At 46.6% G+C, this 57,671-nt stretch carries 46 protein-coding genes, 2 CRISPR repeat arrays and 1 other annotated feature (1 of these 49 running past the window's edge); of the genes, 41 read left to right on the top strand and 5 right to left on the bottom strand.

What is annotated here, in order from left to right; translation table 11 throughout:
- From narJ to KGF70_RS02170, 16 genes are all read left to right on the top strand, one after another.
- Window positions 1–362, top strand: the 3' portion of a protein-coding gene (gene narJ / locus KGF70_RS02245; protein WP_088769646.1) for a nitrate reductase molybdenum cofactor assembly chaperone. The gene continues 208 nt to the left of window position 1, outside the view; the window shows 362 of its 570 coding nt (coding positions 209–570); its start codon lies off the left edge, out of view; its stop codon occupies window positions 360–362.
- Complete coding sequence (gene narI, locus KGF70_RS02240) at window positions 359–1,048, top strand: respiratory nitrate reductase subunit gamma (protein WP_003638514.1); 690 nt, start codon at window positions 359–361, stop codon at window positions 1,046–1,048. Before narJ ends, narI begins: the two co-directional genes overlap by 4 nt.
- Window positions 1,049–1,609: 561 nt before the next feature.
- On the top strand, window positions 1,610–2,572 hold the full coding sequence (locus tag KGF70_RS02235; protein ID WP_105920875.1) for a hypothetical protein: 963 nt from the start codon (window positions 1,610–1,612) through the stop codon (window positions 2,570–2,572).
- Between the two features lie 29 nt (window positions 2,573–2,601).
- A complete protein-coding gene (locus KGF70_RS02230) occupies window positions 2,602–3,015 on the top strand; it encodes a hypothetical protein (RefSeq protein WP_003638516.1) in 414 nt (137 codons plus the stop codon).
- Window positions 3,016–3,544: 529 nt separating this feature from the next.
- Window positions 3,545–4,261 carry a Bax inhibitor-1/YccA family protein gene (locus KGF70_RS02225; protein ID WP_003638517.1) on the top strand — a complete coding sequence of 239 codons (717 nt, stop codon included), beginning with the start codon at window positions 3,545–3,547 and terminating at the stop codon, window positions 4,259–4,261.
- Window positions 4,262–5,600: 1,339 nt separating this feature from the next.
- Window positions 5,601–8,249: a DNA polymerase I gene (polA, locus tag KGF70_RS02220; protein WP_216767585.1), complete on the top strand. Its 2,649-nt coding sequence runs from the start codon at window positions 5,601–5,603 to the stop codon at window positions 8,247–8,249.
- 11 nt (window positions 8,250–8,260) lie between these two features.
- Window positions 8,261–9,085 (top strand): DNA-formamidopyrimidine glycosylase, encoded by an 825-nt coding sequence (gene mutM / locus KGF70_RS02215; RefSeq protein ID WP_050338835.1) that lies wholly within the window; start codon window positions 8,261–8,263, stop codon window positions 9,083–9,085.
- A gap of 9 nt (window positions 9,086–9,094) precedes the next feature.
- Window positions 9,095–9,688, top strand: a complete 594-nt coding sequence (gene coaE / locus KGF70_RS02210) for a dephospho-CoA kinase (RefSeq protein WP_088769640.1) — start codon at window positions 9,095–9,097, stop codon at window positions 9,686–9,688.
- A gap of 39 nt (window positions 9,689–9,727) precedes the next feature.
- On the top strand, window positions 9,728–10,243 hold the full coding sequence (nrdR, locus tag KGF70_RS02205) for a transcriptional regulator NrdR (protein WP_216767584.1): 516 nt from the start codon (window positions 9,728–9,730) through the stop codon (window positions 10,241–10,243).
- Window positions 10,244–10,264: 21 nt separating this feature from the next.
- Window positions 10,265–11,701, top strand: coding sequence for a replication initiation and membrane attachment family protein (locus KGF70_RS02200; RefSeq protein WP_216767583.1), 1,437 nt, complete (start codon window positions 10,265–10,267; stop codon window positions 11,699–11,701).
- A 3-nt stretch (window positions 11,702–11,704) separates the two neighbouring features.
- Window positions 11,705–12,640: a primosomal protein DnaI gene (dnaI, locus tag KGF70_RS02195; protein WP_050338832.1), complete on the top strand. Its 936-nt coding sequence runs from the start codon at window positions 11,705–11,707 to the stop codon at window positions 12,638–12,640.
- 332 nt (window positions 12,641–12,972) lie between these two features.
- Window positions 12,973–14,937 (top strand): threonine--tRNA ligase, encoded by a 1,965-nt coding sequence (gene thrS, locus KGF70_RS02190; protein WP_056952390.1) that lies wholly within the window; start codon window positions 12,973–12,975, stop codon window positions 14,935–14,937.
- 73 nt (window positions 14,938–15,010) lie between these two features.
- Window positions 15,011–15,134 (top strand) — a sequence feature (ribosomal protein L20 leader region).
- A gap of 23 nt (window positions 15,135–15,157) precedes the next feature.
- Window positions 15,158–15,679, top strand: a complete 522-nt coding sequence (gene infC, locus KGF70_RS02185; protein WP_031267356.1) for a translation initiation factor IF-3 — start codon at window positions 15,158–15,160, stop codon at window positions 15,677–15,679.
- Window positions 15,680–15,700: 21 nt separating this feature from the next.
- Entirely contained in the window at window positions 15,701–15,895 is a 195-nt protein-coding gene (gene rpmI, locus KGF70_RS02180; protein ID WP_003638526.1) for a 50S ribosomal protein L35, read from the top strand.
- Between the two features lie 36 nt (window positions 15,896–15,931).
- Entirely contained in the window at window positions 15,932–16,288 is a 357-nt protein-coding gene (gene rplT, locus KGF70_RS02175; protein ID WP_003638527.1) for a 50S ribosomal protein L20, read from the top strand.
- Between the two features lie 291 nt (window positions 16,289–16,579).
- Window positions 16,580–17,329, top strand: coding sequence for an aspartate/glutamate racemase family protein (locus tag KGF70_RS02170; RefSeq protein ID WP_122210914.1), 750 nt, complete (start codon window positions 16,580–16,582; stop codon window positions 17,327–17,329).
- Window positions 17,330–17,630: 301 nt separating this feature from the next.
- Here the strand turns inward: KGF70_RS02170 and KGF70_RS02165 are convergent, their stop codons facing one another.
- The gene (locus KGF70_RS02165) at window positions 17,631–18,044 is read right to left on the bottom strand and encodes an NUDIX hydrolase (RefSeq protein ID WP_105923726.1); all 414 of its coding nucleotides are present in this window, start codon (window positions 18,042–18,044) and stop codon (window positions 17,631–17,633) included.
- 28 nt (window positions 18,045–18,072) lie between these two features.
- Window positions 18,073–20,419: direct repeats of the CRISPR family, unit length 28 nt; unit sequence GGATCACCCCCGCATACGCGGGGAACAG.
- Between the two features lie 556 nt (window positions 20,420–20,975).
- Between KGF70_RS02165 and cas1e the strand changes: the two genes are divergently transcribed.
- The 8 genes from cas1e to cas6e all read left to right on the top strand — a co-directional run bounded on the left by cas1e (window position 20,976) and on the right by cas6e (window position 32,425).
- Window positions 20,976–21,929 carry a type I-E CRISPR-associated endonuclease Cas1e gene (gene cas1e, locus KGF70_RS02160; protein ID WP_216767582.1) on the top strand — a complete coding sequence of 318 codons (954 nt, stop codon included), beginning with the start codon at window positions 20,976–20,978 and terminating at the stop codon, window positions 21,927–21,929.
- On the top strand, window positions 21,926–22,825 hold the full coding sequence (gene cas2e, locus KGF70_RS02155) for a type I-E CRISPR-associated endoribonuclease Cas2e (RefSeq protein ID WP_216767581.1): 900 nt from the start codon (window positions 21,926–21,928) through the stop codon (window positions 22,823–22,825). The genes cas1e and cas2e overlap by 4 nt, the downstream gene beginning before the upstream one ends.
- 324 nt (window positions 22,826–23,149) lie before the next feature.
- A CRISPR array of direct repeats spans window positions 23,150–24,339; the repeat unit is 28 nt; unit sequence GGATCACCCCCGCATACACGGGGAATAG.
- A gap of 528 nt (window positions 24,340–24,867) precedes the next feature.
- The gene (cas3, locus tag KGF70_RS02150; protein WP_216767580.1) at window positions 24,868–27,615 is read left to right on the top strand and encodes a CRISPR-associated helicase Cas3'; all 2,748 of its coding nucleotides are present in this window, start codon (window positions 24,868–24,870) and stop codon (window positions 27,613–27,615) included.
- Between the two features lie 4 nt (window positions 27,616–27,619).
- Complete coding sequence (locus KGF70_RS02145) at window positions 27,620–29,371, top strand: type I-E CRISPR-associated protein Cse1/CasA (protein WP_216767579.1); 1,752 nt, start codon at window positions 27,620–27,622, stop codon at window positions 29,369–29,371.
- Window positions 29,361–29,972 carry a type I-E CRISPR-associated protein Cse2/CasB gene (gene casB / locus KGF70_RS02140; protein WP_216767578.1) on the top strand — a complete coding sequence of 204 codons (612 nt, stop codon included), beginning with the start codon at window positions 29,361–29,363 and terminating at the stop codon, window positions 29,970–29,972. The genes KGF70_RS02145 and casB overlap by 11 nt, the downstream gene beginning before the upstream one ends.
- Window positions 29,972–31,051 (top strand): type I-E CRISPR-associated protein Cas7/Cse4/CasC, encoded by a 1,080-nt coding sequence (gene cas7e, locus KGF70_RS02135; protein WP_216767577.1) that lies wholly within the window; start codon window positions 29,972–29,974, stop codon window positions 31,049–31,051. Before casB ends, cas7e begins: the two co-directional genes overlap by 1 nt.
- Entirely contained in the window at window positions 31,032–31,757 is a 726-nt protein-coding gene (gene cas5e, locus KGF70_RS02130; protein ID WP_216767576.1) for a type I-E CRISPR-associated protein Cas5/CasD, read from the top strand. Before cas7e ends, cas5e begins: the two co-directional genes overlap by 20 nt.
- Window positions 31,757–32,425: a type I-E CRISPR-associated protein Cas6/Cse3/CasE gene (cas6e, locus tag KGF70_RS02125; RefSeq protein ID WP_216767575.1), complete on the top strand. Its 669-nt coding sequence runs from the start codon at window positions 31,757–31,759 to the stop codon at window positions 32,423–32,425. The genes cas5e and cas6e overlap by 1 nt, the downstream gene beginning before the upstream one ends.
- 154 nt (window positions 32,426–32,579) lie before the next feature.
- Here the strand turns inward: cas6e and KGF70_RS02120 are convergent, their stop codons facing one another.
- Both KGF70_RS02120 and KGF70_RS02115 read right to left on the bottom strand, forming a co-directional pair.
- Window positions 32,580–33,890, bottom strand: coding sequence for a glycosyltransferase (locus KGF70_RS02120; RefSeq protein WP_216767574.1), 1,311 nt, complete (start codon window positions 33,888–33,890; stop codon window positions 32,580–32,582).
- 3 nt (window positions 33,891–33,893) lie between these two features.
- On the bottom strand, window positions 33,894–34,376 hold the full coding sequence (locus KGF70_RS02115; protein ID WP_050338821.1) for a hypothetical protein: 483 nt from the start codon (window positions 34,374–34,376) through the stop codon (window positions 33,894–33,896).
- 829 nt (window positions 34,377–35,205) lie between these two features.
- Between KGF70_RS02115 and KGF70_RS02110 the strand changes: the two genes are divergently transcribed.
- From KGF70_RS02110 to KGF70_RS02030, 17 genes are all read left to right on the top strand, one after another.
- A complete protein-coding gene (locus KGF70_RS02110; protein ID WP_050338820.1) occupies window positions 35,206–35,736 on the top strand; it encodes a YqeG family HAD IIIA-type phosphatase in 531 nt (176 codons plus the stop codon).
- Window positions 35,733–36,869: a ribosome biogenesis GTPase YqeH gene (gene yqeH / locus KGF70_RS02105; protein WP_050338819.1), complete on the top strand. Its 1,137-nt coding sequence runs from the start codon at window positions 35,733–35,735 to the stop codon at window positions 36,867–36,869. Before KGF70_RS02110 ends, yqeH begins: the two co-directional genes overlap by 4 nt.
- An 85-nt stretch (window positions 36,870–36,954) precedes the next feature.
- Window positions 36,955–37,269, top strand: a complete 315-nt coding sequence (yhbY, locus tag KGF70_RS02100; protein WP_003638540.1) for a ribosome assembly RNA-binding protein YhbY — start codon at window positions 36,955–36,957, stop codon at window positions 37,267–37,269.
- A gap of 12 nt (window positions 37,270–37,281) precedes the next feature.
- A complete protein-coding gene (locus KGF70_RS02095; RefSeq protein WP_050338818.1) occupies window positions 37,282–37,917 on the top strand; it encodes a nicotinate-nucleotide adenylyltransferase in 636 nt (211 codons plus the stop codon).
- Window positions 37,901–38,518 (top strand): bis(5'-nucleosyl)-tetraphosphatase (symmetrical) YqeK, encoded by a 618-nt coding sequence (gene yqeK, locus KGF70_RS02090; RefSeq protein ID WP_088769629.1) that lies wholly within the window; start codon window positions 37,901–37,903, stop codon window positions 38,516–38,518. The genes KGF70_RS02095 and yqeK overlap by 17 nt, the downstream gene beginning before the upstream one ends.
- A gap of 17 nt (window positions 38,519–38,535) precedes the next feature.
- Window positions 38,536–38,892, top strand: coding sequence for a ribosome silencing factor (rsfS, locus tag KGF70_RS02085; protein WP_003638543.1), 357 nt, complete (start codon window positions 38,536–38,538; stop codon window positions 38,890–38,892).
- Window positions 38,889–39,623, top strand: a complete 735-nt coding sequence (locus KGF70_RS02080) for a class I SAM-dependent methyltransferase (RefSeq protein WP_056952418.1) — start codon at window positions 38,889–38,891, stop codon at window positions 39,621–39,623. Before rsfS ends, KGF70_RS02080 begins: the two co-directional genes overlap by 4 nt.
- Before the next feature lie 28 nt (window positions 39,624–39,651).
- Window positions 39,652–40,821 carry a nucleotidyltransferase gene (locus KGF70_RS02075; protein WP_216767573.1) on the top strand — a complete coding sequence of 390 codons (1,170 nt, stop codon included), beginning with the start codon at window positions 39,652–39,654 and terminating at the stop codon, window positions 40,819–40,821.
- A 105-nt stretch (window positions 40,822–40,926) separates the two neighbouring features.
- Window positions 40,927–41,481 carry a DUF177 domain-containing protein gene (locus KGF70_RS02070; RefSeq protein WP_216767572.1) on the top strand — a complete coding sequence of 185 codons (555 nt, stop codon included), beginning with the start codon at window positions 40,927–40,929 and terminating at the stop codon, window positions 41,479–41,481.
- Window positions 41,482–41,540: 59 nt separating this feature from the next.
- Window positions 41,541–41,720 carry a 50S ribosomal protein L32 gene (gene rpmF, locus KGF70_RS02065; RefSeq protein ID WP_003638547.1) on the top strand — a complete coding sequence of 60 codons (180 nt, stop codon included), beginning with the start codon at window positions 41,541–41,543 and terminating at the stop codon, window positions 41,718–41,720.
- A gap of 654 nt (window positions 41,721–42,374) precedes the next feature.
- Window positions 42,375–42,959 carry a PepSY domain-containing protein gene (locus KGF70_RS02060; RefSeq protein WP_216767571.1) on the top strand — a complete coding sequence of 195 codons (585 nt, stop codon included), beginning with the start codon at window positions 42,375–42,377 and terminating at the stop codon, window positions 42,957–42,959.
- A gap of 397 nt (window positions 42,960–43,356) precedes the next feature.
- Complete coding sequence (gene gndA / locus KGF70_RS02055) at window positions 43,357–44,793, top strand: NADP-dependent phosphogluconate dehydrogenase (protein ID WP_216767570.1); 1,437 nt, start codon at window positions 43,357–43,359, stop codon at window positions 44,791–44,793.
- A gap of 183 nt (window positions 44,794–44,976) precedes the next feature.
- A complete protein-coding gene (locus KGF70_RS02050) occupies window positions 44,977–46,326 on the top strand; it encodes a replication-associated recombination protein A (protein ID WP_216786390.1) in 1,350 nt (449 codons plus the stop codon).
- A 191-nt stretch (window positions 46,327–46,517) separates the two neighbouring features.
- The gene (locus KGF70_RS02045) at window positions 46,518–47,204 is read left to right on the top strand and encodes a response regulator transcription factor (RefSeq protein ID WP_003638551.1); all 687 of its coding nucleotides are present in this window, start codon (window positions 46,518–46,520) and stop codon (window positions 47,202–47,204) included.
- Entirely contained in the window at window positions 47,204–48,847 is a 1,644-nt protein-coding gene (locus tag KGF70_RS02040; RefSeq protein ID WP_216767568.1) for a HAMP domain-containing histidine kinase, read from the top strand. The genes KGF70_RS02045 and KGF70_RS02040 overlap by 1 nt, the downstream gene beginning before the upstream one ends.
- Before the next feature lie 231 nt (window positions 48,848–49,078).
- Window positions 49,079–50,827, top strand: coding sequence for a hypothetical protein (locus tag KGF70_RS02035; protein WP_216767567.1), 1,749 nt, complete (start codon window positions 49,079–49,081; stop codon window positions 50,825–50,827).
- Between the two features lie 604 nt (window positions 50,828–51,431).
- Window positions 51,432–52,400, top strand: coding sequence for a UbiA family prenyltransferase (locus KGF70_RS02030; RefSeq protein ID WP_082230251.1), 969 nt, complete (start codon window positions 51,432–51,434; stop codon window positions 52,398–52,400).
- Window positions 52,401–52,597: 197 nt separating this feature from the next.
- Here the strand turns inward: KGF70_RS02030 and KGF70_RS02025 are convergent, their stop codons facing one another.
- Together KGF70_RS02025 and KGF70_RS02020 are read right to left on the bottom strand one after the other, a co-directional pair.
- On the bottom strand, window positions 52,598–55,780 hold the full coding sequence (locus tag KGF70_RS02025; protein WP_216767566.1) for an AAA family ATPase: 3,183 nt from the start codon (window positions 55,778–55,780) through the stop codon (window positions 52,598–52,600).
- 2 nt (window positions 55,781–55,782) lie between these two features.
- Complete coding sequence (locus tag KGF70_RS02020) at window positions 55,783–56,964, bottom strand: exonuclease SbcCD subunit D (RefSeq protein WP_216767565.1); 1,182 nt, start codon at window positions 56,962–56,964, stop codon at window positions 55,783–55,785.
- Between the last annotated feature and the right edge of the window lie 707 nt (window positions 56,965–57,671).

Here is a 57,671-nt window from a genome sequence, read left to right as displayed (position 1 = left end):
GCTTGTTTGAAATGAATAAGCGTTACACCTTGTACATGAGCTATTACAAGATGACGGATTCACGCGAACGCGGCACGATTCTGGCCAAACTCAAAATGATGTATGAAATGTTTGGCTTGACGACGGTCAACAGTGAATTGGCAGACTTTTTGCCCTTGCTGCTAGAATTCCTGGCATACGGTCATTTCGAAGGGGACGCCCGGCAACAAGATATTAAGCTCGCCTTTCAAGTGATTGAAGATGGCACCTATACCTTATTGCAAAATGCCGCCGCGGACTTGGATGATCCGTATTTCCAACTTTTACAGGTCGTTCGGGCCACCTTACGAACCTGTGTCGAAACGGGGGTCGTGGCGTCATGAAAGATTTCTTCTCCGTGGTCGTATGGGTCATTTACCCGTATGCCATGTTGTTATCGTTCTTTTTCGGAACCTTTATCCGACTCAAGTTTTATCCAGCTAGCGTCACCGCAGTTTCCAGTGAAATGCTAGAAAAGAAAAAGCTGATGATTGGTGCGATCACCTTTCACGTTGGGATTATCCTAGCGTTCTTCGGCCACATCTTAGGAATTTTGATTCCCAAAGCTTTTACGGATTTCCTAGGGATTTCGGATGAAATGTATCATATGTTTGGCTCCCTGATGATGGGGACCGGTGCGGGGGTGTTAGCGCTGGCTGGGATGATTATCCTGACTTACCGGCGTTTCACCAATGTGCGGGTCTTCATGACCAGTTCGTGGAGCGACTTGATGGTCAACGTAGCCCTGTTGATTACGATTATCTTAGGGTTATCATCAACGCTGTCCGGGCCATTTCACCCGACCTTTGACTACCGGACGACTTTATCAGTCTGGGCGCGGTCCTTGTTCTACTTCCAACCAAAATGGTGGTTGATGGCCAACGTACCGTGGATTTACAAGATTCACGTGGTTTGTGGCTTTGCAATTTTCGGTTTCTTCCCGTACACCCGGTTGATTCACGCGATTGCGATTCCATATCAATACTTCTACCGCCGTTACATTGTGTATCGTCGGCGGCCACGGGTCTAGCAGCTATCGCTTAAATGTAAATTAACTAATGCTGGTCTTCGGACTTCGAGAATGCTGAATTCTTGAAGTCTGGGGGCCAGTTTTTGATTGCCGGCGGTGTTAGTTTGACGGTGATTTCGGGCTGATTTCAAAATGAGTAGGCGCAGGAGATTTGACGGGCACCTTGGTCAGAAAATGGCGTGGCCCGGAAGATTTGACGGTAGCTTGGACCGGCAATGGCTTGGACCTTTCGGCGTTAAGTTCGGTCTGGAACGGATTGATTCGAGAAATTCGACAGTCAAATTAGGCTTGAAAATGGCTTGGATGGGAGTTTTCGCGATGCGTTTAAATTAGAACTGATGGCGTCAAACGTCCCGCAGAACAGGCGGAACCAAGTTGTCCGCATCCCGCGAGTGGTTTTGACCAGCACGAATCGGCGGGTGTTCGGAAAAGCTGACGCGCGAATTAATGTGAGCGTGACCAAATTGTGAGCGGACGCGCTTTGGGGTGTTTCCCTAATAGGATTATGGTGGTGGGGGTGCTATGCTGAAATTAATTAAATTATTGGAAAGGAGTGCCGTCATGGCCAAGTTTAATTTTACATTGAATGCTGCGCGGATGGACGCGAGTGGACACTATGACTTTCAAAATGTCTTTGAGTTTCCCGATTTTATCGAAATGCGGCCGACGTTGCGGGCTGCCGTACGAACAGTCGCGCGCGAGGCGTTTGACCAACCCGTGTTGCCCGTTAAAGTCGAACGAATGACCACCTCGCTGGAAGAACAATTAGAGCGCGAAACCCGCAAGTATGAGCGTCAAGTGGGGGTTTATGAAAACCAAAAAGGGGAGCGTAATCAGCTCGTTCGGTTGTTCACCCACGTGTTACAAGTCATCAGTCGGACGGATGACATCACCGAAGAACTTGAGGACATTATTTACGCGGTCAACCAGACCCGGCTGAGTTTGATTGGCTTACCAGATCTGGAAGGCACGGGTGAACTGTATGACGCTGACCGCGACCGGGAGTTGATTCCGGGAACCTACTATCATTTTGTGACTCAGTTGTTAGTCAAGCCCTATTTGCGGGATGTAAGTGGCGAGCTGGTTCCCGAAAACGTGACGGCACCTGGGCGGCATTTGGTCGTGCGGATGACGACTTATGCTTATCGAGACTGGGATGCATATCTGGTACATGAATATGATGAACAGCATTTGATCAAAAATGAGAAGGGCCTGACCAACGCCGACTACTACGATAAGTTGGAAGCCGTCGAATTGAAATATGCCGATCATATCTATTCAGAAGTATTAGCGGATACGTACCAAGATTTCATCAAGATTTTAGTACCAGACCAGTTGCCGCGCTTTGAAATCATGTCGAGTGACTTGCGGCCGTTATTGGCAAAGAATCCTGGGCTGCGAATCCGACTGGCAGCAATCGTTAACCGTAATTTTAAACTCGATGCGCAGGGCTATGAACACGTGATGGATGCACCGCTAAAAGAAATTAAGCAAAAATACCAATTTTATCGGGAAAACTTTTAGCGAACTTTTAATGAAGGGGGCGGTGCAAGATGGCCGTTGATGCACAGTTAGGAACTGAAGCTTTTGAAAAGGTGATTTTTATGTTGGATGTGGTCCCAACCGCGAATAATATCCAGGAATTTGCGCTGCAGGGCAATCTGTATCCAGAGCCGATCGACGAGACGGCGTGGGCGCTGCCAGGATATTTGTCGGATGATTATAACGTCTTCTTGGTATTTGCGCCCAACGTCTTAAATCACTGGACAGTCACCTGCGCACAAGTCAAGATTGAAAATGGGCATGACATCACCGAGATGAGTAACGTGGTCCCAACTGGAACTGGGATGAACGCGATTGCCCATGCTAGCAAAGCTGGGGCGATTGAACTGTTGGCGTACTTTAAGACGCTGGAAGCAAATGGGCTCGGGCACTTTGATGATGAAATCTGGAAGTATGTTGAGTGAAATTTGAATCGTTGAATTTTAATAAATAGTCGTTGTGGAACTGGCCTGTGATTGGTGGTTGTATGGCGACTATTTTTAGTGAAAGACTGCTGCTTTACCGCATTCAGATGAAACTTTTTGTCCCGTTATATCAGGATGTCCAAGTGGGTGTGTTGTCACTGAATAGATTTCTCCTTGAGGAGTGCGTTACGGGTTGGCACGTCAGAACATGTCAGGCCCTGATCAATTGCTATCAGACGATATCAGTCTTATATCCAGGCAAATCATAGGTGTCCCCGACAAGCAATCATTAGAAATTCTTAGCAAATTCCCAAGCACAAACTATTTTACCTTCTTTGACTAATTTGATAAACTTAGGATAAGAAAGTTGAGGTGACTGATTGAGATGGCTAGTCATAGGCAAATGATTGACAAACTAGTGTGAGGAAGTTGCTAGCGCCGTATGCGTTAGTAACGATCCACTAACTCAATTTTAATCTTAACTCGGGAAACGTAACGAGTAGTCAATTTTAGGTGAAAGAGGGATTCTATGAACAATTTTCAAAATGACCCACAACCACGGACCATTAATACGCAAGTTGGGCTCCGTAGTTTCTTAACAAAAATGTATGGGTTCATGACGGTTGCTGTGTTGGTTTCAGCCTTGACCGTTTACTTATCAATGACCATGTTCCAGGCACAAATTTATGCTGCCTTCAATGCTCATCCAATCATGGCACTGGTTATTTTCATTGTTAGCATGTTCGTCATGATTGGCGGGATTCAAGCCAATGCAACGCGTAATCCAGCAATGAGTTTTACCTTGCTGATGCTGTTCTCAGTGGTCTTTGGGGTCGAAATGTCGATCATCTTATCCTTATACACGGGTGCGGTGATTACCGGGGCCTTCGTTGCTGCTGGTGCAGTTTTCGCCACGATGGCCGTTATTGGGACGACCACTAAGCGTGATATTTCACGGATCGGTAGCCATCTGATTGCCGCATTAATTGGTTTGTTTGTGGCTTCCATCGTTAACATGTTCTTACAAAGCGCCATGATTAGTTATATCTTCTCATACATCGGTGTCTTGATTTTCGCCGGTTTATCCATGTGGGATGCTAATCGGATGCGAGACATGTATTTACAATATGGTGACCAAGTTTCATCTACTGGTTTAGCCGTTACTGGGGCCTTACAACTCTATTTGGATTTTGTTAACTTATTCTTATACTTCGTCCAAATCTTCGGTGGTTCAAGCCGCGACTAATCACTAACAAAATAAGCTTCAAATTAGACACGCTAGCCCGTTCGGTTAGGGTGTCTTTTCGTTAGTATGCCGATATGGGCCAGCTGGTGGTTATGAGTTGTGATGCATAATTATTGAAACATGCGTCAATATGCGTCGTGCTAGTTATTATTTAGCATAAAAGCTGATTGAAACGTGCTAGTTGGATTGTTGTTCGTCAGCGGAGGCGAGCCCTATTCTGACCTCCGGGGCTGGCTGACAACGCTGGAACAGGGCGGACATCGATTTGAACTCACGCAGAAGCCCACTGCGCAATTTCAAATACGAGTCTTATCCTAAGCCGGAAGAAGACCACTTCCAGCTAAGAATAATTTGGCTACTGAGCATTGTCAGCCAGCCCCTCCGGTCGGGAACCCGCTCGAATGGCGGATGAACGGCCACTTATCTGGGTGCAATTGGCTAATGAATATTAGGTGACTGGTCCTTCAGATAAACCTTTTTAATTGGTATCGATGGTGGCTAAAAAACTCATCGAAATTTTCAGGCCAAGATTTTGTCGAGCGGACCTAATCGAAACTGCTTTGTTGGTAAATGACTGGATTACTGATTGCAAAGCATTAACGACTAATTAATTTTTAGCCTTATTCGAAGACATATCGAGTAAAGGATAGTAATCTGACACTTCTGTATTGACGACACTAGACGATAGACTAATGACTAAGAAAAAGTTTTAGACAAAACAAATCTAACAGTCAGATAACAGTTGTACTGTTTGATATGAATCAGTGATCAGTCTTTAAAAAAGTTGGGTCCGCACATTTCCGCCTTTCGAATACAATCCCGGCTGGAAGGTATTCTGGGCAAGGCCAAGTGGTGAAATTTCACTTAGCAAGCGTTTTTGGCTTGGTTAGTGAAAGACCAGTATTTAAGACGTGGGCTGTCGGCTTAAATCTGTGTCCACCACGTTCCGGCCATTGCACAGAATGCCTGGAAGCCGGTGTAGGAAGCATCTACTACAGCAAGTTTACGGTAACTCGCACTGTTTCCAGCGGGCCCCAGCTGGCAGCACTTGAACTTAGAAAATGGCACGTTTTAATCATGATTCATAACACACAATGCGTGTCAATATTCAAAGTCAAAGGCGGCCAGCTCACTAACGAACAGAAAATCTATGATTTACCGGGTTTTCAGTGGGCCGAACTCCCGTTTTAGGTGATTGTTTGGTACAATTATAAGGGTAAACCACTTGTTAGTGGACCACATACCGGTCGCAAAATCAGTTTGATGCAAAATGACTGATAACACTGATGAGCATTGCATGATATCGATAACTTAAAATTAAGAGACGGGGAGCAAACCAATGGCAAAAAAATTATTACTGATTGATGGTAACAGTGTGGCGTTTCGGGCGTTCTTTGCCTTGCATAACCAACTGGAACGGTTCGTAAATCCGGATGGCTTGCATACAAACGCTATTTATGGCTTTAATACCATGCTTGACCACATGATCAAGGCCGTGGACCCCACCGATATGCTGGTGGCTTTTGATGCGGGTAAGACCACGTTTAGAACCGCCATGTATGATAATTATAAGGGGGGCCGCGCCAAGACCCCAAGTGAGTTCTCTGAGCAGATGCCATATATTAAGCAATTATTAGACGCTTATGGCATTAAACATTATGAATTAAAAGATTATGAAGCCGATGATATTATCGGGACGCTGGCTGGGCAGGCTGATCAAGCGGGCTATACGACGACGATCGTTACTGGTGATCGTGATTTGACCCAGTTAACGACGGAACGGACGACGGTGGCAGTGACCGTTAAAGGGGTTTCAGAAGTTGAACGCTACACCCCAGAACACGTTACAGAAAAATTAGGCATCACGCCGGCACAAATCATTGATATGAAGGGGCTAACGGGTGATACTTCAGATAATTATCCTGGTGTGACCAAGGTCGGCGAGAAGACAGCGCTGAAATTGCTGAAACAATACGGGTCGATGGAAGGTATCTATGAAAACATCGATGCGATGAAGGCCAGCAAGATGAAGGAACATCTGATTGAGGACCGCGAACAGGCGGCTCAAGCCAAGGTGCTCGCAACCATCAAGCGGGATGCACCGATTGAGGTTCAGTTGTCAGATTTGACCTATAATGGCCCTGATTTGGACCAGTTGGCCGCGTTCTATCAAACGATGGATTTTCAGTCATTTTTGAAGAAGTTGCATCTGCAATCTGACGAACCAGCGACACCAATCGAATACACTGTTTTGACCAAAGACAATTTGGATGAATTACAACAATTCACGACCAATGTCGACTTCTATCTTGAAATGCCGACACCAAACTACCACACCTCCGCCTTCGCTGGTTTTGCGATTGGTGCGGATGGTCATTGGTGTATTAGTCGTGATGTTGAATTGTTGATGCAACCCGCAGTCAGCGAGCTTTTGACTAGCGATACGCTGACCAAGGACGTTTTTGATATGAAACGAACGATGGTTGGGCTGAACCGTTTGGGCATCCAGCTTGGTAAGGTCGATTTCGACCTATTACTCGTTTCATATTTACTAGACACCAATGATAACAGCAACGACCTTGGTAGTCTGGCGGAACAACACGGCTACACTGACTTGCCAAGTGACGAGACCGTCTACGGCAAGGGTGTCAAACGTGCGATTCCAGAGGATGATGACGTGTTCTTCAGTCATTTGGCACGAAAATTAGCGGCAATTGCTGATTTGAAATCACGCTTGTTGAAAGAACTCGCGGATAATGAGCAGGCCCAACTCTACGATGATATCGAAAAACCAATGGCGACGGTGCTCGCTCAGATGGAAATTGCCGGCATTACCGTTGATAGCAGTCGCTTGAAGGCGATGGGTAGTCAGTTTACGGAACGCCTGAGTGAGATCGAACAGACCATCTATCAAGAAGCCGGTGAAGAGTTCAATATCAATTCACCCAAGCAATTGGGCCACATTTTATTTGAAGAAATGAAGTTACCAGTCATTAAAAAGACGAAGACCGGTTACTCGACCGCCGTCGACGTGTTGGAAAAATTAGCACCAGAAGCACCAATCGTCGCGAATATCTTGCAGTATCGTCAAATTTCAAAGATTCAATCAACCTACGTGGTGGGCTTGCTGGATGCCATTCATTCCACGGACCAAAAAGTGCACACGCGTTATCTTCAAACGTTGACGCAAACAGGCCGCTTGTCCTCAGTTGACCCGAACTTGCAAAATATTCCTGTTCGGCTCGAAGAAGGGCGTAAGATTCGGCAAGCGTTCGTTCCAAGTCATGACGGTTGGCAGATTTTTTCATCTGATTATTCGCAAATTGAATTGCGGGTGCTCGCCCATATTACCGGTGATGAGAACATGCAAGCGGCCTTTAAGGAAGGCGACGACATTCATGCCGCCACGGCGATGCGAATCTTTAATTTGAAATCTGCTGAAGACGTGACACCTAATATTCGTCGGCAAGCCAAAGCGGTCAACTTCGGTATCGTTTACGGCATCAGTGACTATGGCTTGTCACAAAATATTGGTATCAGTCGTAAGCAAGCGCGCAGCTTTATTGACGCTTACTTCAAGGAATATCCAGGTGTCAAGCAGTACATGGATGATATTGTCAAATCGGCAAAGGAACAAGGCTACGTTGAGACAATTTCTCATCGTCGTCGCTATTTGCCAGACATTAATTCGAAGAGTTTCAACCAACGCTCGTTTGCCGAACGGACGGCCATGAACACGCCAATTCAAGGTAGTGCGGCCGATATTATCAAAATTGCGATGATCAAGATGCAAGCCGAGTTGAAAAAAGCTGGTTTGAAAGCAACCATGCTTTTACAAGTTCATGATGAATTGATTTTTGAAGCACCAAAGGAAGAGATTCCAGTTTTAGAAAAATTAGTACCAAGCGTGATGGATTCCGCCGTGAAGTTAGCCGTACCGTTGAAGGTCGAGAGTCACTACGGTGATACTTGGTACGATGCAAAATAGGGGGAACCACCATGCCTGAATTACCAGAAGTTGAAACGGTTCGTCGTGGATTGAATCGGCTCGTTAAAGGTGCCACGATCGCTGATATTGACGTCTATTGGCCCAAAATCATCAATAATGACGTGGCTTTATTCAAACAACGGCTGATCAATCAGACGATTCAAACCATTGACCGGCGTGGCAAATATTTATTGTTCCGATTTAGTAACGGTTTAACGATGGTGTCACACCTACGCATGGAAGGTAAGTACAACGTCGTTCCGCGTGGTGAAGCGCGCGATAAGCATACGCACGTCGTCTTTCATTTAACGGATGACCGGGACTTGCTGTATAACGATACCCGTAAATTTGGGCGGATGACGTTGGTGCCGACTGGTGAGGAACTATCGGTGGCTGGACTACGCACAATTGGCCCGGAGCCGGTCGCTGACCAACTGACCTTGGCTTATCTGACTGCGACGCTTGAACATTCCAAGAAAATGATCAAGCCGCTCTTACTGGACCAGAGTAAGATTGCGGGCATCGGCAATATTTATGCGGATGAAACGTTGTGGATGAGCAAGATTCATCCGATGCGGCCAGCTAATTCGCTGACAGCCGATGAAATTGCAACGTTGCGCGACAATATTATTACCGAAATGGCATTAGCCATCAAAGGACACGGAACGACGGTACACTCGTTCTCAACGGCGTTTGGTGAGGCCGGTCAATTTCAGAATCACTTGCACGTCTATGGTCGTGAAGGTGAACCTTGTGAGCGGTGTGGTACGATGATTGAGAAAATCAAGGTCGCGCAGCGTGGGACACATTTCTGTCCCCTTGAACAACGATTGTAGGTGACCACCGTGACGAAATTAATCGGGTTGACCGGTGGGATTGCGACTGGAAAATCCACCGTTTCTAAGTTATTAGCGCAGTATTTACCTATCGTGGATGCTGACAAAATCGCCTGGGCGGTCGAAGGACCAGGACAACCCACGACGCAGAAAATCGCTGCTAAGTTTGGGCCGGACGCATTATTGGCGGATGGTTCACTCAATCGGCCATGGCTCGGCCAGTTAGTTTTTAATGATTCGGCCGCCTTGCAGGATTTGACGGCCATTACCAGTTTGCCGATTCAATATGCGATGTTTGAAGCCATCGTCGCGGCAGGCCAGTCGAATCCAACGGCGATTATTCTAGACGTGCCGTTACTCTATGAGAGTGGCTGGCAGAATGTCTGTGACCAGGTTGTCGTCGTGACTGCACCACCGGCCATCGTACTAAAACGCTTGATGGCGCGCAACCAGCTGTCAAAGCAAGCGGCCCAGGCACGAATTGCGAGTCAGCTGCCATTGGCTCAAAAGGCCGCGTGGGCGGACGTGGTGATTGATAACGGTTCAACCGTTGATAAAACTGAAGCCGCCGTGTTAAAATGGCTAGAAACTATGACTGTTTAATAAAAATAATTGTGACTTGTTACAAGGGGTGTGAAAGCTATGCAATGTCCACATTGTCATCATAATGGCTCCCGTGTGGTTGACAGTCGACCGACTGATGACGGTCGCGTCATCCGGCGTCGGCGGGAATGCGAAAACTGTGGTTTCCGATTTACGACGTTTGAACGGGTCGAAGCGACCCCGTTATTAGTGATCAAGAAAAATGGTGCCCGTGAAGAATTCAATCGTGAGAAGGTCTTACGAGGGATTATTCGCTCCGCCGAAAAACGCCCAGTCAGCATGGAAACCATGACTGGGGTCGTTGATGATGTTGAAAATAAAGTCCGGTCACTGGGTGAAAATGAAATTTCCAGCCAAGTGATCGGTGAGTACGTGATGGAACAGCTCGCGGATATTGATGAAATTTCTTATATTCGTTTCGCTAGTGTTTATCGCCAATTCAAGGATATGCACGTCTTCTTGAACGAACTCCAAGATATGATGGAACGTGACAAGGTCAAGTTGGCGAAACCGTCAGTGAAGACCGAGCACGCGCCAAAACGTAAAAAAGATTAGGTCAAAAGAATGGTGAACAAGATGCCAAATGAAGAACCATTGACGCCCAAATCAGGACTGGTGGTCCCACAAGCCCCAGCGTTGAGCGCCGCCCAGCAAGCAGTCTTAGCGGAGCTGTATTTACCGTTGATCGGGCCACTGGCATATAGTTTGTATGCCGCGCTGCGAAGCTTACAAAGCAGTGAAAACGAACTGAGTAATCGTCGTAGTCATGCGGAATTGCTAGGAATTTTGAACGCAGATTTACCGACCGTATTGGCAGCACGTCGTAAACTAGAGGCGACGGGGCTGTTACGGAGTTATTACCAACAAGATGAGCTCGGCACTTTGTATATTTATCGCTTGCAGGCACCGCAACTAGCCTTACAATTCTTTGCAGATGACCTGTTAAGCGTTTTGCTGCTCGATACTGTTGGGGAATTACGCTACCAACAGCTGGCTAGTGATTTTGCCACGCAACCGGTGGATCTGACGGCGGCGAAGGACGTGACGGCTAATATCCTCGAGGTATTTCACGTTGATGGTCATAAAGTCACGACCACGCCACGCCCTGTCCAGCAGGTGCGGGCACAGCTGGCTGCCAATGAACCGGCTGAAGATCAATCACCAGTACTCAGTGATGATGACTTCGATTGGCAATTATTAGGTCAAATCTTGAAGCAAAACTACGTTGACTTGAAACAAGTGGCTAGTTCGCGCCAACTTATCGTTACGGAAAGTCGGGTTTATGGCATCAGTGAGATTGAGATGGCCAAGCTGATCAGTGAAGTTGCCAGTTTGACGACTGGACAATTTGACGAGAACCAGTTGAAACTATTGATCGCACGCCGGTATGAGCGGCCAACCACGCCAACTCGGACGACGACAAATGAAGCAACGACCGATCAGTCGACTAAACCAACCACTACGGCGGCCAATTCTAGTAAGGCAACCCGGCAGCCAGCTTCAACGGCACAACTTTCTAAGGCGGAACAGCAACTGGTCGATGTTGCGAAGCAGGCCGTGCCGTACGATTTTTTGGCGGCGGTGAAGGCAGAAAAGCACGGCTTTGTGACAAGTGGTGAAAATCGGCTGGTCCATGACTTGATCAGTAGGGGCGTGTTACCGAATTCGGTCATCAACATCGTCATTTATTACTTGCTCCAAAACCGGGAGTTGGCTGCGCTCAATCGAAGTTTGATCGAGACGGTCGCCAATGACTGGCAACAACATGGCGTCAACACGCCAGAAGCGGCGCTGGCCTACTTGAAGCAACGTCAGCGGCCGAAGACCTCGACACCGCGGCGTAAGTCGAATGCCCGGCCAACCCGCAAAGAAGTGATGCCGAAGTGGGCCCAGAAACAACAAGCCGGCGAAGCTCAGCCGGACAAGCCCAACAAGCAACTGTCGGAAGAACAACGTCAGCAATTAGCGGCACGACTCGCCAAGCTCGAGACAAATTCAGAAAAGGAGGACTAAAGCATGGAGAATATCTCAGAAACACTCCGGACGTTAATGAATCGCAAAAACTTGAATCATCGCTATGAGGCGTTAATGACGACCGTGTATCATGATCCAGATGTTCGTCAGTTTTTAGCCGCTCACCAGGATGAATTATCTGCGGATGCTTTGGAACGCTCTGGTGCCAAATTATATGAATTTTGCGAAGAAAAACGCAAGCTCGCCCGGCATGAACCGACGCAGGCACCGGGCTATCAGCCGACATTGGTGATGAGTAATCATCTGATCGACATTGCTTATCAACCAACGCCGCAATTACAAGAACAACAGGCAGCCCGAGCGCTACAACAACGAGTCCGGTCGATCAGCATGCCCAAAAGCATTCAAACGGCCGATTTAAAGTCGTATGATCAAGACGGCGACCGCGCGACGGCACTGGTGGCAGCGCTGGACTTTATTGATGCTTACACGCAAGCCCCGAAACGGTTTCATCGCGGTCTTTACCTGTATGGGTCGTTTGGCGTCGGCAAGACCTATCTGCTCGGTGGGATGGCGAATGAACTGGCCGCCCGCGGCTTCAATACGACATTGATTCATTTTCCAAGCTTTGCGGTCGAAATGAAGCGGTCCATCAGCAACAATACGTCTGCCGATAAGGTCGATGCGATTAAACGGGCGCCAATTTTGATGATCGATGATATTGGCGCAGACGCGTCGTCCACTTGGATTCGCGATGATGTGCTTGGGGTGATTTTAGAGTACCGGATGCAAGAAGAGTTACCAACCTGTTTTTCATCGAACTTTTCAATGCAAGAATTACAGGACGGTTACTTAACGATTTCGCAAAAGGGTGATGAGGAACCAGTCAAAGCCCAGCGAATCATGCAACGGGTGCGCTACCTCTCCAGTGAGATCGAAATGGTCGGTCGCAATCGGCGCTTGAATCCAGATGGTTAAAATCAAGAGTTGACTTTTAAGTTAAAAGTGGTTTAATGAAAACAGATGCAAAAGACACGCTTCGTTTATCATGGCTCACAGAGACCAAGACCTTGTTCTGGAAGTCTTGGACCGGATTTATGAAGATACCACTTTTGTGAACATGCTCAATTGAGCCGGAACGCTTCCGTTATTAGCGCTAATGAGTCAGTGTCCTTTGTGATACTGAAAAATCGGGTGGAACCACGTCAATGACGTCCCTAATGCTAGTTCAGTCTGGCATTAGGGACTTTTTTGTCGTCCCGGCGCGGTGTTTTGGTGAGTGGGTAAATTTTAAGGAGAGTGTCAAGTATATGGCAAGTATTAATGTTAAGTTCCCAGATGGTGCTGTAAAGCAATTTGATGCCGGCGTAACGACGGAAGCAATTGCTAAGTCAATTAGTCCTTCATTGGCTAAACGGTCGGTTGCTGGTAAGTTCAACGATCAGATCGTGGACTACCGCCAACCACTGACAACCGATGGTAGTATCGAAATTATCGCTGCTGATAGCGAAGACGGCCTGAATGTCTTACGGCAAACGGCTGCCCAAGTATTGGCTAACGCGGTCAAGCAACTCTTCCCAAGTATTCATTTTGGGAGTGGTGAAGGGAATGCCAACGGTTTCTTCTTTGATACCGACAACCCAGACGAAGATGGTAAGCAAGTAAGCGAAGATGATTTGGAAGCAATCAGTGATAAGATGGCTGCAATCATCAAGCAAGACTTACCAATCGAACGCGAAGTTTTGTCGAAGGCGGATGCGCTTGCATTAGTTGGCGACAATCCTTACCAACAAGACTTAGTTAACGAACGGGCTGCCGAAAACGATGGTCAAGTCGTGGTTTACAAGCAGGGCGATTTCGTTGATTTATCAGATGGTGCCCAATTAGCCTCAACTGGTAAAGTCAAAGTCTTCAAGCTATTGTCCGTTGCCGGTGCATACTGGCAAGGTAAGTCTAGCAATCCAATGTTACAACGGATCTACGGGACGGCTTTCTTGAAGCAAAAAGACTTGGATGCTGACTTAAAGCGGCGTCAAGAAGCACGTGAACGCGATCACCGGGTCATTGGTAACGAATTAGACTTATTCTTCGTTGATCCTAAGGTCGGCAACGGGTTACCTTACTGGATGCCAAATGGTGCCACGATTCGTCGTCAAATCGAACGTTACATCATCGACAAGGAAGTTGCTAACGGCTACCAACACGTTTACACACCAGTGCTTGCTAACTTAGATGTTTACAAGCAATCTGGTCACTGGGACCACTACCGTGAGGACATGTTCCCACCAATGGACATGGGTGACGGCGAACAATTGGAATTACGGCCAATGAACTGCCCATCACATATTCAAATTTACAACCATCACATTCGCTCATACCGTGAATTACCATTGCGGATCGCCGAACTTGGGATGATGCACCGTTACGAAAAATCCGGGGCCTTGACTGGGTTATCACGGGTTCGTGAAATGACCTTGAACGATGGTCATACATTCGTTGCGTTGGATCAAATCGAGGAAGAATTCAAGAAGATCTTGAGTTTGATGGTTGAAGTATACGAAGACTTCGATATTTCTGACTACCGCTTCCGTTTGAGCTATCGTGACCCTGAAAATACTGAAAAGTACTTCGATGACGATGCAATGTGGGAACGGAGCCAAAAGATGTTGAAATCTGCCATGGATGACATGGGCTTGGATTACTTCGAAGCTGAAGGGGAAGCCGCATTCTACGGTCCTAAGTTAGACGTTCAAACGAAGACGGCCCTTGGTGGTGAAGAAACCTTATCCACGATTCAATTGGACTTCTTGTTACCAGAACGCTTCGATTTGAAGTATGTCGGTGCTGATGGTGAAGAACACCGTCCAGTGATGATTCACCGTGGCTTAGTTTCAACGATGGAACGCTTCGTGGCTTACTTAACTGAAATGTACAAGGGTGCTTTCCCAACTTGGTTGGCTCCTAAGCAAGTTACCATCATTCCAGTTAACAACGGTGCACATGGCGCCTATGCTGAAACGGTTCGTCGTCGTTTAGCCGCTGAAGGCGTTCGGGTAAGTATTGATGACCGGAACGAAAAGATGGGTTACAAGATTCGTGAATCACAAACGAAGAAGGTCCCATACTTGTTAGTTGTCGGTGACCAAGAAGTTGCTAACGGTAGCGTTTCAGTTCGGAAGTACGGCGAAGAACGGACGGAATCCGAAGCTGTCGACATGTTCATCGGGGCAATCACGCAGGAAATCAAGCGTTACAGTCGTGGTGCTAGCAAATAATTAACGACTAATGACATCAATGTAGATTGATGGGTTGACAAGGGCGGTCGTTCTTGTTAATATATTGGAGTTGAGAAAAAAGCAGAAGCACCCGCTTCTCGCCTTGGTAACCAGAGTTATCGGGCAGATGAACGATGAATTGATTCCCATTAACGGGGTTGAGCGGGCGTATTATGCGCCCGCTCTTTTTGTGAATTTCTCTAAAATTTTTCGGAGGTGAATTACCATAGCTAAGGATTCAATGGTTAATGACGGCATCCGTGCTCGCGAAGTACGTTTGATCGCCAGTGATGGTGAACAATTAGGTGTCAAGTCACGACAAGAAGCAATGCAGATTGCTGAAGACGCTAGTTTAGACCTAGTATTGGTTGCGCCGAAAGCGAAGCCACCCGTTGCCAGAATTATGGATTATGGGAAGTACCGTTTCGAGCAACAAAAGAAGGAACGGGAAGCCCGTAAGAAGCAAAAAGTGGTCAGCATCAAGGAAGTCCGCTTGAGCCCAGCTATCGACACCAATGACTTTAACACGAAGCTGAAACATGCTGAAAAGTTCTTGTCAAAAGGTGACAAGGTTCGCGTCTCCATCCGGTTTAAGGGCCGTGCCATTACCCATAAGGATATTGGTCGCCAGGTCTTGAACCGAATGATCGAAGCCACTAAGGAATTTTCGACGGTCGAAGCCTATCCTAAGATGGACGGCCGGAGCATGTTCTTAGTGCTAGCACCAAAAACAGATAAGTAATTTCTAGGAGGATTATTGATTATGCCAAAACAAAAGACAAACCGCGCTGCTGCAAAGCGTTTCAAGGTAACTGCTAAGGGTAAGATTAAGAGCGCCAACGCTTTTACTAGTCATCGTTTCCATGGTAAGACTAAGAAACAACGTCGCCAATTACGTGGTACGGCTATTATCGAAAAGCCAATGGTCAAAACATACCACAAGTTATTACAAAAATAATTCACAACGTTTTAGTTAAATCTAGGAGGAAATAACATGGCTCGAGTAAAAGGTGGAACTGTAACACGCAAACGTCGCAAACGGATTTTAAAATTAGCTAAAGGTTACCGTGGTGCTAAGCACATCCAATTTAAGGTTGCTAAGGACCAAGTAATGAAGTCATACCAATACGCTTTCCGCGATCGTCGCCGGCGTAAGAGTGACTTCCGTCGTCTTTGGATTGCCCGGATCAACGCGGCAGCCCGGATCAACGACATCAGCTACAGCCAATTAATGCACGGTTTAAAGGTTGCTAACGTTGACGTTAACCGTAAAATGTTAGCTGACTTAGCCGTTAACGATGCGGATGCATTCAAGGCATTAGTTGACACTGCTAAAAAGGCACTTGCTTAATTTAAAACTTAATTAGGGCGTTGCTCTAATGTTGAAAGACCGTCATCCTGTGGGGTGGCGGTCTTTTTTTGAACAATGAATTTGGTACTGCCTGAAAGTGATAGATATTATTTATTAGTCATTAAGCTGGAATTTTCATGTGAGTGCACGTTTGATTTGCGAGACATAGTAAGCATAACGTATCAAGTCCAACATTGGTTGCAAATCAGTTGCTTCCGAATAGGGAATCGATGGATAATAATTAACAACTTAGGAATTGAAGGTCAGATAACAATTCATGGGGGTGCAGTTATGGAACAATGTTTTGGAATTATTGGCGGGATGGGCACGATGGCAACTGAGAGTTTTGTACATGCAGTGAATCAGCTGACCAACGCTCATTGTGACCAAGATTATCTGAACTATGTGGTGCTAAACGACGCTCAGATTCCAGACCGAACAGCATATATTTTGGATCATCATCGCGCTAGTCCATTGCCTGCGTTGAAGTCAGATGTACGACTACTCAATAGATTGGCTGTTCAATTTATAGTGATGACGTGCAATACGGCCCATTATTTCGTGCCTGAGCTAACTAAAATTTCACGTGTTCCAATTTTGAATATGCCTATGGTAGCGGTTAAAGCCGCAAGTCAGCAACACAGTGACTTGCCGTTAAGAATTGGTATCCTGGCAACGACCGGAACGATACAATCTCATCTTTATCAGGACATCATCCATGCCAACGGACACGTTTCGGTCGTCCCAAGTGAAGCGGAGCAAGTTCAACTCATGGATTTGATTTATCACGATATTAAACAGCACAATTTTGTGGATCAAGCTAAGTTTCACGGGTTAATTGCGCAATTGCTAAACGTTGAACACTGTGACGCCGTTATCTTAGGGTGCACAGAGTTGTCTGTAGCACAAGCCACGAATCCCTTTATGTCTGAAAAAGTGATTGATGCTCAGCAGGAACTGGCTAAAGCTGCAGTATACCGCGCGCAATCGGTTAAGACCACGTTACTTTGGGAGCAACGTACACAGTCGGTGAATAAATGAGTGGGGTGTGTTAGGCTGTCTAATAAAAATAAGCAGCATACTTACTGTGTATCTCGCAGTAGGTATGCTGTTTTGCGTGCATATTTGGATTGTGTGAAATGATCTGACTGATTCAGTATGCTCAGAATCACTATTTATATGTGGAGAATCGTTTTTAAAACGATTGGAGTTCGTTAATTATTGCTCGATCGCGTGACTGTTGATGCAAAAATAATCGCTAGTGATGCTACACGTCAGTAACGCTACAAATTCTTTCTTTGCACTTTCAAGCGTAAAGGTCACGCGGTACAGTTCTCATTATCTATAGAAACTGTAACAAGACTTTCTCTAAATATGGTATGACTTTTCTTTTACTCAAAATTTGCCGTGAATTTACAAAAACAAATTCAGAATGTTCTTCTCGATTTAGATAAATTTTCTGATCAGCTGATATCTCATGTGCCAGATAAACTAATCTTGTAAACACGTGATTTTTGTCCTTATCAAGGACTGAATCTTCCCAGATAATTCTGCTAATTTTTACCTTTAACCCAGTTTCTTCCATACATTCCCGAATTGCTGTTTCTCTTGGAATCTCATTATTGATGGCTAAACCACCAGGAATATCCCAGTATCCAGGGTATACATTTTTATTGCCGTATTCTTTTCGGGTACGCTGTAAAATCAAAAATCCTCGATTGGTTGGTATTAAAACATGCGCTATAATTTCAACCATTATCCTTGCCCTCCTAAAAACTGTATAAAAATCACCCCCGTATGCACGGGGAATAGACTAGCGTAGAAATTTCAGTTAGTCACATTGGAGGATCACCCCCGTATGCACGGGGAATAGAATGGAATTTCGTCGCGGTTGTACCAATTCATAGGATCACCCCCGTATGCGCGGGGAACAGTCATCTAAAACGGATAGATAGTATAACTGGTCGGGATCACCCCCGCATACGCGGGGAACAGGTCACGCCAATATTCGTTAGTGCACGAATTATAGGATCACCCCCGCATACGCGGGGAACAGCAACTACTCAAAAGGACAGTACATTTGCAACTAGGATCACCCCCGCATACGCGGGGAACAGGCGTGAGTGTTAGTAATAATGACGCTGTTAACGGGATCACCCCCGCATACGCGGGGAACAGCGACCGCATAATCCCTAAGCGTTTGCATTGCTAGGATCACCCCCGCATACGCGGGGAACAGAATCGGATAACCAATACCCTCGTCAGCGTCATAGGATCACCCCCGCATACGCGGGGAACAGTTGAAATTCTCGTAAAACTATATGATGTCATTAGGATCACCCCCGCATACGCGGGGAACAGGCTGAATTACGAAACAGCAAATTGGCTATTTTAGGATCACCCCCGCATACGCGGGGAACAGTTCATCGTTTTTCCGTGGATTATTCGCATATGGGGATCACCCCCGCATACGCGGGGAACAGCATAGTAAAGAAAGGTTAGGTACAGTTATGAAAGGATCACCCCCGCATACGCGGGGAACAGTTTCAACTTATCAAACACAGACGGCTAGTCAGAGGATCACCCCCGCATACGCGGGGAACAGAAGTTACAAGCCCGGTTATCCATCGGGTCACTAGGATCACCCCCGCATACGCGGGGAACAGAATGGATATACACGGTTAACTGCGTTTAACCTGGGATCACCCCCGCATACGCGGGGAACAGACGTGTCTACAACCAGTGGTAGCTCGTCTTTAAGGATCACCCCCGCATACGCGGGGAACAGCCTGATAAATCAAATTAGCCTGCTTGTGTTTGGGGATCACCCCCGCATACGCGGGGAACAGGCGACTTGTTGTGAGATTACCTTAGCTGATTGAGGATCACCCCCGCATACGCGGGGAACAGTGGCGATCGACTATGTCTCCCGACAAATACCTAGGATCACCCCCGCATACGCGGGGAACAGCGTGTCGCATTGGCAGAAAATGGTTATATTGTAGGATCACCCCCGCATACGCGGGGAACAGGAAATATTATTCATTATTTTCTTCCTTCCTATAGGATCACCCCCGCATACGCGGGGAACAGATGGAACACAGCCGGCTCTACCCCATCTGTTTAGGATCACCCCCGCATACGCGGGGAACAGCAGCATTAGTAGCGTCGTTTGCGGCTATGATTGGGATCACCCCCGCATACGCGGGGAACAGTGGCAGTTGCTTGATCCCAACCAAGTCCTATTAGGATCACCCCCGCATACGCGGGGAACAGCTCATTGAGCGGTCTAAAATATCTTTAGCTGCGGGATCACCCCCGCATACGCGGGGAACAGGGCAATTAGAACATACGACATCTTACTTGATAGGGATCACCCCCGCATACGCGGGGAACAGTCGTCTAATTCTCCAATGTGTAGGTCACTTAAGGGATCACCCCCGCATACGCGGGGAACAGTTTACCGATTTTTTGCATAGCTCCGCCAATTCGGGATCACCCCCGCATACGCGGGGAACAGACAGATTCCATAAGTTACCAACAGAACAGAGTGGGATCACCCCCGCATACGCGGGGAACAGACTTCGTAATCAGCGGCATTTCCATGTTTGATGGGATCACCCCCGCATACGCGGGGAACAGTGATGCCAACAAGGCTGCCCAACTAGGCATCAAGGATCACCCCCGCATACGCGGGGAACAGTTAACACCGTTCATTCTAGTCGTTTTAGGCTTGGGATCACCCCCGCATACGCGGGGAACAGCTGTTGAGGGCACCGCTAGAACAGAGCCGGTTAGGATCACCCCCGCATACGCGGGGAACAGCTTTGCTGATAATCGTAAAGTTTAAACATACTAGGATCACCCCCGCATACGCGGGGAACAGTTTACGAATAGCTGAGATTGGATAATCAAATTCAGGATCACCCCCGCATACGCGGGGAACAGCATGCTTAGCTACTAACTGCAATGCGTACTTAAGGATCACCCCCGCATACGCGGGGAACAGGTAGGGACTTAGGTAGCAGCAGTGCTAATGCAGGGATCACCCCCGCATACGCGGGGAACAGCAGCCGTTCAAATGTTTTTCTACACGTTAAGTAGGATCACCCCCGCATACGCGGGGAACAGACTAAACAAATCCCGGTAAATCAACAATCCAAAATTGGCTAAGTATCATTTTACATTAACTTGATCGTTGAAAGCAACTATAGGGAAACTCCAAGACTGGACATATCAGACTGTCTTGACACAAACTAGTCGTCATAATTTATCAAAAATCCATCAAAGTCCTTCCAAAAATAGATGTATATTCAAACACTGAATGCTAATATTAGAAGTATAGAATCAGAAATAATTCAACCAGTAAGTGGGATAACATAAAGCGAATTGTTGATGAATAGCCAGTATGATAATGTAGGGGAATTATATTTAAAAGTCGGGAGCGTTTACAAGCAGTTTAGGGTTCTGACGAAAATATACGGATGAAAGTCGATGATTTCTTGTCAGTATAATTCAGGATTGTCAGCAATGTTCTTAATAAAATGTAAGCGCTTAATAATTGTGAAGCCTAAATACGCATTAAATTTGCAGGCAAAAAGCTACTTTCAATCAGCAACGCACAAATAATTTATAGAATGAAAGTGTGCTATTTAGTTCAGTATCAGCTAGCTTTGGAGGTGCATCAATGGAAAAACAATCAGGAGCAAAAAAGCCAGAATTATCAGAGTTAGGTCGTGTTCGAGACCGGTTGACTTTCTTGTACTTAGAACATGCTAAATTAGATCGTCAAGATAGTGCGATTCGAGTCAGTGATGCTCGAGGGATTGTGTTTGTTCCGGCCGCGATTATCAGTGTCCTAATGCTTGGGCCTGGCGTTGATGTGACCCATCGTGCCATGGAACTGATGGGTGATGCTGGGATGGCAGTCGTCTGGGTTGGCGAGCGTGGGGTGCGGCAATACGCACACGGTCGCGCGTTAAATCATTCGTCTTTATTACTTGAAGCCCAGGCAAAACTATTTTCCAATCAACGCTCACGTTTAGCCGTAGCGCGAAAAATGTATCAGATGCGTTTCCCAAATGATGACGTGAGTGGTTTGTCGATGCAAGCACTACGGGGCAAGGAGGGGGCCCGAGTTCGCCAGGTCTATCGGCTGCAATCAGAACGTACCGGGGTCAAATGGACTCGCCGCGATTATAATCCTGATAATTTTGAGGCCAGCTCCCCAATTAATCAAGCTTTAACTGCTGCGCATCAGGCTTTATACGGACTGAGCTACAGTGTCATTATGGCGATGGGCGCTTCTGCAGGGTTAGGTTTTGTGCACACTGGGCATGATTTATCCTTTGTCTATGACTTTGCTGATTTATATAAAGCTGAATTTTCAATTCCAGTCGCGTTTAACACTGTCGCAGCTTTAACAGAAGATGACAATATTTCTCGAAACACGCGACTAGCAATGCGTGATGCTTTTGTTGACGGTAAACTTTTGGGGCGGATGGTTTCAGATCTCAAAGCAATACTTGGCGTCACGGATGACCAGACTGAAATCAGTAACTTAAGCTTGTGGGATGATCAGCTTGGTTTGCAAGAGTTCGGCGTTCAGTATCATGAAATCAAGGTGGGTGAGACTCAATGATCGTGATTACGTTGACAAAAGTGCCGAATGCCTTGCGTGGTGATTTGACCAAATGGTATCAGGAAATTCAAACGGGGGTTTATGTCGGAAGTGTGAGTGCCAGAATTCGTGATTCGCTGTGGTTACGGATTGTTAAAAATATCGGCCGGGGTGAAGCCACGATGGTCTATAATGCCAATAACGAACTTGGCTATCAATTTAAAACCACTCGTCGGGATCATCAAGTGGTTGATTATGATGGCATTCCATTAATGATGCATTTGAACGCAGCTCCAGCAGTCGAAGAACACGGTTATAGCGACGCCGCTAAATTTCATAAAGCTCGAGTGATGAGTCGGAAAGCTCAACAAAAGCGGTCCCAGCAGTTTCGCAAAAATAATGAACCAATGGTAGCGGTAGACCTTGAAACAACGGGATTGGATCCTAGCAAGGATGTCATTATTTCAATTGGGGCAGTCAAAGCTACTACTGACGGCCAGGTTGCCGAATTTAGTCGCTTAATAAGTGTGACTGAATCAATCCCAGAAAAAATTAGCACACTTACTGGGCTAACCAACGACATACTGGCTAAACAGGGTGTTCCGATTGTTGAAGCGCTAAGTGGGTTAAATGCTTTCATAGGTGATTGCGCAATCGTGGGATATAATTTTCATTTTGATGAGGCCTTCTTAAAGCAGGCGTTTATCAGCAATAATTTGGAAGCGTTAAGAAGTCAAACCATGGATTTGATGCCAATTGTGAAGCGTACTAATGCGTTTTTAGATAACTATCGGCTCGCGACAGTACTGTCAGCATACGAAATTGAGAATTCAAAACCACATCATGCGCTAGAAGATGCTCGGGCGACGTTGGCATTAGCTCAGGCATTGAGTAAGGTAGAAAAGTTAAAAATTTAGAACACATCTGAGAGATACACTATTTGTGTAATGAAAGTTTGATTCATAAGGAAGATTGGTGGTGTGAACTTAAAATTTTAGCCATTGGTTCTCATAGAAGTCAAATTGCCCTGTTGATGAAGTGATGTTGTTGATCGCTCTGTATAAATGCTGAAATAGTCCTGTATGTGTTAGAGACAATAGCAATGCTGATTATGTCATGAATCGGTACAAGACTGCCCCCGTATACACGGGGAATAAAATGGTGGATATCGATTCAGCGAGGATGACCTCCGCATACACGAAGAACAGCTAGCGTCTACGCTTCTCACGAGAGTGCACCTCGAATCACTCCTGTATACACAGGGAAAAGAGTCGGGCTGACTCAGTATAGTGCGCAGTCATGGGATCAGCCCCGTATACACGGAGAACAGCAATCCCCCAAAAACGGGACTACCGGCGTGTTAAGGATCACCCCCGTATATACGGGGAACAGTGCCAGGACAAATCAGCAGAATACGGTTTCGTTAAGGGTCATCCTCGTATACACGGGGAACAGTACGGCGTCGACGTTTTGGCCACATGTGCAATGGGATTACCCCCGCATACACGGGGAACAGTAATTGTCATAAGCTAAGATTTTCATAGCGTCAGGATCACCCCCGCATACACGGGGAATAGTGAACCGCTGTTTGCACATCCATCAATGTGCTGGGATCACCCCCGCATACACGGGGAACAGACAGTCTGATTGGTTTGGTCTGCATTGTCGTTAGGATCACCCCCGCATACACGGGGAATAGCCGTAACGTTTTTCCAGTCCATTGCCCTCCAGAGGATCACCCCCGCATACACGGGGAATAGGATCGTGAGCAAGATGGATTTCAAATTAATTCGGGATCACCCCCGCATACACGGGGAATAGGGTCGGCGGTGACGGCGCGCAATACTTGTTGTAGGATCACCCCCGCATACACGGGGAATAGAGCTTTGAAAATAAAGCCACCAAATCGATATAAGGATCACCCCCGCATACACGGGGAATAGTGATTTTATTACCAAGTTGACGGCGGATGCAAGGGATCACCCCCGCATACACGGGGAATAGTTTCATTCACAATACAACAACTCACATTGTTAAGGATCACCCCCGCATACACGGGGAATAGAATTGCATTGATGATGTTATGTGTTATAATATAGGATCACCCCCGCATACACGGGGAATAGTATTAGATACATGGTTAATCAACCCAATCGCAAGGATCACCCCCGCATACACGGGGAATAGTACTGTAACTTGATTGTCGCCATTAGTTACTGAGGATCACCCCCGCATACACGGGGAATAGTGATTTAACTTTCCCGTAGGAAGAAACCATATAGGATCACCCCCGCATACACGGGGAATAGGTTCCGTATTTATTTTCAATTTTTTGAACATAAGGATCACCCCCGCATACACGGGGAATAGCAGCTGATAATGCGTTTAGCCAAGCTCAAGCAGGGATCACCCCCGCATACACGGGGAATAGACTAAACAAATCCCGTTATATCAACAATATGAAATCAGTAAATCCGAAATTTACATCAACTTGTTGAATTGACATCTACAACTAGGACTATACAAGAAACTGGGATTTCAAGCAAGATGAATGTCTGCAATGAAACGCAACAAAACTGTAGATGATTTTCTGATTTCTAAATGTTAATATAAGATATACATGATTATAACCACGTTTAATAGGCGTGAATGTTTGAACTATATCCGGAATTTTAAAAAATCAATCCAATAGCTTGCTGCCCGCAAATTAATCGGTCTTACTGATTGAGCGTTTGTAGTAATGAATAACTAACGAATGTTTTTTGGGGGAGCATTCGGTATTACTCTGATTTTAAAGATGGATATATACCAGCTTATCAGACTAGCCATATGTTTCACGCCGTACAAGCGTTTATCGCTGGTGTTCCAGTTACTAGCGCTGTGGCGAAAATTAGTGTGCAATGAATTATAAATACCCCGGCAGTCTAATATTATAAACATATTAAGAAGGTGAAAATCGATGGCAGAATTTTCACGATTAGCGCAGAGCTTATGGGCTAAGAAGCGTTCTAGTGACGGACAGCGGCTTTGGTTGCCGCTGATCGTCCACTTAAAAGATTGCGAAAATACGATTAATTGGTTATTCAATCACTGGTTAAGTGATGGTCAGCGTCAACAGCTAGCCGCGGCGACCTCTGAGGAGGATGTACAGAAGCTGGTAAAATTTCTCGGTTTTATCCACGACTGCGGAAAAGCGACACCTGCATTTCAGATGAAGCCAGCATATAACGGTGATAACCAGCTAGATCAGATTCTAATAGAACAGCTCATGCGAAGTGGGTTTAAAGATTTAGATGTCCTTAATTTGTCTTCTGCACAGCGTTCACCCCACGCGCTCGCTGGTGAGGCAATTTTGACGGCGTATGGTGTAGATCCCACGATAGGTGCAATCATTGGCGGTCACCATGGCAAACCCGAAAGCGAGCCGCCGGTTCATCAAATTCGAGACTATACTGCTAATTACTTTCAGAGTGATAATCGACCTGAGTTGCAAGTTGAGTGGCAACAGGTTCAGCGTGAATTGGTGGAATACGGGTTGCACAGTGCCGGTTATCAACGTGCGGCTGAGATTCCCGCCATTAATCAACCAGAAGCCGTAATATTAACGGGATTATTAATCATGGCGGACTGGCTCGCTTCCAGCGAATGTTTCGATGGCGACGCTAGCAAGCCACTTTTTCCATTAGTAAATACCGCGCAGTCAGTAGAAACCATCGATGTACAGACACGGTTTCAACGGGCAATTATGACTTGGCGACTAGACGATGAATGGGTGCCAGCACCACTGAGTCAGGATCAAGATCCGTATCAGTTACGTTGGGGATTTCATGCACGTCCGGTCCAAGCAGCGATTACGCGTGCTTTAGGGGTGACGACCGACCCGGGGATGGCCATCATTGAGGCACCGATGGGATTAGGAAAAACAGAAATTGCTTTGATTGCCGTGGAGCAGTTGGCCAGAATGACAGGGCGTGACGGTGTTTACATGGGTCTGCCAACACAAGCGACCACGAATGCGATGTTTGCACGTGTGAACGACTGGCTGGCGAGTGTTGCGGATGAACAGGAAGCCCATCTCTCAATTAAACTAATGCATGGCAAGTCCCAATTTAATCGGACTTATACGGCCTTGCCTAATGCAAGCAACGTTAATTCAACGGATGAACACCACGGTGCCGTGACCTTAAATAGTTGGTTCAGTGGGAAAAAGTCGATCCTGACCAAGTTTACAGTCGGGACGATCGACAATTTGTTACTAATGGGATTGAAACAGAAACATCTCTTTTTACGCCATCTCGGTTTCTCTGGCAAAGTGGTGGTGATTGATGAGGTGCACGCCTATGACGCCTATATGAATGCTTATTTACTTCGAGCAATCGAATGGCTGGGTGCTTATCATGTGCCCATCGTCATTTTGTCGGCAACTTTGCCAAAAATAAAACGGAATCAGCTCTTAAAAGCGTATTTAAAAGGTAAGTACGGTCGCAAGTTCCATCAATTGTTAAAATTAGCGCCCACTGGCTGGGAAGACACGCAGGCTTATCCATTACTGAGTGTGTTGGACGGTCCTGAAATTAAACAAGTCACGCATTTTGAAGGACAGAGTGATCAAGCCCCGCTGACGTTAGCTGTCGAGCGTACTAACCAGGATGATCAAGACCTGGTTGCGACGTTGCTGGCGCAGTTGGATGCTGGTGGGGTGGCTGGAATCATTGTCAATACGGTTAAGCGCGCCCAGGCATTAGCAGCTTTGATTCCCGCGGATGTCCCATTGATGGTGTTACACTCTGCATTTTTAGCGCCAGACCGGGCACAACAAGAAGAAAAGTTGCAAGCAGCGATTGGCAAACACGGTCAGCGACCAGCAAAACTAGTCGTGATTGGAACGCAGGTGTTGGAGCAATCCTTGGATATTGATTTTGATGTCTTATACACGGATATCGCGCCAATTGATTTGATCTTACAGCGTGCGGGGCGCCTACACCGGCATCAGACAATTATACGCCCTAAACAATTTCGACAGCCACAGCTCAAAGTGATGGGAATCAATGATTTTGGTGACTACGGTGATGGCAATGAAGCGGTCTATGGCAAGTATTTACTAATGAAGACGGATCATTTTTTGCCTGATAAGATTCAGCTACCTGGCGATATTTCCACCCTTGTTCAGCGCGTCTATGATGCTGCGACGGATGCGGAAGTCCCAGAAATTGAACCTGCTGCGGAGAAATTTGAGACCGATTTGAAAGCCGAACAACAGAAGGCGGGCGTCTTTCAAGTCAAAGCGCCACAGTTAAAGCAGGGGAAAACGTTGCATGGCTGGTTGGATCGAGATCACACAGACGTGGTAAGCAATCAACAGGCGAGCGCAGCGGTTCGTGATATTCAGGAAACATTAGAAGTGATTCTGGTGCAACATACGACGGATGGTGACTTTCTGCTGGATGGGCGTAAGTTGGCCGAGGTTGCTTCTGCCGAAATTGCCCAGCAAACGCTGCGAATACCTGCCGTAGTCACGCCAAATATTACAGCCGCCATTACCGAACTAGAAGATTTAACGCGACCCTATCATCTTCGGTGGCAGGATGATGTCTGGCTGAACGGGGCTTTGGTACTACCACTCGACCAGAATCTGACAGCGACGTTTAATGGGTGGCAAGTCAGCTACTCGCCACAGCTGGGACTAAGTTATTCGAAGGAGGAATGAACAGGTGGAAAAAACGTTTAATCTGACAACTGAGCCGTGGATTGAAGTCATCGACGCACAGACGAACCAACAGGTATCAGTCTCAGTAATTGAATTATTTCAAAATGCACAAAATTATCGCCAGTTAGCCGGTGACATGCGAACACAAGATTTAGCTGTGTTAAGGCTGTTGCTCGCAATTTTAACGACCGTTTATACCCGGTACGATGCGGATAACCAAGGGTATGAGTGGCTGACTATAGCTGATGATTTTAAAGTGGTGAGTGTCGATGAGGACTACGATTCTGATGAGATTCACGATGATTTGAAAAAGACCTGGCAGGACTTGTATGAAGGTGGTCAGTTTACAACAATCGTGACTGATTATCTAAAACAGTATGCCAACCGATTTGATTTGTTTGGTGACCAACCATTTTATCAAGTGACGGCTTCGGAATATGACGCCGTCGTGCCTGAAAATAAGAGTGTTGCACATGGTCAAAAAACGGGGAAGCCGACTGGACTAGTGGCTATCCGCCAAATGAATCGACGGATTTCCGAGAGTGGTAATTCGGTGGCATTATTCGCGCCAAAAGTCAATGAAACCAAGAATGATTTGACGCACGCTGAGTTAGCTCGGTGGTTGATTATGTATCAAAATTATACCGGGGTGACCGATAAGACAAAAATCAAGAGTGACGAGACTTTCTCTAACGGCGCAGGGTGGGTATATCAGCTTAATCCCGTCTACGCGAATGGCCGATCACTATTCGAGATTTTGATGCTGAACTTGATCTTAGTGCCAATGGATGAAGATGTGCGATATCCCGTTCAACGGCCCGTATGGGAGTATACAGATCTGGCTGACTACCTTAAAGAACGTCGACGAAAACTGGTGCCAGATAATCTTGCGGCACTTTACACCACGTGGTCACGGTTACTGCATATCGAATGGGATGATCAACAGCGACCGCTGATTTTTACTGCGGGCATTCCAATGTTCGATAACGTGGGCGCGCTGATTGAGCCGATGACCTTGTGGCGGCAAGATAAGAAGACGAGCCAGTTCAAGCCGGCGGTCGCTAGTATTAAATACACGGGTAAAGCCATGTGGCGCAACTTTGGTCAGTATGTCAATGTTAATCGTCGTGATGATATTCATGAAGCTGGCATTGTCACTTGGCTACATTATTTGAAGGCACAAGGATTGGTGCCGGATGACCAACAATTATGGTTAGCTTCCACGGCGTTACTGAGCGATGGCAACATGTCGTCACAGATGCCTGCCACTGAGGTTTATGACGACATGCAGATTCAAGCCGACGTGTTGTTTGATGAGTCCTCCGCGGATTACTGGCCAGTTCGAATTGAAGATGCAATTAACATCACGCAAAAAATCGGTGACGGCTATTATCGCTTTGCCGCAACAATCGGCCAAATTCGGAACATTGATGCCAAACAATTTGGGCAACGCCATAGTGCACAATTTTACGCCGAACTAAATCGGCCGTTTAAGGCATGGTTGGCGAGTCTCACTGGAAATGACGACCGGGAAGCCAAGATCAATGAATGGAAACAAACGTTACAAACAATCACGCTGCAGGCAGCAAATACGATGATGGCGACGAGTTCGTCACGGGATGTGCGCGGAATTGTTGATCATGATAAGAATAATGTGCCCCGGCAGATCAATGTTTTTACGGCTAATAATCAGCTACGACGACTGGTCTTTACACAGTTGAAAGGAAAGCAGGTGAAGGTTGCAGATGAAAAATAAAATTCAGAAGGTCACTGCCAGTATCATTCGGCAGCTTTATAATCACGGTAATCTCAATAAGGGCGTTTTAGCCAGTGTCCGGCACGCAACCGTATTGAACAGCCCACAAGCGCAGGCGTTGTGGCCAATCATGATGGCTGAGTTAGATGACGAGATGCTGAGTCGTGATGGACGCCCAACAGCAGCCGAAGTGGCAGTTTATACGGCGGTCCGGTTCTATGCGATTCAGCAACAAGGCAGCGAGGTCTTAGTCTATGGCCCAGCTAACTCGCAAGCGGATGATACCGAAAAAGGAATCCCATTGTTTCAGGCACTCGCCAAGTTACGACGCAACGAGGAGACGCGGGTCGCACTGGATCGACGCATGCAACCGCTACTCGCGACGACCAACGTCGCGAGTGCGATTAACGCATTAACCCATTTGGTCAGTATGCTCAAAGCTGCTAATCAACAACAAAAAATCGATTATGCCCGTTTAGCGCAAGATCTCTACTGGTTGCAGCAAAGCTATGAGCGTGCGAGCCAGGTGCGCTTACAATGGGGACAACAATATTATCGACCACAAGACGCTACAGAGAAACCTGAAGGGAAGAAAAACTAATGACGACCAACAACTTATATCTTGATATTCATGTGATTCAAACCGTACCATCTTCAAATATTAACCGCGATGATACTGGTGCGCCTAAAACTGCCTTATACGGTGGCGTTAGCCGGTCGCGAGTCTCCTCGCAAAGTTGGAAACGCGCCGTTCGTCAGAGTTTCCAAGATGACACGGTCACGGTAGGTTACAGAACAAAAAAAGCGGCCCAGCTGTTGAAGGACGCGCTCCAAAAGTTAACGCCAGATTTGAGTGATGATGACGCTTGGGAACAAGTCAACGCGGTCTTTAAGGCCGCCAGTGTTAAGTTGGATAAAAATGAAGAAACCAGCGCTTTATTGATGGTTAGCCCTGGTCAAATTGATCAATTGGCTCAGTACGTCAAAGACAACGCAGACGGCGAATTAGATAAAAAGGCCATCAAAGCGGTGTTAAAGGGTAATCAGTCGATTGATTTAGCCTTATTTGGTCGGATGGTTGCGGATAATCCTGAATTAAACGTCGAAGCTGCAGCACAGGTCGCCCACGCAATCTCGACACATGAAGTCGTTCCAGAATTTGACTATTTTACGGCCTTGGATGATTTACAACCAGACGATACAACTGGTGCCGCCATGCTTGGTACGCTAGAGTTTAATTCAGCGACCCTCTATCGCTATGCTAATATCAATATGAACGATCTAATTGAAAACTTAGGTGAAGCTGCAGCTGTTGACGGTGCGCGTGAATTTGTCAAAGCCTTTGCACTGTCTATGCCAACAGGGAAGCAAAACACGTTTGCCAACAAAACACTGCCAAGCTATGTCATGCTGACATTGCGTACGGATACACCAGTGAACCTGGTCTCTGGCTTTGAAGACCCGGTCACTTCGAAGCAGGGTTACGTAAAGCAATCGATTGAGAAATTAAACGCTGCTTATAAACAGACATTGCAATTCGTCGAGAAACCAGTGCTAAATGTCGCGTTGGGTGCTGATGCGTCAGCAATTGCAGTGCCAGCTGAAAACTTAACGGATCTGTTGGGACAAGTCACGACGGAATTAACGAAGGTGGTCAAGGATGAAAACGGTAACGATTAGACTGACAGCGCCGTTGCAATCCTACGGTGATGAAGCTAACTTCGATCGTCGAACGAGCTATGATTATCCATCTAAAAGTGCAATTGTTGGACTGATTGCAGCAGCGTTGGGCTATCGGAGAACAGATTCTCGGATTCAGACGCTGAATCAGCTTGACTACGCAGTGCGAATTGACCAACCAGCGGAACCACTCACAGATTTTCAGATTGTTGAATGGAAGCGCGGCAAACGTAAACTGACCTATCGGGATTACCTCCAAGACGCGGTCTTCTTGGCCGCAGTAGGAAGTGAAGATGATGCACTTATTGACAGGATCGATTGGGCATTACATCATCCGCGTTTTCAGCTGTCATTAGGTCGACGTGCCAATGTGCCAGCAGGTCCAATCATGACCGAGATCGCCTTGGGGTCCAATCCAGCACAAGTATTGCAGTTCTTATCTTGGCACGCATCGAGATTTTATATGAAGAAAACGAAAAGCCCTACCTTTGTGGCAGAGCTGATTGCTGATGCGGCATTATTACCCAATCACCGAAGCTCGATGGTCAAGGACAACGTGATTACCTTTGATCAACGAGAACGTCAGTATGGTTTTCGGGCTGTGGCTATTGATCGGGTGCCATTAGAGAATCCATATCACCCTGATTGTACCGCTGAGACAGATCACGATGTGATGACTTTTCTCTGGAAGGAGGACCAACGCTGATGTATTTATCAAGAGTTGAAATTGATCGAGATAATCGCTATAAGACTAGAGATTTAACTCATTTAGGCGCTTATCACAATTGGGTTGAACAGAGCTTCCCTGAAGAAATCGAAAATAATCAGCGTGGTCGGCATCTGTGGCGAATTGATCGGTTGAACGACCAAGATTATTTATTGGTATTAAGTGCGGACCGGCCTAAGCTTGAACAACTGGAACAATATGGTGTTGAAGGAACTGCAATAACCAAGTCATACGATACTTGGTTAGACCATATAGAAGCGGGCATGGTGTTGCGGTTTCGATTGACGGCCAATCCGACGCATTCAATTATCGAACCTAACCATCCTAAGGGTCGAGTCGTGCCGCATGTGACCATTGAGCAGCAGAAACAATGGTTGGCAGACCGGGCGCTTCGAGCGGGCTTTGAGTTAGTCGCACGTGCAGACACAGCTGCTGATGAGACGGAAAAATTAGCATTCGATGTTGTGAGTCATGACTGGCCCACGCTTCATCGACGCAAAGGGCGGAGTGTTCGACTGAGCAGAGTCACCTTTGAAGGGGTGTTGCGTGTGCAAGATGCTGACACTTTTAAGCAGACTCTGACCAAGGGGTTGGGACGTGAAAAAGCATTCGGTATGGGATTGATGACCGTAATTCCGACAGAATAACTAGTTGTATGGTGTGAGCTATGTACCATACGTTGCCGTATATGCGGTGAATTTCATGAGTATGTCACGCACTGCAAACTTGTACAAATCAAAAATTCAGATACCGAAAAGCGAGCCCCCAACCAAGGGACTCGCTTTTCTATCACTCATAATACTATTCCGTATGATGTTTCCGAACCGGGCTGACCCAAGTTCCGCTACCGTAACCAAGAATCGTTTTAACGGCTGGAATCAATGTTGTAACGAGGGCGAGTGCGTTGACTTGCCAGTAGATCAGCATGTAAAGTGGCATGAAAATCAAGTATTTGAATTTACGACCGCGGTCATCGACAATCAGAGCTGACAGTAGCTGCAAGACGCCGGCAAACATCTCGAAAGTCACAAAGATGAAGGCCATGCAGAACATGTGGTAAACCCGTTCGTAGTTGCCGGTGAAGAAGAAGGTGACCAGTGAAATTAAGAAAATCAGTGTTGAGACAAAGAAGAATAGGGACCAGATAATACTCAAGGTTTGGTCGGTAATGAACGCCCATTGCTTGAGGTACTTGCCAGGATGGCTTGCGACCCGTTTAAAATTGGTCAGCAATACTTCTGTCCCACCTTTAGCCCAACGTTTCCGCTGGTGATAGAGCGCGTCTAGATTTTCAGGAACGTTCATATAAAATAAAATATCCGGTGAGAAGACAGTCGTCCAACCATTCAATTGGTGATCCCACGCAATACTGATGTCTTCAGTGGCACGGTCTTGCCGGAACAAGCCGACGTCAATCAAGGCATCGCGGCGATACATCGTGTTGGCACCGCTGTAGGCGTACATGTTACCCAGAGCGCTAACTTGACTCCGCTTGATAACACCGACGATGCTTGAGAATTCGACGGTTTGTGACTTGGCAATAATCGTACTTCGATTTTGAACGTCCATATTAGCCGTAACTGCGGCGGTGTTAGCGTGTTCTTCGCCCATGAAATAACTCATGTATTTCCACAGTGCATCAGGTTCCGGGATCGAATCAGCATCGTTACTGAGAATAAACTCGCCGCGGGCAAAGCTAACGCCGACGTTAAAGGCGTGCGCTTTCCCTTGATTCTTTTTGATCGTAATGACCCGCAAGTTATCATAAACGGTCTGGAGTCGTTCCAGAATAGCCGGCGTTTCATCAGTGGAACCATCATCAGTAACGAGCACTTCATAGTTTTGATAATTTAAATTGTTCATTAAGTAGTCGATGGTGTGCTCAATCATAACTTCTTCGTTGTGCGCTGGAATCATGATGGTAATAAAAGGTTGTTCTGCAGGCGCGAGTTCCTTGAATTCAACATCATCTTTGTGGCGGTGCCGGTAGACCAATTGGTAACAGAGCACGCCGATGAACCACGCGAAGGCCCCTAGGATTGGGTAGGAGACCAGTAGCAGGACAAAGTTCCAGATGCTTTCGAAGGGCTTAAGTGTTTGCATAATTTCCATAGATTAGTCCTCGTATAATTTGTGAATTTCGTTGACGTCGAGATTTTGTTCCGGATCAACCGTGTAGTGCTTGACGTGTTGACGGAAGGTGGCTTGTCCAAAGCGTTGCGTGTAAAAATTATTCAAACGGCGCTTACGAACATCCAACCGCTCTTCATCATATTGCCGTTCCTTACTAATATGTTGTTTGACCCGGTGATTGTTATGGATCGTGGAAATAATCACAATAATGGCAATCAAAATGAACGCAAAGATGAAGAACCGGTCAAAGAAGTAGAAGAGCGTCTTACCTTCCTCGTATTTCCAAGCGTGAATGAAGCGCGGGTTGTTAGCTAACAGTGTTGACGAAATCGTCCAGTAGACCGGAACAGCCACGCAGATCCAAGCGACAATGGCGACGATGGTTTGCCAGATTTTTGTCCACCAATGACCCTTCGAAAAGTATTTGTCGGTAACATATTGTTTCATCACATCTTTTTTCTCCATAAACAGACCTCCATAATAAGTATTTTGATAACTCGCAATGGGTGCGATTAATTTATTTCTTGACTGATGGCAACCGTTTAAATACTGATTATTGACCAGGGTTATCTTGAACTGAAACTGCGCCAAACAGTTTCAACTCAGATTTGCCCTTTGACCATAATCATAAGCTTATACGAGGATTGCAGTTGCATGCAACGAATATGCACATCAGTATTATGGCATAAGTCAAACGCGCGACATCACACTTCAAATATACGCTCAAGCACGCCATTTGTGAATCTATTTTGACGGATTTGGCCGATTCACATTTAGATGCGGATAGCAGGATGAACCAGCACGATTCGTTCACTTGTGGCATCATCTGACTAATTCTAGGCTTGATCACTGCGCCATTATCACCTTTGACAGAGTTAATGTCAGAATTCTTATCGCGACTAACTTTTCAAGTCATGTTCACGGGTGTCGATAACGAGCGCGTCCTGATGCCCACTCATTGGCAATGAATTTCCACCAGCCATCCAACTAATTTAGTGACTATTTACGTCAGTGCCATACCAACTGAACCACAAGCATCAGCTAATCGCAGCATCCATCTTCAGCAAACTGATACTTTCATTTTCAGGACATTGTCATTATATGGGTGGATTTTCGTTGCTTATTTTCAAAAAACAAATTATTATATAATGATGACTAAAATTAGCTCGTAATCGTCATGGAATCCGGTCCCAGTCCTGATTTGGTCCGGTATTTCGTGAACCAGTATGATAAAATGGGCTAGTGGGGTTAGATCAATAACCAAATAATCCAGTGAGAAGCGAAGGGGATAACGATGATTAATCAATTTAAACCAACTTGGATGATACCAGCAATTTATAATGTGACGCCAGCACAGCTACGGGCGCAAGGTATCAAGGCCGTTTTTACCGATCTTGATAACACGTTGATTGCCTGGGATAATCCAGATGGCACCCCGGAACTGAAAAAGTGGCTGCATGCGTTGCAAGACGCTGGGATTCCGTTAGTCGTCGTTTCGAATAACTCGGAAGCACGTATCGCCAAGGCATTGGAGCAGTTAGATTTGCCATTCGTTTCGCGGTCGTTGAAGCCGTTACCGATTGGACTCAATAAGGCCCGGCACGATTTAGGCTTACACAAAAATGAAGTGGTGATGGTCGGTGACCAATACATCACGGACATGTGGAGTGCCCACTTAGCCGGTGTGCCCAGTATTCTGGTCAAGCCAATCGTGACGACGGATGCCTGGAATACGCGCATCAACCGCTTCTTTGAACGTTTTATTAAATTACGATTAGCACATGTTTATCCAGAAATGCATTTTCAGGAGGACTTAAATAAGTGAGTGAAACATCAGAAGAAACTTTATATTGTATCGGCTGTGGGGCGGCCATTCAAACGACGGACCCCAAAGCGGCGGGGTATACCCCGAATAGTGCGCTGCAAAAATCATTAGCAAGCGATGCGCAGGACTTATATTGTCAACGTTGTTTTCGACTGCGGCACTACAACGAAATCGTGCCAGTTGGTTTAACGGATGATGATTTTCGGCGCTTACTGGCAACGATTCGAGATGCCAACGCGCTAGTCGTCTACGTGGTTGATATTTTTGATCTAAATGGGAGCATTATCCCGGGCCTGCAACGGTTCGTTGGTGATAACCCTGTTTTGTTAGTCGGTAACAAGGAAGACGTCTTGCCACGGCAATTACGGCGGACTAAATTGCGTGAATGGATGAACCAACAAGTTCGGGCGCAAGGTATCAAACCGGTAGACGTGGCATTGACGAGTGCTAAAAAGGGCCATGCTATTGACGATTTATTAGCGATGATTGAAAAATATCGGCGCGGTCGGGATGTCTACGTCGTTGGGGTCACGAATGTCGGTAAATCGACCTTGATTAATCGAATCATTGCCAATAATACTGGTTTGAAGGACTTGATCACGACGTCGCGGTTCCCTGGCACGACGTTGGATAAAATCGAAATTCCGTTGGACGATGGCCACAAGATGGTTGACACGCCCGGGATTATTCATCCCGAACAGATGGCACACGTGTTGTCTGGCGATGATTTAAAGTTGGTCTCACCGCAAAAAGAAATTCGGCCCAAAGGTTTTCAATTGGGTAATGGTCAGACCTTATTCTTAGGTGGCGTCGCCCGTTTGGACATTGTTGATACGCTGAAACCAACTGGGACGGTTTACGTTGACAACAATCTGACGTTACATCGGACCCGGACAGAAAATGCCGATAATTTCTATACGAAACATGTCGGCGAGTTGATCACACCACCAACTGGTGCGGCAGTCGCAGACTTTCCACCGTTAGTTCGGCACGAATTCAAGGTCACTGAAACTAGTGACATCGTGTTTGAAGGCCTAGGATGGGTCACCGTCGCTGCGGATACGCGGGTTGCAGGCTGGGCGCCTAAGGGTGTTGCTGTGCTCACACGGCCAGCGATGATCAACAAACGCTAATTAATGACTAGGACTGTTCCCGCCACGGATCGACAGCGAGTTCAGCCAGTCAAACTAACCATAATATAGGAGTAAATCAAATTTAATGGAAAATTTACGTGGAAAACAAAAGCACTATTTACGTGGTGAAGCCCACCACATGCGGCCACTTTTTGCCGTGGGTAAGAATGGCTTGACTGATGAGTGGTTGACACAGCTGACTGGTGCACTCGACAAACGCGAGCTCATCAAAGTTAATATCTTACAAAATGCCGATGTGACGACTGCGGATGTGAAGGCGGCCATCGAACAAAATACGGCTATCACGGTTGTTCAAACCATTGGCCGGGTGCTGGTCCTATACTTGCCAGCAAGTCATGAGGAAGACCGGCACTACTCATTAGAAGTTGCAAAGTTATAGGAGGAATGACGGGTGCAGACGGTTAATCAAACAGCGACGAAAGTTCTGACGGAAACGGTGACGAATCGACCTCGACGCCGTGTTGGTATTTTAGGTGGCACGTTTAACCCACCGCATTTAGGGCACTTGATCATGGCCCAACAAGTTGGTGACCAGCTTGGTCTGGATGAGGTTCGCTTCATGCCGGATGCTGAGCCACCACACGTTGATGAAAAAAAGACGATTGCGGTCGAGGACCGGGCCAATATGGTCCAAGAAGCAATCGTCGATAATCCGCTTTTTCGGTTGGAAACTGCCGAAATTGAGCGGGGTGGTAAGAGTTATACTTACGACACGATGAAGGCACTCAAGGCGAAACATCCAGATACCCAGTACTATTTTATTATCGGCGGGGATATGGTCGATTATTTGCACACATGGTACCATATCGAGGATCTCGTGAAGCTGGTCACCTTTGTCGGTATCAAACGGACAGGGTATCCGACGACGAGTCAATATCCCGTCATCTGGGTCGATGCACCACTGATTGACATTAGTTCGACCCAGATTCGTCAAAAAATCAGTCATGGCCATTCCGTTCGCTATTTAGTGCCGGAAGCCGTGGCCGCTTATATTAAGGAGCATCATTTGTATGAGCAAAACGATTGAGTATACTGAAGACATTGTTCCATATAGCCACGAAGCGTTAATGGCCAAAGTCGCAGCACAGTTGACTGATAGCCGTTATCAGCACTGCTTACGTGTTGAACAAACGGCGCGAAAGTTAGCTGCAGCTAATGGCGTGGACGTTGAATTAGCCGGAATCGCCGGCTTGTTACATGATTACGCCAAGCAGCGTGACGACGCGACTTTTATCGATCTGATCAAGTCGCGGGGGATGGCACCAGACTTGGTGGCATATGGTAACGGGGTCTGGCACGGCTATGTTGGTGCTGAACTCATCAAGGACGAACTACACATTTATAATGAGGCGATTCTCAACGCAGTGCGGTTGCACACCGTTGGGGCGCCATACATGACGAAATTAGATCAGATTATTTTTATGGCTGATTTTATTGAACCGGCGCGAGATTTCCCAGGCGTTGATGAAGCGCGTAAGGCGACTGCTGAGTCGCTTGCAGCGGGAGTCCGTTTCCAGATTCAACATACATTAGCTTATTTAATTCAAAAGGGTGCGCCCGTTTATCCGCAGACGTTAGCAACTTATAACGCCTGGGTCGGTGGCGTTGCACCTGAATATGCCAACTAAATTTAAGGGAGAGTTTTATGGATAGCAAAGAACTTTTACAATTAACTGTTGAGGCTGCTGATGACAAGCGGGCCGATGACATTGTCGCATTGGACGTCGCTGAAGTTAGCTTGATGGCTGATTATTTTGTGATTTTATCAGCTGATTCCAAACGCCAAGTTCAAGCCATCGCGGATAACATCGTTGAATTTATTCGCAAGGCGGGTTCAGACGTGAAGAGTGTCGAAGGTCGGACTGCCGGTGAATGGGTCTTGATCGATGCCGGTGACGTGATCGTACACGTCTTCCAAAAGGATGCGCGCGCACACTACAACCTTGAAAAGTTGTGGTCCGACGCCCCATTGGTAGACGTTGATCAATGGGTCAACGCATGATTTATCAGACGTTTGCCGAACTTTACGATGAACTTTTTGATCCAGCCATGTACCAGCAATGGCTGGATTTTGTCCGTCGGGAGTTACCTCATAAGGACGGTCAATTGTTGGAATTGGCCTGTGGAACGGGTCGCTTGGGCGTGTTGCTCGCACAGGATGGCTATCAAGTGACCGGATTAGATTTATCAGACAATATGTTGGCATTGGCTCAAAACCATGCGGATGAGGCGGCGGTGACCTTACCACTCTTACAAGGGGACATGCTGGACTTATCAGCCATTGGCCAGTTTGATGCCGTCACGTGTTTTGCCGATTCGTTTTGCTATTTGCCTGATATTGCGACGGTGCAGCAGGCCTTTGAACAGGTCGCGCAGCACTTAACGGCGAGTGGCGAGTTCCTTTTCGACGTGATTACGCCGTATCAGACGGATGAGGTCTATCCAGGTTATATGTATAACTATCGTGATGAAGACCGGGCATTTATGTGGACCAGTTATGCCGGGGAACAACCGCACAGTGCCGAGCATGATTTGACGTTTTTTATCTACAATGAAGACAAACAAGCTTTCGATGAAGTCAGCGAATTACATCAAGAACGCACGTATGTGTTAGCTGATTACCAGCAGGCACTGCAGGCAGCTGGATTCAGTCAAGTGACGGTGAGTGCGGATTTTGGTCGGCAACAACCGGATGCCCAGACGACGCGCTGGTTCTTCAAATGTCGTAAATAAAGTGAGTGAGTGTTGGGAGGCCTAGTCGATGCAAGCAGTCGGGTTAATAACTGAATATAATCCATTGCATAATGGTCATCGCTATCACTTGCAGCGTGCCAAACAGCTGACTGGTGCCGATTGTGTCGTAGTCGTCATGAGTGGCAATTGGTTACAGCGTGGTGAGCCTGCCATTCTGGATAAGTGGACCCGGTCCAAGCTAGCCTTGGAAAACGGGGCGGATTTGGTGGTTGAATTGCCAGTGTTTTACGCCACGCAACCGGCACACTTATTTGCTGAGGGTGGCATTCGGTTGTTGAGTGCGCTGGGCTGTACGAGTGTCGTTTTTGGCGCCGAACACCCGGATTTAGACTTTAAACGGTTGACGGCTGAGGTTGAAGGCCATCAAGATGCGTTTAGTCACTACAACGCCACCTATGCGACGCAGTTCAACGCTGCCTTAAAAGCGGCGACTGGGGTGACATTAACGGCGGCCAATGACATGCTGAGCTTTTGTTATTACACCGCCAATCAAGCCTTGGCACACCCGATGCAGTTGTATCCCATCCAACGCCAGCAGGCCGACCACGCTACGCCGACGATTACGGCTGGACAAGCGTACGCGAGTGGCACAGCGATTCGTCAGGCCGCTTTTGCGCAGGATTGGCCTGCGATTGCGCCAGTCGTGCCGAGCGATACACTGACGGCGTTAAAAAGCCAGCGGTTGCAGCGGTGGCAAGACTTTTGGCCGTTGCTGCATTATCAACTACTAACGGTCGATGTGGCTCATAGCGGGCAATACGACCAAATGGCAGAAGGACTCGAGTATCGCATGCAAGCGATGGCCCAACAAGCGACGGACTTTGATAACTTTATGCACCTTGTCAAGTCCAAACGGTACACGTATACGCGGCTCCAACGTGTGGCAACGGCAGCTTTATTGCAACTGACGCAACAGGAGGTGCAAGCCGCCCAAGCAGCACCGTATTTACGGTTGCTCGGGTTTACCCCTAAGGGTCAGGCTTACTTGCATCAGGTCAAAAACCAATTGCCGCTACCACTGTATACCAAAATTAATCAGGATTTACGACAACATGCGCTTAATCTTGATTACCGAGCGGGACGGGTCTATGAATTAATTAATGGACAGTCTCAAGATTTATATCGGCGACCTTGGCGAATGCCAGCAATTTCAGTTGACCAACCAGAACTTTCTTGATATGGTTAGGACTGATGACGGGCATTTTGACCTGTCAAGGAAAAAACATTGACAAAGGATTTTCACACAGGTATAATTTATCACGTTGCATTAGGAGGTTTTTAAATGAAATGGTCACTTTCACAGCTTAAAACGTACCGTGAAACGCCACTCCAGTTTGATGAAGCATTGGACTTAAAACACTCCTTGATGAGCCGTTATCCTGAAATTATCGATGTTAAATCCGTTCACGCAACAGGTTTGGCCAGTTATGACAAGGATAATGTGCTGATCACTGCGAAGATTGACGCGACGTTAACGTTGCCGTCAAGTCGGTCGCTAACGCCAGTGGATGTGCCATTGGCTTTTCAGATGACAGAATATTATGTTCCCCAGGGAACGGATCTCAGTCGCTTTGACGAGGAGATCGATACGGTAATTATTTTACCTGAAGATGATATTTTAGATTTTGATGTCGCTGTGGAGGATAATATTTTAATTCACATCCCCATGCAGATTCTTTCTGAAGCTGAGCAAGACGGGGCCCCAATGCCAACAGGTAAGGGCTGGGAAGTTCTCTCTGAGGACGACCAAGCGTTGCAGGCTGCAGAACTTAAAACTGTTGATCCGCGTTTAGCTAAGTTAAAAGACCTGTTCCCTGATCAGGAAGACAAGGATTAAGTTAGCTAAGCGTATCAAAAATCACATTATGTGAATTCATTTGAAGGAGGTGTAGGTTGATGGCTGTACCAGCAAGAAGAACATCTAAGATGCGTAAACGCAACCGTCGTGGTCATATTAAATTGGCTACACCAAATTTGGCACCATGCCCAAATTGTGGCGAATTACGTGTATCACACCGTGTTTGCCCAAGTTGTGGTTACTACAACGGCAAGCAAGTCGTAAAAGTAAACAACTAATTGTTAGTTGGTGAACAGTGACATTGCGGCCATGGCGCATGGCACTTTTCGTTACCATAATACGATCTTAAAAAACTCGCTTAGGCGGGTTTTTTTAGTGTCTTCAATAAAGTGAATTTTTGGGGGCTTCGTCCAAAACAGGGCTCTTGGTCAGAGGTTGCTGAAAAACCTGTCGAACGATCAAATTACGTTGTCGACATTCCTCAAAATACAAAGTCAGCACTTAAAGTGGAGATTAATTCCCATTTTGAGGGCTGACTTTGCTTTGGAGTGGTGAACTAAAAATCAGTCATTTAGTTTTTCAGCAGCCACCTTCGTCAATTGGAGTTGGTTGATAGAATCAGGAGTAACTGGGTGTGACCATCTTTGGCGTTGACTGGGAACTTGCTCTAAGCAGTCTTGCTTAGCATTTCGTTAAGCAAAGTTGACGGAAAATCAAGGGCGGCCTTGTCCAGCTAGGTTGAGGAAACCCAGCAGATGTTCCTTGGCTTGAATTGGTCCAGTTCCTTCAGCCTAATTGCGACGCCACATGGTCAACCGGGCCGTTTTGCATATTGATTGCGAGACCTCATCAGGCTTCCGTATACTAAGGGAAACAAATGGGCACAGTCCCATGACGATTGTTACTGACGCAGCGACAAGGAGGTTATGGCGATGATGAGCAAAAGAAGTGGCGTCGGGCTGGTACTGCTAAGTGTGATCTTGTTAGCGGGGTGTGGGACCCGGCAGTCGGAAAAAGACGAGGCGACCAGCCAGTCGCGTAGTAGTCAAAGTAGTTCGACCAAAAGTGTGACGGATACGACGAAGGTGCCCTTAAACGCGGCCATCAAGGCATTTCAACAACAATATCCGCATGCTAGTTTGACGAGTATTGAGCTAGAAGATCAACTCGGCCGCCCCGTTTATACGCTGGAAGGTGTCGGTGGCACTCAGGAGCACGAATTACAGCTGAACGGGCGGACGGGAAAGGTCATCAGCAAACACTCCGAACGGCTGGACCAGGACGACCAAGCTGAGGTTGAGAACGACCGACTCAATTTGAAAAAGGTCATCAGTCCTAGTAAAGCGGTTGCGATTGCTGTCCATGATCGTAATGGCGGTTATGCCAGTGAGCTCAAACTGGATAAGGACAACGGCACGACTTATTGGGAAGTCCAGGTGCATCAAGGAAAACAACAAGTTGAGATTAAGATTGACGCCCAGGAAGGAAGTATTTTGAAAACTGAACATGACGATTAGGGTCACTTGGTTGTCAGTAAACAGTGGCGAAGAATCAACCAGTCATGAGTCACGCAATTGAAAAGGTTCTTACTGAAAGTATCCGCGCAAAAGGCCTGTGAGTGACCCCAATGCGCTCTCAGAAGCTCGATAATAAATATGCCCAAATACACGGCGCGTTGCCCCAGAGAGGGTGATGGGCCGTTTTAAGCGAGATAACGCGGACTGTTCGATTTGATGCCACGAATTTCAATGGTAACTAGTCTTGAACTTAGAAAATAGCATGATTCATGAAAATTAATTTCTTCCTGTAATGACTTATATGAAATTAATTTTGAAATTTGCGGTCATTTACTTTATAAAGAACGCTTTTTCTGGTACGATAGTTGCGTATTAAAAATTGGGAGGCAATAAACTAATGAGTAATGAAAAACCACAAATTGGTGTCATTGGGATGGCCGTCATGGGTAAAAACCTGGCGTTGAACATCGAAAGCCGCGGCTACAAAGTTGCGATTTTTAACCGGACGGGTTCTAAGACTGAAAAGGTCGTTAAGGACCACGCTGATAAGCAACTCGTTCCAAGTTACAAGATCGAAGACTTTGTCGCTTCACTTGAAACACCACGTCGAATCATCATGATGGTCAAGGCTGGTAAGCCAACTGATGCTGTGATTGATGAATTATTACCATTACTAGATAAGGGCGATGTCTTAATTGATGGTGGGAACACCAACTTTAACGACACGATGGCTCGTAACGCTCGTTTGGACAAATCAGGAATCAACTTCATCGGTATGGGTGTTTCCGGTGGTGAATTAGGCGCCTTACAAGGCCCATCATTGATGCCTGGTGGCCAAAAGGAAGCTTATGACTTAGTTGCCCCAATCTTGGAAAAGATCTCTGCTAAGGCCCCTCAAGACGGCGCACCTTGCGTCACTTACATCGGCCCGAATGGTGCTGGTCACTACGTCAAGATGGTCCACAACGGTATCGAATACGGGGATGAAGAATTAATCGATGAATCTTACAACATTATGCGTCATGTTGCCGGGTTATCGGTTGATGAAATGTCCGATATCTTTACTGATTGGAACAAGGGCGAATTGAGCAGTTACTTGATCGAAATCACCGCTGATATCTTGTCACGTAAAGATGATTTAGGCGAAGACAAGACCAAGCCAATCGTTGACATGATCTTAGACCGTGGGAACAACAAGGGAACTGGTAAGTGGAGTTCCGAAGATGCGTTGAACATCCAAGTTCCACAATCAGTCATTACTGAAGCCGTTTATGCACGTTACATCTCAATGATGAAGAACGAACGGGTTGCTGCTTCTAAGAAGTTAGCTGGCCCAACTGCTGACGTTAAATTACCAGCCAAGGAAGAATTGGTTGAAAAGATTCGTCAAGCGCTCTACTTCAGTAAAATCATGAGTTATGCGCAAGGCTTCGAACAATTACGGTTCGCTTCTGAACACTATAACTGGGATCTGAAGTTCGGTGAACTTGCTCAAATCTGGCGTGCCGGCTGCATTATCCGGGCCCAATTCTTACAAAACATCACCGATGCATTTGATAAGAAGTCAGATTTAAACAACTTGTTGATGGACGACTACTTTGCTGAAATCGCAGCTAAGTATCAACAATCAACTCGTGAAGTATTGAGTCTTGCCATCCAAGCTGGTGTACCAGTACCTTCATTCAGTGCGGCATTGTCATACTATGACTCATACCGTGCAGAAGTTTTACCTGCTAACTTGTTACAAGCACAACGGGATTACTTCGGTGCCCACACCTACGAACGGACTGACCGTGAAGGCTTGTTCCATTACAGTTGGTACGAAGAACAATAAAGTTTAACTAATTGAAATGAACTGTGACCGACAATTTTGATTGTTGGTCGCAGTTTTTTATTTTGTCGTGAGATGAATTTTGGCAAAACGAGTGCAAGTTTGATTAAATGAGGGTTTTAGTGGCTAAGAACATACGTTTGCGTTAAAATAGAACTAAGTATTCTCGTGAAAGTAGGGATTGCCATGCGGCAAGAATCATTATTTAATCCCGACAAGGCCAGCGCGAGTCCATTGGCCTATCGGGTTCGGCCGGTGAACTTGGATGGCTTCAAAGGCCAAGACCATTTATTAGGCCCAGGTAAACTATTGCGGCAGCTGATTGCTGAAGACCAGTTACCGTCGCTGATTTTCTGGGGACCACCCGGGGTCGGTAAGACTACATTGGCTGAAATCATTGCCCAGCAGACACAGTCGCATTTTATTACGTTTAGCGCGGTCACTAGTGGCATCAAGGCGATTCGTGAAATTATGGATGAGGCCGAAGCCAACCGCGATTTTGGTGAAAAGACGATCGTATTCATTGATGAAATTCATCGGTTCAATAAAGCCCAACAAGACGCCTTTTTGCCGTATGTTGAACGGGGAAGTATCACCCTAATTGGGGCGACAACTGAAAATCCATCGTTTGAAATCAACGCGGCGTTACTCTCACGGTGTAAAGTGTTAGTCTTAAAAGCATTGACGACGGACGCATTGGTCGCCGTTTTGCAAGGCGCGCTAGACAATCCCAATGGGTTCCCAGACTTAACCATCCATCTGCAACCTGATACGCTCCAATTAATTGCGGAATTTGCGAATGGGGATGCCCGGATGGCGCTAAATACACTAGAGATGGCGGTGCTAAACGGCGACCGTCATGGACAAGACGTGACGATCACTACGGCTGGATTATCGCAGCTGATCAATACCAAGTCATTGCGCTACGACAAGCATGGTGAGGAACACTATAATATCATTTCTGCCTTGCATAAATCGATGCGGAATAGTGACGTGGGTGCTGCCATTTACTGGTTGATGCGGATGCTCGCTGGTGGTGAGGATCCGCTATACATTGCGCGCAGGCTGATTCGATTTGCCAGTGAAGATATTGGCCTGGCAGACCGCCAAGCCTTGCCGCTGACGGTCGCGGTCTTTCAAGCCTGCCAGATGATTGGGATGCCAGAGTGTGACGTCAGCTTGACCGAAGCAGTCACTTATTTGGCGCTCGCGCCGAAATCCAATGCGCTGTATGCAGCGAAATCAGCCGCACAAGCTGACATCAAGGCGACGGGGAATTTGCCAGTGCCATTACAGATTCGTAATGCACCCACAAAATTAATGAAAGATTTAGGTTATGGTTCCGATTATCAATATGCACATGACACAGCCGATAAATTAACGACCATGACCACGATGCCAGCCGAGTTGAGTACGCATCATTATTACGAGCCAACCAGCCAAGGACAAGAGAAAGCCTGGCAACAACGGCTGGCTGCAATTCGTCAGTGGCACCAGCAACACCAGCCGAATGACCAGCCAGATAACGAGACTTAAAAATTGCAATTTAATGAGAATTCGCTAAAATTAGATTTGAGTGAGGACTAGAGACTGGTTGGGGTGTAGGAAATTCAGCGTTTTCATGTTAAAATAACATGTTGTACTAGCTTAACGCAGGTTAGTGGTGATGAATCACTGATTCGTACGGTTTTTAGATAAAGTTGAATATTAGGAGTGGCTAAAAGTAAATGAGTCGAATATTAATTATTGAGGATGAAAAAAACCTCGCACGCTTCGTTGAATTAGAATTAAAACACGAAGGCTATGATATTCAAGTTGAATATAACGGCCGTAAGGGGTTAGACGCAGCGTTAGCTGAAGATTTTGATGCCATCCTATTAGACCTAATGTTACCAGAACTTAATGGACTTGAAGTTTGTCGGCGGGTGCGTGAAGTCAAGAATACACCAATCATTATGATGACGGCTCGCGATTCTGTAATCGACCGGGTCTCTGGACTTGATCACGGTGCTGACGACTACATCGTTAAACCTTTTGCCATCGAAGAATTATTGGCACGGCTACGGGCCTTACTTCGGCGGATTGATTTGGAAAGCGAACAACAAAGTACCAAGCAAACGACGGTCACTTACAAGGACTTGACGATTGAAAAGGAAAATCTAGTCGTTAAGCGTGGTGACGAGGTCATCAATTTAACCAAACGTGAATATGAACTGTTACTGACTTTAATGGAAAATATTAACGTGGTCTTAGCACGAGATGTCTTGTTGAACAAGGTCTGGGGCTATGAATCTGAAGTTGAAACCAACGTCGTGGATGTTTATATTCGTTATCTACGTAACAAGATTGACCGACCAGGTGAAAAGAGTTACATCCAAACTGTTCGTGGGACTGGATACGTGATTCGTTCTTAATGGCTGAGACTGATTCCAAACAAGTGACGCCTAAACCACGGCGCCGTTGGTCATTAAAATGGAAATGGGCGCTCGGGACCGCAATTGGGTCTGCGCTCATTTTTATTTGTTTTTCTTTATTGGTCTATAAGAGTTTCACGAACCTCTTATTGCGCCAAGAGCAACGGAACGTGGCTAGTGCCGTCACGACAGTCCAGCAATCATTACGAACCGAAAGCTCCGGATTGACGATTAAATCCGTCGCGGCCAAATTGCAGCCGGAAGCCAGTGTTGAGCCAGCCAATAGTATGAGTGAACGTAAACACGGCGTCCTTCAAAGCAAGATTTTTACCGATTCTGACCTGACTGCCTTATCGCGGACGAATTTAGCCGTAACCGTTTATGACCCAAATGGCAACACGCTCTATTTGTCACGCAAGGATGCTCATGAATTTTCGAAAAACAAGTCACGCCAAGTTCGACTAGTCGGGCACGGGAGCAACGCTGAATTAGTCGGTCGGGCACCAATTTATGCCGCCAGCAATCATAAGTTGATTGGTTACACCCAGGTGACGGATAACTTATCCGAATACCATGCGACAACGCAAAACTTGATTTGGATCTTCATCGTGATGACGATGATTACGATTTTTGGCGCAACCTTGTTAGGGTACTTCTTGGCGGCCTTCCTGTTGCGACCGATGCGTAAAATCAAGCAGACCATTAATGCCGTCAATGACGACCCCCAGACTGATTCACGGGTGCCAGACCTCAAGCGCAACGATGAGTTATCTGATTTGGCGGTCGTCTTTAATGACATGCTGGACCAAATGCAACGCTACATTACGCAGCAACAGCAGTTCGTCGAGGACGTTTCCCATGAGCTGCGGACACCAGTTGCCATTATTCAGGGACACATGGAACTGCTGAATCGCTGGGGTAAGGATGATCCACAAGTCTTATCCGAATCATTAGCGGCCAGTTTATCCGAGACCAAACGGATGCAGAGTTTGGTTCAAGAAATGTTAGACTTGTCACGTGCTGAACAGTTGGAAATCAACTTCAGTCATGAGACTTCAGACGTCCAAAAATTGGTCACACAAGCGTTTAACGACTTCAAGATGATTCATCCAGACTTTAGTTTTACGTTTGATGATGATGTCAAAAAGCCGGTTTACGCGCAGATTTATCGGAATCATCTCGAACAAGTCTTGATTATTTTGCTCGACAACGCCGTCAAGTATTCGACGCGTCGTAAGGAAATTCACTTGTCGTTATCGACCGACTACCGGTACGTGGAAGTCGCCGTTCAAGATTTCGGTGAAGGGATTTCTAAGGATAATTTGGACCGCGTCTTCAACCGCTTCTATCGGGTCGATAAGGCGCGTAGTCGCGATAAGGGCGGTAATGGCCTGGGCTTGTCCATCGCCCAACGCTTAATCGAAGGCTACCATGGCCATATCAGTGTGGAGTCGGTGGTTGGCCAAGGGTCGATTTTCCGGTTCCAATTACCGATTTTGCGCGATGCCAAATTGTTGGAAAAAGCTGAAGCTGAGACCAATGATGTGGAGAAAATTGCAAAGTCGGAACTTCCAGCCGGGATCAAACCCGCAACTCGTGATGAAGACGAACCACCGTTGGATGATCACGAACACGAAAAGTAATTGCAAATTTAATCAGCTCTGATCACACACTTGTGAGCGGCAATCCGCCGACTCACAGGTGTGTTTTTTTGCACGATTGAGTGCGACTAACATGATAATGAAGCGTAGCAGGGACTAGATATAACAAGTGACCTAATTAATTTATAAAAAAATTAATAAATAGATTTATCTTGTGCTAAAATAACATTAGCATAATTATTCATGCAGTAAACAAAAAAGGGAGTGGTCAAGATGCATTGGGCAATCAAAGCAGGAATTGGGGTATTGGTTAGTGCCGGCAGTTTTACGGCCATCGTGAGTCAACCGACCCACGCCTCGGCGGCAACCTACCGTCGAACAGCAGCGACTAAGGTGGCTAGTAAACCGTATTATACAACGAGTAATACGGGCAAAACTTATACGTTTAGCGGGTCGCTGAAGAAGACGAAGATGCACGCTAATCATGCGCTAAAGTCTTATCATAATTCGACATGGACGCGCACTAAACAGGCGTATGTTTATAAGGGCAACCGTAAAGTTCGTTATTATTATGTCAAAAGCGCTAAGAATGGCGCGACGGGCTGGGTTGCCAGCAGTTACCTGAAAGCTGGAAAAGATTATCAGGCCAAGACTGCTAAAAAAACGACTGCGAGCGCATACGATAAAGTCGCTAGTCATACGGGTAAAATTTATCAAATCAGTGGAACTAATAATTATGTGAAACTTAAGGCGAAGACGTCACTGAATGCTAATCTGGTGTACACGCGGACGAAAACACGGGTGATTTACAAGCGCGGCCGGGCGTATACGTATAATTACGTGACTGCGGGTTCGACGCATGGCTGGGCCGTAAGTGGCGATATTGTCAGTGAAAGTAGCATTGGTAAGACTAAGGTGACATCCAAGGCCAATGGGCTGACCAGTTACGCCACGAGTGGCAACGTCCTCTCGCCGTATCGGTCCCAAGATTTTTCAACCGTCAACAGCAGCGGATACACGATGGGTAAAATCACTTACACCTATGATTCAGATTACAGTACGACGAATTCTTTTCAGACGGCTGTACATACGTTACCTTTGACCAAGTCGACAAACGATGCTTATAGCAAGTATCATTTTCAGACGGCAGTCTACCTGCCAATCGATTATCCGGGCTTTAGTCGTAAATCGATCCTCGGTAATCCACAAAGTGCCGCGTTTTCTAAGGACGATCACTACTTATATGTGATGTACAACGATAACCAGCAGGCGAGTGATGAAAATCAGACTGGTTGGGTGATTCGGTATGATTGGACCAAATTAAACCAGCTATTGAATGCTAGTGGGAGTAGTTTATCAATGATTCGGCGCGCAACGAATCGTTACTATCGAGGCACAACGACTGCCTTGGACCGGCAAGTCCTCGCTTGTATGAAAGTCGGTCCGCAGTTCAAAGCTGGCCACGTGCAGTCATTGGCGTTGAATCCGAAAACGAATCAATTGTGGTTTATCAAGGCCTATAAGAATAGTACGACCGCGACCGTTCAACGATTGAGTATGTCTACTTTGAAGCCGAATGCGAGTGTCAATTTTACCTTGAAGTCAACGGTTCACATGGGCAGCGTTCTCAGCTTTGATAACAGCGGGAATGCCTATTTCTGGACCCAGACCAAGTCCGCTTGGCCGACCGCACCGGTGAATTCAGTCAAGTTTTACAAGGGGACGCTTGGGGTCAACCGCGTCCACTTTAGCTTAGTCAAACAAGGTTTGAGTCAGGCCCCCGGGCAGGTCTTGCAATCAATGAGCTACAATTCGAATAACGGTCGCTTATACTTAGTTTCTGACGAGAGTATCTTTTCGGTACCAGCTAACAAACTGGGTAAGTTGAGCACCGCAGATGTCAGTCGCAGCAGCTTCTCTGGCAAACGCGAATTTGAAGGGCTCGTTTGGCAACATACCAGTAACACTGGTTATTTGTTAACCAACAAGGGACCGGAATTGATGAAGGTCGTTGCTAACTAGAATATAAAATAAATCACGTGAAGGTCACAATTTTAAATCGTGTTAATCAAACTTTGAAGAACGACACCGCTAATGAATGCAAGTATCACGCTTGTCTGCATTGGCAGTGTCGTTTTGTTGTGGGGGCGCTTATTTTCGCGTAGCACGTCGTAATTGGAACGTTTGATGTAACACGCGTCCCGAATAACTAGTGCACATGTTGATTTTCGCTATGGCCAACTCATAACGGCAGTAACAACAAGCACAATGCCCGTCGATGGTTATGGCTAGCACGTGTAATCGTGCTGATTTGTGACATTTTACACTTGAAACGGTTTTCACAAGTCTACTTCTTTGATATAGTGGAAGAGGAGGCATTGTGAGTCAGGTTACGATAAAAGCTGATTGTGCGTCGTTCGGTATTTAGCGGATGTGAATCCGACTTATGATTCGGTCGCAATCAAATACGGACCTCATTGGGGACAATGGGTTGGTGAGTGCAGGCGAGTGGTTCTCAGCAGACGGTTTGATCTTTTGAATCGGAGTTGTCACAATTGTTTTTATCGACTTTAACCATCCACAGTGCAACGCGCAAGCGTCTTTAATTTTATCAGGGGGGTCGAGATTGTTGACCAATGAAACGGCTTATCGGCCGATGACTTTCAAAATCTTTTTGGAGTTTATCCGGCTGAATGCCAAAGCGGCAAGCGTGGTGCCGTATTTTATCGGGGTGCTATTTTCAATTTATTATTTTCACGCGTTCAATTGGATTAATTCGTTAATTTATCTAATTGCACAAGTTGCGATTGCGTTGTTTGTAACGGGATTCAACAACGTGCAAGATTATTATCTAGCTAAGGATTTGCATTATCGCGATACTTATAACATCGTGGGGCGTGAACATTTGTCACCGCGCCGTTCTTTGCGGTTAATGCTGGTGATGCTAGCGACAGCTATTATTTTGGGCCTAGTGCTGGTCTTCTTGACAAACTGGTTATTGTTATTCATGGGTGCCGCGGCGATTGGCGTCGCGATCTTTTACACTTACGGACCAGTCCCATTTTCCCGCTTTCCACTCGGTGAATTGTTGTCAGGCTGCGTTGAAGGCTTTGGCGTCTTCTTCTTGAGCGTCTATATGAACGTTGCGACACCCGTTTTAGCAGGGTTGACCTTTGACTGGCCACAGTTTGCGATTGTCGGTAACCTGCAAAATATCCTCGTCATGATTTTAGTGGGCTTACCTGGCATTTTCTTAGTTGCCAATATCATGCTCGCGGATAACATTTCCGATTTAAAGCAAGATATTCGCAACGAACGTTACACGGTCCCGTATTATATCGGGCATCGCTGGTCACTGAAGGTCTATGATACTTTGGCATTACTGGGCTACATCCCGGTACTGATTAGCGTCGCCTTACAAATTTTACCCATCACGCAATTATTAGTGTTGCTTGTGTTGCCTAAAATTTTGAAGAATATTCGGGCCTTCAATGCAGTTCAAGTCAAGGAGACCACGTTCAACACGGCGCCACAAAATTTGATGCTGTTTCAAGGTATGCAACTACTAGGCTTGATTTTAGGCATCTTATTTTAGCGTTTTAGATGAGTCACTGATGCATCTTCAGACGTTCTACCATTCTTAATTGATAGAACTATCAAAAGCACCACTAACTTCAATTGCTCAAAACAATCGTCAAAAAGGACCTGTATCCGGTCACCACTTCAATAGGTGACTGGATACAGGTCCTTTGTTTATGGAGAGAATTGTGACCCAATAATAATTGCTCGACACTATTTACTGATCAGACGAACCGTACTGCGACCGTCCCCGAGCTTTTTGATCAGCACTTGTTGACCAATCGTGCGTTTCATCGATTCAATGTGGCTGATAACGCCGACCATCCGATTTTCGCCAATGGTTTCGAGCGCTTGCATGGCCTTTTCAAGGGTTTCATCATCTAACGAGCCGAAGCCTTCGTCGACAAAGAGAGCGTCGATTTGGACTCCGTTGGCTGAGGACTGAACGACTTCACTTAGCGACAATGCGATTGACAGCGCCGCAATGAAGGTTTCACCGCCGGATAAGGTTTTAGAGGAGCGCGAGTTTCCCGTTTTGTTATCGTAGACGTTAATGTCTAAACCATGATCGGTACGTTTGTCACTGGCTTCATCCGCTAACTCGAACGTATAGCGGTTGTTCGACAGCAAGTTAATGAAGTGCTCATTGGCATAGTTGAGCACTCGCTGGAGGTAATGCTGAACGACATAGGTCTCCAGCTTGAGCTTGGATTCATTGCCGTCTTTACCGGTGATGATGTTATATAAGCCGGTAATTTCGGCGAACCGCTTGGCAAAGCTACCTTGTTGCTGCATGATTTTCTGGACACGTTGCAAACAGGAATCGCCATCTGTGAACGCTTGTTTAGCGACCGTTTGTTGTTGAATGGCTTGGTCACGCAGTTGCCGCTGTGCTTCCAGCTGGGCTTGAAGTGCCGGTAAATCGGGCTGTTCAACGTTAGCGAGTGCGGCTTGTAATTCTTTAATCTCGCGGGTCAAACGTGATTTAGTTTCGTCATATTTAGCAACCGTGACCTGCAATTTGCTGAGTTGTCCAGCTGACAATTCCGTTAACCAAGCGTTTAAAACGGCGGTGTCATGGGTGGGCGCGTCATCGGTGTTTAGCGCAGTCGTTAACGTCTGATTGAGTTCGACCGTTGCTTGTTGATTTGCGTCTAAGCGTTCTGCCAAATCAGTTTGTTGCATCCGATCTTTTGATAATGCGACTTCACTGGCTTGAACCGCGTCCTTGGCCGTATCAACTTCTTTTTGATAATCCGCAACAGCTTTTTCAAGTTGTTGCTTTTCATGACGTAGCGTTTGGCTGGTCTCATCAGCCTTAAGTTGCGTTTCTGTTCGGGCGTGCTGCAGGTCAGTCGTTTTGGCGTCAATCTGCGTCTGCTTTTGCGTGACCGCAAGTTTGGTGGCCGTGACTTGGTCTTGAAGCGCTTGCCGGTTTGTCTTAAGTTTATCAATCGCGATACTAAGTTCTTGAGCGGCCGTCAATTTTTGACTGATTTCGCTTAGCTGTGTGTCAAAATTGGCTGTAATTGTCTTTAAATTGTAGGTAGTAATTGATTCTAGTCCAGCACTTACCACCAATCGTTGATAGCTGGTTTTGATCTCATTGGCAGCCACTTCAACTTGAGCCGCGGCTTCTTCAGCGCTTTTTTGCGCAGCTTCAACTTGTTGTTGTGCCGACTTGACCGCTTGCTGGGTACTGGCAACGGCGTTTTGGGCATCATCCACGGCAGTCATCGATTGTCGCAATTCAGTTTCGCTCGCGCTGATGGTTGCGACCATGTGCGAGTGGTCGGTTGAACCACAGACGGCACAGGGCTCACCGTCGACCAGTTCTTGTTGCAACTGGGCAATCATGAGTTCTTGGCGACGGCCCCGTTGTTGGGCAAACGAACGTTGAGCTGCTTCGAATTTTTGTTGTGCGTCGGTGAGTGCAGTTTTGTGCTTCGTCAGCAGATCATTTGCGTCGGCGGCCGTTTTTTTGGCTTGATGCCACTGATGGTCAAGCGGCGTTAGCGTTTCAATAAACGCGGACCGTTGCTGGCTTAAATGATCCTTGGTTGCCCGCAATTGTTCGACTTCTGGCAGCTCGGTTTGCTTTGCTTTAATTTGCTCATCTAAATCAGTAAGCTGCTGTTGTTGTTGCTGCTTTGTTTGCTGGAGCTTAGCAAATTCCGGGGTCAACGTTGCTAGTTGGGTCGTCAAGCTTTCAATCCGGTTTGCTTGTGGAATCAACGTCGTCAGTTGGGTGATGCGTTGTTGCTGTTTCTGGTTGTCTTCACCTTGTGCCGCCAACTGTTTAAGGGCGGCCTGAGCAGCTTTAGCCTTAGCCTCAGTCCGTTTGACGTTAGTCGCGATCCGGACTTGGGTTTCTGACAACTGTTTGTGTTCTTGCTGGCGCCGAAGTAGGTCTTGAGCAGTCGACTGCAAGCCCTCGGCCCAAGTCAGGGCTTGGATGTGCTGCCGCATCGCCGTCATTTCGGTTGCTGGTTGTTGGACCTGAGTCTGGTACTCTGTTTGGGCATCCGCTAACCGTTTGAATTGCTGCTGACGGTCACGGCCGGCCTGGTTGACAGCTTCTGCCTGCTTAACGGTCTTATCAAGTGCTTCAGTGGCCTGTTGCGCTTGTTCAAGGCGCGTTTGACGAGTGGCAACGAACTGGGTCAACAGGGACACTTTTTGATCATCCGGCGTGGCCTTGAGTTGCGCTTGTTCATCGTCAGTCCAAGTGGTCGATGATAGAGCGACCCGTAAATCCGTGATAAACTGTTCGCCAGTTTTGCGAGCGGCGAGGTATTCGGTTTTAAGGGCCGCACTAAAGTCACTGTAAAGCTGGGTTCCAAAAATCTTCTTCAGAATTTTTTCCTTATCGTCGGTCTTAGATTTCAAGAATTCTGAAAAATCGTTTTGTGGTAATAGAATGATTTTTTTGAATTGGTCGGCAGTCAAGTTTAGAATTTGACCGATTTCCGGACCAACGTCGGCTGGTTTCGTCGCAATTGAATTGATTTCTACGCCACCAACGCGGTCAACTACTGCCAGTTTGGCAGTCGCAGCCCGCTGGGTCATTCCGGAGCCACGTTTTTTAGCTAGTGACTGCTCCGGCGTCCGGCTGATTTTGTAAAGCTGATTGCCTTGTTCAAAGTAGAAGATGACCTTAGTCGGCTGGTCAGCCGGGGCAAACTGACTGCGCATGTCTTTAGCGGCGCGGCCATCGGTGCCATCGTTAGTTGTCGTCCCGAACAGCGCGAAGGTCATGGCGTCAAAAATCGTTGATTTACCAGCGCCAGTATCGCCGCTGATCAAAAAGATCGGAGTGCTTTCAAGTTTACTAAAATCGATAATGGAGTGTTCGTGGGGGCCAAAATAGGTCATGTCTAAGTAGACGGGTTTCACGGCTAATCCTCTTTTCTTAAATTGACAAAAATTTGATCGACAAGCTGCTGTTGCGTTTTTGAAAGCGGCTGACCAGTAATATCATTGAAAAACTGGCCGACAATCGCATCCGGCGATAACGTGTCGAGCGCTTGCGCATGGCTCGTCATTGTGGCTTGATGGTGCGTTTCGTAATCAAGTTCGACGATCGTCCCATAAATTTGTTCTAGCTGAGCCCGGACGTTGAGATGTTTGCTACGATCGAAGTCCTGGACCGTAATCGCGAACCACGCCTGTTTTAAAGGCTGCTGTTGATAGAATTCCGGGTCGAGTAGGGTGTCCCACGGTGCTTTTAGACTCACCAAATCCGTTTTAGGCTGAATGGGCTTAAACTCGTGGGTGATATCGTCTGGGGTGATACTGACAATTTCGACACCTTTTCCATGAAATTTAGGATTAGCTTCCTTGACGTTAAACTTCACGGGGCTCCCTGAGTAACGAATGCGGTCGGGATCTGGCGAGGCCAGCCGAGTGTGAATGTGCCCGAGCATGACATAGTCAAAATCACTGAATAAATCGGTCGTTAAAGTTGCCAAACCACCGACCTTGGACGTCGTTTCACTTGTCAGTTCCAAGTCGTCGTCGGCTTTGGGTGTGACCGTGAAATGTGTGATCAGCAGGTGGCGTTTCGTTGGGTCAAATTGGGCAGTCAAGTCTGCGAGTACCAACTGCATGGCGTCATTGATCGTATGAATCGCTTTGACTTGTTTTTCGGGTAAGCCTTGTTGTTGATAGTAGACCCGCGCATCGATGGGGTCGAAAAATGGCAACATGAAAATCTGGGCCTCAGGGGTTTCAATCGGTGTAAAGGCCTCAGCGAGTAACGTGTTGAGGTGGAAGTTGGTGTACGCCAGCCATTCACGACCGTAATTGAGACGTTTAGCGCCGTCGTGATTCCCAGCAATCGCGTAAATCGGTAGGTGATGTTCGATATTGATCGCTTGCAACATGTGGTCAAGCGACGTGACCGCATCGGTGCTCGGAACCGCCCGGTCATAAATATCGCCGGCGATGACGATTCCGTCCACCTTTTCAGCGAGTGCAATCGCCAAGATTTGTTTGAATGCGGCCTCCTGTTCGTCCAGCAACGAGTAGCCGTTAAGTGTGCGACCGATATGCCAATCAGCCGTATGTAGTAACTTCATGTGAGGTCCTCCCTTAAATGATTGAATCATTGAGTTCTATTATCGCATATTTTGGTAAAAATACGTGGGTCGGGGACGCGGTAGAACGGTCAAAACTGATTAACGTAAAAGCGGCCGCATCATATGTGGTAGCTCAGTTGTCATCAATTATGATCAAAACGTGTCCATTAGTTGGCCTACTGTTCATTCGCTAGTGCGTGCTATACTCTAGGTCCTCTAGTCAGAAACTCACATGAATGGCAGATGAACGAGTACATTTTAAAAGTAAAATGGCTCATTGGATATTAAGAGACTGAATCCTGAAGCAAGCTTTTAATTATCGAGTATGATAAAAATTCTGACGTTTAAATACAGAGAAATGGTCTTGGAAGTTTCATAGATGGTCACCCTTGAACTTGAACGATAAAATTGCCACTTTGCTAATTCCAGGCTTTGCTATCTTGATATACTCAAGAAAATTCTGACAAGCTCAGTGACGCTGATGGTCCGCAAAATTAAAACACGAGTAAGGCAGCTTGGAGATTAGTGAAAATAAGTCTGCCAGTTGGATGCCAACATGACTGATAGTAAGGACCAACGACTAGCTCATCAAAAGTAGGGCTACGAATACACGGGATGTTCCGTCAAATAGGGTCGTTGCAAGAACGCCAGCCAAAAGAATTTATAGGCCGGTTTGATCATGGACCATACTAAAAAGTTATGACAAT

The sequence above is a fragment of the Lactiplantibacillus sp. 7.2.4 genome (genome assembly GCF_018991185.1).
In the GTDB taxonomy this organism is placed as follows: domain Bacteria; phylum Bacillota; class Bacilli; order Lactobacillales; family Lactobacillaceae; genus Lactiplantibacillus; species Lactiplantibacillus pentosus.
Note: the sequence above shows the minus strand (reverse complement) of the source record. Positions and strands in the feature narration are given on the sequence as shown.

Excerpts from the sequence above, each read along its gene's own strand:
- nrdR (WP_216767584.1), top strand. The coding sequence starts at position 9,728 with ATGCAATGTCCACATTGTCATCATAATGGCTCCCGTGTGGTTGACAGT.
- yqeK (WP_088769629.1), top strand. The coding sequence starts at position 37,901 with ATGAGCAAAACGATTGAGTATACTGAAGACATTGTTCCATATAGCCAC.
- casB (WP_216767578.1), top strand. The coding sequence starts at position 29,361 with ATGAAAAATAAAATTCAGAAGGTCACTGCCAGTATCATTCGGCAGCTT.
- KGF70_RS02170 (WP_122210914.1), top strand. The coding sequence starts at position 16,580 with ATGGAACAATGTTTTGGAATTATTGGCGGGATGGGCACGATGGCAACT.
- KGF70_RS02040 (WP_216767568.1), top strand. The coding sequence starts at position 47,204 with ATGGCTGAGACTGATTCCAAACAAGTGACGCCTAAACCACGGCGCCGT.
- cas1e (WP_216767582.1), top strand. The coding sequence starts at position 20,976 with ATGGAAAAACAATCAGGAGCAAAAAAGCCAGAATTATCAGAGTTAGGT.
- KGF70_RS02080 (WP_056952418.1), top strand. The coding sequence starts at position 38,889 with ATGATTTATCAGACGTTTGCCGAACTTTACGATGAACTTTTTGATCCA.
- KGF70_RS02235 (WP_105920875.1), top strand. The coding sequence starts at position 1,610 with ATGGCCAAGTTTAATTTTACATTGAATGCTGCGCGGATGGACGCGAGT.
- cas5e (WP_216767576.1), top strand. The coding sequence starts at position 31,032 with ATGAAAACGGTAACGATTAGACTGACAGCGCCGTTGCAATCCTACGGT.
- rpmF (WP_003638547.1), top strand. The coding sequence starts at position 41,541 with ATGGCTGTACCAGCAAGAAGAACATCTAAGATGCGTAAACGCAACCGT.
- rplT (WP_003638527.1), top strand. The coding sequence starts at position 15,932 with ATGGCTCGAGTAAAAGGTGGAACTGTAACACGCAAACGTCGCAAACGG.
- KGF70_RS02075 (WP_216767573.1), top strand. The coding sequence starts at position 39,652 with ATGCAAGCAGTCGGGTTAATAACTGAATATAATCCATTGCATAATGGT.
- KGF70_RS02110 (WP_050338820.1), top strand. The coding sequence starts at position 35,206 with ATGATTAATCAATTTAAACCAACTTGGATGATACCAGCAATTTATAAT.
- cas6e (WP_216767575.1), top strand. The coding sequence starts at position 31,757 with ATGTATTTATCAAGAGTTGAAATTGATCGAGATAATCGCTATAAGACT.
- cas2e (WP_216767581.1), top strand. The coding sequence starts at position 21,926 with ATGATCGTGATTACGTTGACAAAAGTGCCGAATGCCTTGCGTGGTGAT.
- narI (WP_003638514.1), top strand. The coding sequence starts at position 359 with ATGAAAGATTTCTTCTCCGTGGTCGTATGGGTCATTTACCCGTATGCC.
- KGF70_RS02050 (WP_216786390.1), top strand. The coding sequence starts at position 44,977 with ATGCGGCAAGAATCATTATTTAATCCCGACAAGGCCAGCGCGAGTCCA.
- dnaI (WP_050338832.1), top strand. The coding sequence starts at position 11,705 with ATGGAGAATATCTCAGAAACACTCCGGACGTTAATGAATCGCAAAAAC.
- KGF70_RS02200 (WP_216767583.1), top strand. The coding sequence starts at position 10,265 with ATGCCAAATGAAGAACCATTGACGCCCAAATCAGGACTGGTGGTCCCA.
- KGF70_RS02115 (WP_050338821.1), bottom strand. The coding sequence starts at position 34,376 with ATGGAGAAAAAAGATGTGATGAAACAATATGTTACCGACAAATACTTT.
- mutM (WP_050338835.1), top strand. The coding sequence starts at position 8,261 with ATGCCTGAATTACCAGAAGTTGAAACGGTTCGTCGTGGATTGAATCGG.
- yhbY (WP_003638540.1), top strand. The coding sequence starts at position 36,955 with ATGGAAAATTTACGTGGAAAACAAAAGCACTATTTACGTGGTGAAGCC.
- cas3 (WP_216767580.1), top strand. The coding sequence starts at position 24,868 with ATGGCAGAATTTTCACGATTAGCGCAGAGCTTATGGGCTAAGAAGCGT.
- KGF70_RS02060 (WP_216767571.1), top strand. The coding sequence starts at position 42,375 with ATGATGAGCAAAAGAAGTGGCGTCGGGCTGGTACTGCTAAGTGTGATC.
- thrS (WP_056952390.1), top strand. The coding sequence starts at position 12,973 with ATGGCAAGTATTAATGTTAAGTTCCCAGATGGTGCTGTAAAGCAATTT.
- cas7e (WP_216767577.1), top strand. The coding sequence starts at position 29,972 with ATGACGACCAACAACTTATATCTTGATATTCATGTGATTCAAACCGTA.
- KGF70_RS02070 (WP_216767572.1), top strand. The coding sequence starts at position 40,927 with ATGAAATGGTCACTTTCACAGCTTAAAACGTACCGTGAAACGCCACTC.
- KGF70_RS02225 (WP_003638517.1), top strand. The coding sequence starts at position 3,545 with ATGAACAATTTTCAAAATGACCCACAACCACGGACCATTAATACGCAA.
- gndA (WP_216767570.1), top strand. The coding sequence starts at position 43,357 with ATGAGTAATGAAAAACCACAAATTGGTGTCATTGGGATGGCCGTCATG.
- KGF70_RS02035 (WP_216767567.1), top strand. The coding sequence starts at position 49,079 with ATGCATTGGGCAATCAAAGCAGGAATTGGGGTATTGGTTAGTGCCGGC.
- KGF70_RS02020 (WP_216767565.1), bottom strand. The coding sequence starts at position 56,964 with ATGAAGTTACTACATACGGCTGATTGGCATATCGGTCGCACACTTAAC.
- rpmI (WP_003638526.1), top strand. The coding sequence starts at position 15,701 with ATGCCAAAACAAAAGACAAACCGCGCTGCTGCAAAGCGTTTCAAGGTA.
- KGF70_RS02230 (WP_003638516.1), top strand. The coding sequence starts at position 2,602 with ATGGCCGTTGATGCACAGTTAGGAACTGAAGCTTTTGAAAAGGTGATT.
- KGF70_RS02045 (WP_003638551.1), top strand. The coding sequence starts at position 46,518 with ATGAGTCGAATATTAATTATTGAGGATGAAAAAAACCTCGCACGCTTC.
- polA (WP_216767585.1), top strand. The coding sequence starts at position 5,601 with ATGGCAAAAAAATTATTACTGATTGATGGTAACAGTGTGGCGTTTCGG.
- rsfS (WP_003638543.1), top strand. The coding sequence starts at position 38,536 with ATGGATAGCAAAGAACTTTTACAATTAACTGTTGAGGCTGCTGATGAC.
- KGF70_RS02165 (WP_105923726.1), bottom strand. The coding sequence starts at position 18,044 with ATGGTTGAAATTATAGCGCATGTTTTAATACCAACCAATCGAGGATTT.
- KGF70_RS02120 (WP_216767574.1), bottom strand. The coding sequence starts at position 33,890 with ATGGAAATTATGCAAACACTTAAGCCCTTCGAAAGCATCTGGAACTTT.